Here is a 57,671-nt window from a genome sequence, read left to right as displayed (position 1 = left end):
AATTATAGCAGATATACTTTTTACAAATGGTTTATGCTATCTGCTTCTGGTTATGATGCCAGGCTGGCGCTATCGCATCAAAAGATCATATTTTACGTTTATAATAACGAGGATATAAGGGATATCCCGTTCTTTATAGTAGATGACAGACAATACGTATGCTTAAACTACCATGATTATGCTAAGGCGGACCTGAATGAAGACCCGCCTATACCTGTCAATATAAATGTACCCGCCGCCAAACAGGCGTTTTCCTATAAAGTTACGCTGATCCCTGATTTTAAACCCGAGCACGATATAGAGAAACAGATGTCGTTTGTATACGGGCACAAAACATATCATTTTAGCATAAAACTAAACTCCGACCTGGAAAAGGCATTCAATAACTATCCCGGGGTTAGTTTCGAAACCTATTTCAATATCCCCTTAAGTAAACAAACTTATGGATCGCTTATACCTATGCTCAGAAAAAACTTAAAGGGGATGGATGAAAAGAAAGGCGTTGACTACCTGATGCGCTTTACCCGCTATGCTTTTTTGTATGAGAATGACGATGAAAATTTTGGAAAAGAAAAACGCTTATCGCCACAACAAACCCTTTATGCCAGCTATAGCGATTGTGATGATCGCGCGGCTTTATTCTTTTATCTGGTAAAAGAAATATATAACCTGCCTATGATAGCCCTGCTATACCCAACCCACATAACCATGGCTGTTGAATTTAGCAAACCCATAGGCGACCCTATAATTTATAACGGAAAAACTTATTCAGTATGCGAACCTACACCGCAATTAGAGGATATGCCAATAGGCCAAATATCGGCTAAACTTAAAAACACACCCTACCAAATTGTATATGCCTACCAGCCCGGTGTAAAATAAATTCAGGTAACTTTTATAATACCTTTATAGTAACGTGAAATTATATTTAATTTGAGTCAGTTTATCATTATTAGCTAAATTGTACCATTAGTGCCGCGTTTTATAGTAAAATCTTTATTTTTATTCTCCCTGTTTCTTTTCCATAATTTGGGTTTAATTGCCCAGGTACAAAATAACTTGTGGTATTTTGGTTCTACTGCGGCTGTCAGCTTTGATAGTGGGTCGCCCGTTGCGCTGGGTGATAGTAAAATGACTACTCAAGAAGGTTGTGCCAGTATTGCCAATTCAAGTGGCGGCCTTTTATTTTATACCAATGGTATTACCATCTGGAATAAAAATCACGACATAATGAAAAATGGCGACGGGTTATTTGGCGACTTGTCATCCACACAAAGCGCCATTATAGTTCCCTGCCCTGATAATGATAAGCTGTACTATGTTTTTACCGTTAGCGCATATGGTGGTGGCAATGGTTTAAATTATTCTGTAGTAAACATTACCGGTGATGGTGGCCTGGGCGATGTAACAACAAAAAACACCTTGCTGATGCCAGCAACTACCGAAAAACTTACTGCGGTATTAAACTCAAATGGCAAAGATGTTTGGGTAATAGGCCATAAAGCCGAGTCAAATGTATTTTGTGCCTGGCTGCTAACTGTGAATGGCATCAGCACAACACCGGTTTTATCAACTACAGGCACACCTAATGCGGGCGGGGTACTTAGCAATATAGGAACGCTAAAAGCTTCTCCTAATGGTTCAAAATTAGCTTTAGGGGCAAACGATGAAACTGTGCCGTTTGTTGAACTATTTGATTTCGACATTAGTAATGGCACAATATCCAACCCGCAAAAACTAACCGGTTTTACCAGCGATATACCTTATGGCATAGAATTTTCGCCAAACGGAAAACTGCTTTATATCAGTGAATATAACAGCGAAGCCGATGCTAATATCTACCAGGTTAAACTGCCTGTTACCCCTGGCTTAGTGACTGATAATGGTATTATATTAAGTAAAATTATTGCCGCGGGGTCGCTACAGTTAGGACCTGATGGTAAGATATATTTAAGCCAATATAATGCAGCATTTTTACACGTTATCAACTCACCCAATACCGAAGGCTTAAATTGCAACTTTAAATTAAAGGTGGTTAACTTAAATGCAGGTGCGATTACCGGTGCGACTGCAAGATTAGGTTTGCCACAGCCCAATATTATATCTTTTGATGCACAGCCATTTTCATCAACCGGCCTTTGTGCTTCATCTCCTACAGTTTTTCAATTATTGTCGTCAACTGAATATGAAAGTATTGTTTGGGATTTTGGTGATCCGGCATCGGGTAACAACAATATTACTACGGATAGAAACCCAACGCATCAGTTTGCACAGGGCGGAGATTTTAAAATAAAAATTACACTTACCCTATATGGAATCACAACAAGTTATACCAAAACTGTAAATATATCTCCTAAAATTGTTAATAAGCCGATTATAAACCCTGCAAATCCTGTTTTGTGTGCACCCGGCTCTGTAAACTTGACGGCTACAGGAGCTACCGGCAACGAAAAATATAACTGGTATGATGCCAATAAAAATCTGATAGAACAAAATACCGGCAGTTACCTAACAAAAGAGATAGGCGTTAAAACTTCGTATTACGTTACAATAACCAACGGCGTTTGCGAGGGTGAAATGCAAAAATTAGACGTTGTGATAAATAAGCCATTAGCAACGATCGCTGCCACCAATACTATTATTAACATAGGCGAAACTGTTACACTTACCGCAAATGATGGGGCAGCTTACAACTGGTCGCCTGCTACTTACTTAAGTAATAGGGATGGTAAAGTTACCACCAGTACTCCATTGGAAAACATCACCTATAAACTTATCGTGACCAATGAAAGCGGTTGTACAGCAGAATCCGAGGTGAATATTATTGTAAAATCTACCATCAGCATACCCAATACATTTACCCCTAACGACGATGGTATTAACGACCGCTGGGTGATTAAAAACATTAACTACACACCAAATGTGGTACAAGTGTATAATAGGCTGGGGGCGTTGGTTTATTCTGCCAGAAATTATGATAATAGCTGGGCGGGTACCTATACCGGTAAAAAACTACCGGCCGGGGTATACTATTACCGCATTACTTTAGATAGTAAAGAGGTAAAAAGCGGTTATGTAACTATTATAAGATAATGGTAGTTAATTAAAAAATTGTTTGAGGAGGTTTAACTTGAGAAGCGTAGCCAAACAGTGAGCGTTCTTTGATTATATTAGCTACTTCGGGTGGTACATATTCTTCCCAACCATCGGTGCCTTGTTTTATTAGCTGTAGTACCCTGTCTGTTTCTACCTGCAGGTTCTTTTTATTATAATGCTCAATGTCCTCTATCTTATTGTTGGCCAAAAGGTATTGATACAGATCTATCAAATGGGGCGGGAGCGAGAATTTTGCTGAGTTCCAAATTTCGCCGCCGCGAAGGGTAGGGTATATAAATAATTTTACCTTACGGCTAAACAGCGTAGCAAACGACTCCAGGATACCGCCCGGAAGATCCTGGTAGTGCTCTTCGGTAAAAATGTATTCCAGGTTGGGATAACCCAAAACAACGCCCATTTTTAGCTTGGTTATTTTGGAGAGATATGATACCAATTTATAATACTCGTGAAAATTGGATATTAGCACGGTTTGCCCTAATGAGCATAAAATATCAACACGGTCTAAAAAATCCTTCTCATCTATTTCGGCGGTAAGGTCGGCATCTCTTTCTTTTAACGATTGCAGGGTAAGCTCGGTTATAACAACCACATTGTTTTTATCTACATCGGGTTCGTCCATAAATTGCTCAACACCGGTGTTCAGCATATCTAAATGCACATTTATCAGCGGCCTAAACCGCCCTCTTATTACCACAATATGTTTTTTATACAATACTTCGGATGGTTGCAGGTTTTTACCGTCGGGGCCAAAAACGGCTGCATCGCTAAAGCCATACTTTACCAGGTGCAAACTCATTAAGCGGTTGTCTACAGCACTAAAACCCGGGCCTTCAAACCGTATCATATCTATTTGTATACGGTCCTTAGTGAGGTTATCCATCAACGACAGCAAAAACACTTTGGATGTTTCGTGGTAATAAAAACACGCGTAAATTAGGTTGACGCCTAATATACCTACCGCTTGCTGCTGCAAAACGTTATCGTTATCCAATAATTTAACATGCAATATAACATCGTGCGCTACACCATTGGGCTCCAATTGAAAACGTACACCCATCCAGCCATGGCCTTCGTTGGTTTTATGGTAGTTTAGGGCCGAGAATGTGCCCGAAAAAGCAAAAAATGTAGTATTACCGCCGCGCTGCTCTGCAAGGCGTTCCAATAGCAGGCCGTATTCGTGGTTAAGCATAGATACAAGGCGTTGCTCACTTACATATCTGCGCACTTGTTGAACGCCGTAAATAGCATCAGAAAAGGTCATGTCATAAGCCGACATGGTTTTGGCAATGGTACCTGCCGCAGCGCCTGCCTTAAAAAAGTTGGCGGCTACATCCTGGCCTGCACCAATTTCGGCAAACGAACCGTAGATCTCGGGGTCGAGATTTATGGCGAGTGCCTTTTGCTTGGTAGCAATATCTTTATTATGAACGGTATTCATGCAACTAAAATTACGCTTTTTATTTACCTAACGAAGTACTTTACACAAAAAGTGCTTATATTTTACATAAACAGTAATATTATTGGCTGTTATCAAAAATATTTTCAATATTAAGTTTGCAAAGCTACCTTGCATTAATTAATTCCATCAAACAAATGCAACATCAAGCCATATCATTAAGGCCGTTTATCGGTGCTAAAGATTTTAACCTGTCGCGCAGTTTTTACCGCGACCTAGGTTTTGAAGAAGTAGTGATCAGTCACAATATGTCTGTTTTTAAAACAGGGGCAATGGCATTTTATTTACAAAATGCATATGTAAAAGATTGGATTGATAACACCATGCTGTTTTTAGAAGTTGATGACGTAAACCGGTATTATACCGAACTACTGGCGCTAAACCTGCCGGCTAAATATCCGGGAGCTAAACTTACCCCAATCCGGCAAGAGGAATGGGGACGCGAGTGTTTCCTGCACGACCCATCGGGTATACTTTGGCATTTTGGAGAATTCAATAAATAGTAAAACAGGCACTTAGCATAACAAGCCAATTCTCATATACGCTATTTTTCATTAGCTTTAAACAGTAGTTATTGTGTTTAAAACTTAAGCCATGAAAATTAGATACGTTTGCTGCTTTTTGGTAGCAACATTCGCCAACGCTATTGCCTTTGCGCAGGAAACAAGCATTCCAACAAACATAGATCAGCATTCCTTTGACCCTTCGGCAATGATATGGTTGGGTACCCCGGCTACAAAATGGAACGACGCTATACCGGTCGGCAATGGCCGATTAGGCGGCATGATATTCGGCGGCGTTACACAAGAGCACATACAACTAAACGAAGATACTTATTGGACAGGCGGGCCATACTCCTCTGTTGTAAAGGGTGGCTTTAAATATCTGCCCGAGGTACAAGACCTTGTATTTAAGGGCAAAATGCAGGAAGCGCAAGCCCTGTTTGGCCGCAAATTAATGGGTTACCCTGTCGAGCAGCAAAAATACCAGTCGCTTGCTGATTTGATGTTGTTTTTTAAGCCGATGGACAACGTAAGCGGCTATAAACGCTGGCTGGACCTTGAGGCCGGCGTTGCAGGTGTACAATTTACAAGTAATGGTGTTACTTATAAAAGAGAAATATTTTCGTCGGTACCTAACCAGGTTATCGCCTTAAGGCTAACCGCCAGCAAACCGGGTAGTATAACGTTCAAAGCAAGTTTAAGAGGGGTACGCAACCAGCAACATTCTGATTATGCTACCGATTATTTCCGGATGGATGGCATTGATGATAACGGCCTAATATTAACAGGTAAATCTGCTGATTATTTGGGCGTAGAGGGCAAGCTAAGATACGAGGCCCAATTAAAAGCGATACCCGAAGGCGGCACCATGAAAAGGAACAATGCGGAGTTGGTTATAGATAATGCCGATGCGGTTACCTTGTATTTTACCGCTGCCACCAATTTTGTAAATTACAAGGATGTAAGCGCAGATCAGCATCAGCGGGTAGAAAGTTATTTAAACGGTATAAATGGCAAAACCTATCAAACCATAAAAAGTGATGCCGTAGCAGATTACCAGAAGCTATACAAGCGGGTTAGCCTGCATTTGCCTGCTACCGCAAACGCCTGGCTGCCTACGGATAAACGCCTGGCAAATGCACTTACCGTACCCGACCCGCAATTGGCCGCATTGGCTTACCAGTTTGGCCGCTATGTATTAATTTCTTCCTCGCGGCCGGGCACGCAGCCTGCCAATTTACAGGGGATATGGAACAATGATATGAACCCATGGTGGGACTCGAAATATACCACCAATATTAATACACAAATGAACTACTGGCCGGTAGAATCGGCAAATCTATCCGAGTGTGCGGAGCCACTAATACAATTAATAAGGGATGTAACTGACCAGGGCACGCAGTTAGCTAAAGAAAACTATAATAGCCGCGGCTGGGTTTTACACCAAAATACCGACCTGTGGCGGGTGGCGGCACCGATGGATGGGCCAACCTGGGGCACCTTTACCACGGGCGGCGCATGGCTTTGCGACGAGCTTTGGGAACACTATTTATACACCGGTGATAAACAATACCTAAAAGATATATATCCGGTTATAAAAGGTTCAGTAGATTTTTTTATGGACTTTTTGGTAATGGACCCCAAGGGCAAATGGTTGGTGACCAATCCATCCATGTCGCCGGAGAATTTTACAGGTAACCCCGGCAATGGGCCTTACTTTGACGAAACAACCGGAAGCATGATTCCGGGTACCACTATTTGCGCGGGTTCGTCTATAGATATGCAGATCATCACTAACCTGTTCACCAATTATTTGAATGCAGCAAAGGTTTTAAATAAGGATGCCGATTATGCAAAAAAAGTTTCAGCAGCAAAAAGCAAGTTAAGGCCGCAACTGATTGGGGCAAACGGCGAACTGCAGGAGTGGACGGAAGACTGGCCACAGCTTGAAAAACAACACAGGCATGTTTCGCCACTTTATGGCTTATACCCGGGTAATGTATTTTCTGTTAAAAACACCCCCCAATTTATAGAACCTATAAAGGCGGTTTTAAACCAGCGGGGAGATAACTCTGCCAAAGGGTGGACCAGGGCATGGAAAATAGCGCTATGGGCAAGGTTACGCGATGGCGACAGGGCAAATGCAATATTGAAAGGTTATTTTACAGAGGCATGGCCGCAGCTGTTTACCGGCGGGGGCGGCACTGTAATGCAGGTTGATGGCACACTTGGCGTTACTGCCGCTATAAACGAATTGCTGGTACAATCAAACAACGGCGTTATAGACTTACTGCCGGCTTTGCCGGGTGAATGGACCGAAGGTGAATTTAACGGCGTTTGCACAGCCGGAGCCTTTGAGCTGGATATAAAATGGCAGCAAAGTAAAATTACTGCGGTTAAGGTATTATCAAAGCAAGGGCAGCTATGCCATATCAATACAGGCGGCAAGCCTGTAATAACCTACAACGGTAAAAAAATAAAATACAGTACACAGCAAGACGGAAGCCTGCAATTTGAAACACAAAAGGGAGGCGTTTATGTGCTTACTATGTAAACGATAAAATAATTAGTCTTCAATAGCTTCTATTCCAAGTGCTTTAATGCGTGCAACATTATCTTTCATTTCCTTTAGCTGTTCAGGTGAATGCCCCTGCCAATGGGTAATTTCGCCGATGATCAAAAGAGGATCGCGGGTGCGATAGGATTTGGTTGGGTTGCCCGGGAACTTTTTATCTGTTAAGTTTGGGTCATCCTCGATGGGGCCTGTGGGCTGCACTATATAAATTCTTTCCGGCCCGTCACCTAAAGCAAGTTCAGCTCCCCAAATGGCAGCATCCATTGTTGCGGTCAGGTATACAAACAAGGCCTTTTTCTGCTTCCCGTAGTTAGAAGTAAAGCCCGGCGAAAGTAAGTCGCCGGGCTTTAGCCGGGCCTTTGTACCGTGAAAGAATTGCTGTGTATTTACTTCTTTTTCTGTTTCTATTGGTCTACTCATAGCTGTTTTTCTATTGGTATACCATCAAAAATAGATGATGTAAAACACTTAAAACGTGTTTATTAACTATATTTTTTAAAACGCAATAAGAGATTTGGATCAGCGTTATGTTTACAACGAACCGGGAATTTACTATCAAGAACTATCCTTAGATGCACTGAAATGTTTAGCCACTCTATTTGACGATTGAGGCCGATTTGAATTATCTAACCCGTTTTTGATTGAACTATCAATACATTATCATAAATCTCAAAATGAAAAATTGCGTTACCTATCGAATACAAAATTTTGTTGTATCCAATTCTACGCTTCTTGAAAAGTAATGGGATTTTATGACCAATTTAAGTTATGAATTGAGTTACCAAGTAATGTTTCCTGCATCATCAATCGCTCCAACTTTAGTACATACCCCGTTAATTTGGTTATTGTAAAATTTTGTAATTGACCATTCCTCGACAGTTACGCACTTTATAATGGATGGATTTTTTAGCGCGATATTATAGCCAGCAAACCCACTTGAAATAGCCCCATAGCCTATGCCATCTACATCCAGTAAGGAAAAACAAAAGGCTGCTATTACATTAGTAACGTTATAAAAGCCAGGCTTCTTTGGCATTTTAAATCTTGAATTAAAGAAATCCAATAAATGTGTTGCTGATTCACGAGGAATCGCATCCCAACTCTGTAAGTATTCTTTTGGGCGACTATGTACAAAAGATATATCTTTAAAATCAGGATCAGTGCCGTCTACGAAATTAACTAATCGTAATTCTGATTGGCATTCCCAACAACCAATTGTAATTTGATAGTAACCAGGTCCATAATCTTGAAGTACCTCAAAAGCCGCTGTTTTTTTACTATTTGATCCGTAAAATATAGGGATGCTTAACGGATTTGCTCTGCCTTGTGTAATTTCCGTCAATTTTACTCCAATTAATCTCACGTTATCAGCCTGATTAAATTTATTATCATGTAAGCGTGCGCGGCATGTTGGCCCAGCAAGATGCACCGCTGTAATTGGTAAACCATCACCGCTTTTTATACGAAGAGCATCCTCAAATAAAGTATAAAGTTCTAAAAATGGCAATTCACTGCTTTTTTTCTCAAGCAAGTCTAAGGCAATCAGTATTTGAGCAGGATTTTGTAAATAATCAGGGATTATAATTTCTTCCATATTTAAATATATCAAATACTGATAGCATGAAAAAAATAAATAACAAATAGTGTATGTAAAACTGTATGTATATAAATAAAAAAGGCCGTAAGTACTTGACTTACAGCCTTTACACATTTTCATGTGTACCCAGCGCCGGAGTCGAACCGGCACGGTTTCCCACAGGTGTTTGAGACCAGCGCGTCTACCAATTCCGCCAGCTGGGCATGCTAAGCAAATAGTTTGCTTATAAGCGGGCTGCAAATGTATTTAAACTCTCTTTAATCCGCAACAGATATTTTTGCCTGAAGTAAATATTTGCAATATCATTTAAGCGGCTTTCCTTTGCGGTATCGTCTAATTGCTCATAATCCTGCGTTAATGCGGCCAGTTCTTCGTCTATATCGCTCTCAATGGCAAGCACTTCCGCCGTAATATCGGCCAGTTGCTGGGCGCTTTCAATTTCCATCAGGCGCTCATTAATATCCATCATTTCCATTAAAAAATCTGCCGGTAATTGTGGTTTTGCACCATCATTTAGCAAATTATGGCTTTGTAATATATAGGCCAGGCGCTTATTTGGCTCGCTTAGGGTTTGATAAGCCTTATTATTCAGGGTAGATAGTTCTAATATCTCCTGCTGTTTTTCATCATCCTCGTTGGCAAAAAAATCGGGGTGGTACTGCTTGCTTAAAACATAAAACTGCTTTTTAAGCGCCGCCACATCCGGGTTAAACGTTTCGGGAATGCCGTAAAATTCAAAATAATTCATCAGTGCAAAAATACTAAAATTTGATGGCTGCCTGTTTATAGGCCATACTTAATTAACTTTGTTATGACAGGTTACAGGCCTGCTGCTATTATGCCACAATTTTACGATCAGTTAAACCGGGTGGTGAATATACCGCATCAACCCAAACGGATTATATCAATAGTACCGTCGCAAACCGAGCTATTGTTTTACCTGGAGTTGGATGAGCAAGTGACGGGTGTTACTAATTTTTGCATACACCCGACAACAGGTGTGGCTAATAAAGCCAAAATAGGGGGTACCAAGCAATTAAATATGAATGCTATACATCAACTGAACCCCGACCTGATAATTGCTAATAAAGAAGAAAACGAGCAAAGGCAGGTGGAAGAACTTATGCAGCATTACCCCGTTTGGATAAGTGATATAAACGACCTGCCCACGGCGCTGGATATGATAACTAAAGTAGGGGATATCACCAGTACAAAAGAAAAGGCTGATAAACTTGTTACCCAAATATCCGCGGAGTTTGAGTTATTAAAACCAGCAGAACCAAAATTAAACGTAGCTTACCTTATTTGGCGCAAACCTTATATGGCTGCAGGCAGCGATACTTTTATTAATAGCATGCTGCAATTATGCGGGCTTAAAAACGCTGTTACTGCAAACCGCTACCCGCAGGTTACCTTACAGCAGCTTGCTGATGCCCATTTAGATGTGTTGCTGCTATCGTCAGAACCATATCCATTTGCCCAAAAGCATGTAGATGAATTGCAAAGCCTATTGCCACAAACTAAAATTATATTGGTTGATGGCGAGCTGTTTTCGTGGTATGGGAGCCGGTTATTGCAAGCTCCGGCTTATTTTAATGCCCTAATAAGTAAATTAAAAGCAATGTAATGAGGCAGATAAGTAAAAAGTAAAAATTGAGTTTTAAAGTTTGGCATTTTAAGCTATCTTTGCCAACTCTAAAAAACCAAAACGCGGAAGTGGCGTAATTGGTAGCCGCACCAGACTTAGGATCTGGCGCCGCGAGGCGTGGGGGTTCGAGTCCCTTCTTCCGCACATTAGTTTAAAGCCGTTAACTGCATAAGTTAGCGGCTTTTTTTGTTAACCTAAATAAAGCATTTACCTAACACTGACTTAACAATTAATTCTTTTTAGTAACATTGATTTTTTTATGTGCTAAGGCATTTAAACTAAATTGATGGACACCAAATTCAGACTAAACGAGTATAAAGTACTTTTGTACAGGTTGCTGCTGGCTTACCTGTTTTATTTTATCAGTCGTGTTTTATTTTTTGCCTTTAACACCCATCTTTTAGCCGTAGACGGCATTTGGGCGCTTTTAGAACTTTGCTACTACGGGTTGGCGTTTGATACCACAGCATTGCTGTACATAAATAGCCTGTTTATATTATTAAGCATACTGCCCTTTACCATTAACACCCGGCGCGGTTATCAAAAAGGCATAACCATTTTATACTTTGTTACCAATCTGTTAGCCTACTTTACCAACTTTATAGATATTATTTACTACCGTTTTACGCAGGTACGCACCACCAAAGCCGCTTTAGACCTGCTGGATAACGAGAATAACAAAAAAGTACTTTTTATACACTTTGCGGCCACGTATTGGTATGTGCTGGTCATTTTTATCATCTGTTGTGCCGCCTGGGTATGGCTGTATTTAAAGGTGAAGGTTAAACCCATACCTGCAAAACCAACCGTAGCCTATTTTTCATTTTCGCTGGTAGCATTGTTGGTAACGGTAACTTTGATGATAGGCGGTATACGTGGTGATTTCAGGCACAGCACCCGCCCTATAAACATGGTTGATGCCTATAAACATGTAACTATACCCAACCAGGGCGATATTGTGCTAAACACGCCGTTTGCCATATTCCGCACCCTTAAGGCTAATAACTTTAAGCTGGAAACATTTACCAACGATGCCTATATTAATGCCAACATAAAGCCCGTAAAGCAATACAAAAGCAGCCCCGCCGCTAAACCCAATGTGGTTATTATTATACTGGAGAGCATGGCCCGCGAGTATTGGGGCAGCATGAACCGCGGCGTTAACATACCCGGTTTTAAATCGTACACGCCGTTTTTAGATTCGCTGTCTGATAGCAGCCTTATTTTTACCAATGCTTATGCCAACGGCAGGCAATCCATTCATGCCATGTCGTCGGTTTTGGCGGGTATACCATCGTTTCAAACGGCTTTTACATCATCCCCCTATGCTAAACAGAGGATACAGTCCATCGTTTCGGTATGCGATAGCATGGGTTACCAAACATCCTTTTTCCACGGTGCCGAAAATGGCTCGATGGGTTTTGAAGGGTTTGCCAATGTATTAGGCTTTAAAAACTACTACGGTAAAAACGAATATAATAACGATAAGGATTTTGACGGCGTTTGGGGTATTTGGGACGAGCCATTCTTCCAATTTATGGGTAAAACCCTTGGCAAGCAAAAGCAACCCTTTATGGCTACTTTGTTCAGCCTGTCCTCTCACGATCCTTTTCAGATACCTGCTAAATATGCATCGCGGTTTAAGGGCGGGCCGCTGCCTATTAATAAATGCGTGCAATACTCAGATAATGCCTTGCGGCAGTTTTTTAACTATGCTAAAACACAACCATGGTATAACAACACCATTTTTGTGATAACTGCCGACCATACCAGCCAAACCTATTACCCCGAATACAGCAAACCCATTAACCGCTTTGCGGTACCCATATTGTTTTACAGCGCCAATAAGGCTTATGCACTGAAGGGTGTGCGTACCGATCTGGCATCGCAAATGGATATATACCCTTCGGTAGTTAGCTTAATAGGTTATAACAAACCCATCAGATCGTGGGGGCGAAGCCTGGTAAGTAACTTACCTACCGAAACCCCAAGGGTTATCAATTCACCCGGTACTACTTATCAGTTTATGCAGGGCAACTATATTTATGTATTTGATGGTAAAGACATAAACGGCATTTATATGGCCGATGATAAGGGTTTGCAAAAAAACCTGATAAGCGGCAAACACAACCCAGAAATGCAAAAAGGTATGATGGATTGCAAGGCGTTTATACAAGATTATAACGACAGGATAGTGAACAAAAAGTTAAACCTTTAAATAAACCTTAAAGGTAGTCCCCTGGCCTGATTGGCTTTCTACTTCAATTTTTCCGCCAAATGCTTCTACCTGGTTTTTGGTTATAAACAGGCCCATTCCTTTAGCATCGGGATTGCCATTAAAGGTTTTATACATGCCAAACAGGTCTTCACCGTTCTTTTTCAAATCTATGCCTATACCATTATCTGTTACGGCAAAGCCAAACCTGCCGCCCGGCTCGTTAAAGTATTTTACAATGATTGTTGGCACACTACCCGGCGAACGGTATTTAATAGCATTAGTTAATAAATTCAGTACGATGCTCTCTAAATAAGCGGGATTATAAGTCAACACCACATCAGGAGGAATAAGGATGTCAATTTTAACTTTATACGCTTTTATATCCTTATCTAATAATTCAATTCCCTTTTTAAAATAGGTGTACAGATTAATTTGGGAAGTTTGAATATCCATATTGTTTTGAATAGATACTACTTCATTTAAATTAGCGATAGTATCATTCAACTGCTCCGATACCTTATATAGATGGGCCGACAGCTCATCCTTTTCCTGCTGATTGGTAAGCGGGTCGTTTATTACGTCCATTATCATTTTAAAATTACTGGCATGGGTACGCAGGTTGTGCGATACGATGTACGCAAAGTTAAGCAGGCGGTTATTTTGCCCGCTTACCATGTCCAGCGTTTCTTTTAGTTGCTCTTCTTTCAGCTTTTGATCGGTAATATCGGTATGCGTGCCAATGATACGCGCAGGCTTGTTATCATCATCATACTCCATTACCTTGCCCCGGTCCAATATCCACTTATAGGTATTATCTTTACATAACACCCGGTGCTGGTTACTGTATATATCCGTTTCGCCCCGTATTAGAGCATTTACATCGTCAATATATTTTTGCTTGTCGGCAGGGTGTACACGGCTTGTCCAGTCGCCCATTACACTGCCAAAGTTCTCGTTCTCCATACCGATCATTCGCAAACATTGCTTCGAATGAAATATAGTGCGGTTTTTCAGGTCGAGGTCCCACAAACCGCCGCCGGTACCTTCTGATGCAAAACTCCACCTGCGCTCACTTTCAATAAGTGCTCTTACGGCAGATTTCTGTTCGGTAATATCTTTTATCTGCGATACAAAGTATAAAGGCTTACCCTGGCCATCAAGCACCAGCGATACATTCAATACAATCCAGATGATCTTTCCATCTTTTTTGTAGTACCGCTTTTCCATTTGGTAGGTACTTATTTCGCCCGTTAGTGTTTTATGCAACAGGGTAAGGTCAGCTTCAAGGTCATCAGGGTGGGTTAACTCCTGGAACGATGTGCTCAAAAGGTCTTCCTGTGTATACCCCAGCATTTCGCAAATACTTTTGTTAACCTTTAAAAACCTGCCGGTAGTTGATACCAGCACTATGCCAATAGGCGAATACTCAAACGCGTATCTAAATGTTTCTTCGCTTATTTGCAGACTTTGTTCTATACTCTTTTTATCGGTAACATCAATATGGCAACCAACCATACGGCTTGGCTTATCATTAACCCACTCAATTATTTTTCCCTTAGCATTTATCCATATTATGGTACCATCTTTATGCTTACACCTTATATCAATGTTAAATAACCCACTTGTAGGCTGGCTCAAATACGTTTTTATATACGCATCAATACGCTCCTTGTCTTCCGGCACAATAAGTTTGGTCCAGGTATCGGTGGCGTTTGGTAGCTCGGAGTCGCTGTAGCCAAACAAGGCTTTAATTTTTAGACTTAAAAAAATCCTGTCTTCTTGTATATGCCAATCCCAATAACCGGCAAGTGTTTCTTCAAGAATAACCCTGTAAACGTTCTCCATCAATGAGTAGTAGTTGTAATAATAAGATTACGTAAATTACAACAAATAGTTAAGCCATAAAAGCAAACAATAATTTGGATTAGATATATTTACCCTTACTTAAACTAACCGAATGAAAAAAGCTTTACTATTCATTGCTATATTTTTTCCCGCTATAACTTTCGCTCAAAATGCCGACTCCACCTGGTTTGTAAATAACTACGTTAAAAAGGAAGTAAGCATACCCATGCGCGATGGTGCAAAGCTGTTTACATCCATTTACATGCCTAAAGATAGGTCGGAGAAGCACCCGATACTGATTACGCGCACACCATATTCCTGCGCCCCATATGGCGAAAAATACCGTGCTTACTGGCGCAGCTTTATGTTTGCCTACTTAAAAGAAGGCTATATATTGGTTACACAAGATATACGTGGCCGATGGATGAGCGAAGGCCTGTTTGAAGTAGTGCATCCGTTTAACCCCAACAAAAAAACCAAAAAAGATGTAGACGAGGCCAGCGACACATACGATAGTATTGATTGGATGGTAAAAAACCTGGATAACAATAATGGCAAGGTAGGGGTAACGGGCATTTCTTTCCCGGGTTTTTATGCTACGGAAGCTGCCCTAAGCGGCCATCCGGCATTAAAGGCGGTTAGTCCGCAAGCACCGGTAACCGATAGGTTTATGGGCGATGACGACCACCACAACGGTGTATTGTTCCTGATGGATGCCTTTGATTTTCATGTGGGCTATGGCTTTAGTCAGCCGCGGCCTGCGCCAACCATGCAGCCTGCCAAAACTTATGAAATGCAAGGGCCCGATAACTACGCGGCCTATTTAAAAATGGGCGCTTTGCCAAACTTTACCAAAGTAAGCGGCGACAGCCTTAAGTTTTGGAGCGATATGATGAACCACCCCAACCTGGATGCCTGGTGGAAAGCCCGCGATGCACGCAGCGGTATTAAAAATGTAAAACCTGCCATGCTGATTGTTGGCGGCTTGTTTGATGCCGAAGACGGTTACGGTGCATGGAATACTTACCAGGCATTGGTTAAACAAAGCCCTGCAACTAAAAGCACTTTTGTAATGGGGCCCTGGTACCATGGGCAATGGGCCAGTAAAGACGGCACGCATTTAGGCAATATCAATTTTGGCAGTAACACCGCCAATTGGTATACCGAAAATATCGAGATACCATTTTTCAATTATTATTTAAAAGGTAAAGGCAACATCGACTCGATAAGCAAAGCAACGATGTTTTTTTCGGGCGAGAACCTGTGGCGCGAGTTTAAGCAATGGCCGCCTGCTGATGTTACTGAAACGCCTGTTTATATACAAGATGGTAATAAACTATCATTCAATCAGATACAGAATATAAGAGCGAGTTTTGATACCTACATAAGCGACCCGGCCAAGCCGGTGCCTTATGCCGAAAATGTACACTTTAACCGTACGCGCGAATATATGACCGACGACCAGCGCTTTGCTGCCCGCAGGCCCGATGTTTTAGTTTACGAAACCGACACGCTTGCCAACGACCTCACTTTGGCAGGCCCGGTAGTTGCCGACCTGCTGGTGAGCATATCAAACACAGATGCCGATTTTGTGGTGAAGCTGATAGATGTATTGCCCGATACTTTGGGCCGCAACCCCGTTACCAAATACCCAATGGGTGGTTACCAAATGCTGGTACGCGGCGATATTATGCGCGGCAGGTACCGCAACAGTTTTGAAAAACCAGAGGCATTTGTACCCAACCAAACCGCGCAGGTAAAATTTACCATGCCCGATGTGGCGCACACCTTTAAAAAAGGCCACCGCTTGATGGTACAGATACAAAGCAGCTGGTTCCCCCTGGCCGACCGTAACCCGCAGCAGTTTATTGATATTTACCACGCTAAAGACAGCGACTTTGTAAAAGAAACTATCAACATTTATCACAATCAATCCAAAATAATACTGCCTGTATTGAAGTAGAGAAGGGCGTTGTTTCCCTCAGGGTCCCTTTCAGGAGACCCTGAGGGAACAGATAAATTGCTTCTTCAGTAACATCGTCATCCTGAACTTGTTTCAGGATCTCACAGGACGGTAATTAGCATGCTTTAGACCGTTCTGATGGTGAACTTTGCATATGGGATGCCGATCCGCCAGCCGGCGAACGGCAAGACTGTTTTTTTAGATCCGTGGTCTTTAGCAACAATATTAATAAATCGGGACGAGTGCCTTATTACACTATAGTTACGCAATCATCCGCAATCAAATCTTCACCGCGGTAGCGGCGTATGAGTTGGGCGGTAGCTATTACATCTTTTTGGCAATAGGTGCAAATACGTTCAAGGGCGTTTTCAACCCAGTATACATGGCCAACCTGGCTGCCGTCTATATCATCTTTTGATGTTGGTATATCAAATATGGCAGTAAGCAGGCTTAGCGAAGTGTAATTTTTAAAATCGCCAAATCGCCATAATTCCATAGTATCTAAATGGGGTATTTCCCAGGGTTTTTTACCGGTTATTTGTAAATGCGGCGGAAACTGCACCCGATTGATGAGCATACGTCGGCATATATACGGCAGATCAAATTCCTTACCATTATGGGCGCACAGTATCATGCTTAAAGGCTGGCCGCTCAGCATCCGTGCAAAATCTTCCAGCAGTTGCTTTTCATCATGCCCAGCAAACGATTTTACCCTTAAGCCAGGGCGCTTGCCGTTAGTAAATATACCTACCGATATACATACTATCTTACCAAACTCGGCCCAAATGCCCGCGCGTTCGTAAAACTCTTCGGGTGTTTCGTCTTTGCGCTGGTATTGCGTTTTTTGAGCCCAAAGTTGTTGCAGGTGTTCGGGTACCTGGTCGTGGCTGCTGTATTGCGGCACAGTTTCAATATCTAAAACCATCAGGTTGCTTAGGTCGTATTGTTCAAGCATAGCACTAAGTTAAAAAGGAATTTAGGATAAATTTCATTTTTTGTATATATCTATTCTTAGTAAATTTAAAGCTGATGAATTAATGCAATAAATTACAAAATAATGGAAAGTACGTTTAAACTAACTATCCATATGGTGTCGAGCCTCGATGGAATTATTGCTAAAGAAGATAATAGCGTTTCATGGTTCAATACTCGTGACGAGTATGAGAAAGGCGTTACGCTAACCAATGAAGAGATAGCTGTTTTCCTGAAAACTATTGATTGTTACATCATGGGGTCGCGCACATATGAACATGCGCTTGAACTTTCAAAATCGTATGGCTGGGCTTATGGAGACATCCCTACCATTGTTTTAACGAATAGGGAATTACCGGTTGAAAGAGAAAATATTACGTTTTACTCGGGCGACTTAAATAGTCTGGTGAATGAGCGGTTAAAGCCTGTCTATAAAAATGTTTGGATGGTAGGCGGCCCAATGTTGGCTAATGAACTGGTCAGCTTAAAACTCGCAGACGAAATAAGATTATCAGTAATGCCAATTATATTGGGTAGCGGCACCCTTTTTTTCGAAAAGACCGGAATTGAGCAACTGTTGCACTTAAAAGACGTTACAGCTTACAAAAATGGTGTGGTAGAATTGCACTATGAAATAAAAAAGTAATTCGTTCAACCCAAACTATTTATCCTTATCTAATACTTCAAAATTTATTTGCAGCGTGTTGCCCTGCCCGTCTACCAGGGTAAGTTGATGCATGCCCGGTACGGGATTCAATGCCATCTGATGAAAGGCATCGCTCTCGCCAATGTACTTATCATCAAGGTGCCAGAATATTTTGGCACCGGGCAACCGGTGTGCAGCATTACAAATAACACGCCCGCGTTTGCCGTCGGCTTCAAGCGGTACATATACCTTGGCACCATCTTTTGGGTAAATCAATTCCATAGGGTTAGCTTCGGCTTGGTCGCAACCGGGCGCAAAAGGCGGCAGGGTGTGGTATTGGTAATTTTTCGTTTTGTAATAATACTCTACCGATGGTTGTAGCACAAACCAATTTTTGTTCAGTATCTTATCGGGCGGTACACAATTACCCGTTACCTGGTATTTACCATCGGCCGATAGGTGTACCAGCTTGTGCCATGGGCAGGCGATAGCCTTTAGGCCCGTTTTAGGTACCCATTGCTCAACAATATTATCACAATACTGCCCGGCGCGGTAGCCGCTCTCTTTACATATATTTATCTTAACCATTTCGCCAGTAGGCATATCAAACCACTCGCGGGCCGCAGGCAATAGCCTGAATATCTCGAATAATACCGGCGCAGCGGTATTTATGCCGGTTAACCCCGGCCGGCCCTCGCCATCGGTATTACCCACCCAAACACCAACCACATATTTAGGCGTAATACCAATGGCCCATCCATCCCTAAAACCAAAGCTGGTGCCGGTTTTCCAGGCAATACGCTGGGTCGAGCTAAATTGCTGCCAAAGCATTTCCTCGCCAGGGCGCATTACCTCTTCCATGGCCTGCAACGTATAAAATATCGATCCGGCATCCAGCAGGCCATTTTTATCACTGGCTTTTTCCTTTGGCAGCGATAGCGTATAAACCGGCTGGTGGTAATCATTAGTACTATACTTAGTGGTTTTATTATAATGATTTAGCACCCTTGCCAAATCGGCATAAGCCCCTGTAAGTTCCCACAAGGTATTTTCGCCGCCACCCAATATCAGCGATAGGCCGTAATGGTCGGCAGGCTGTTTCAGGGTGGTAATGCCTATCTTTCTCAGCATATCGTAAAAGCGTTCGTATTTATATTGCTGCAGCATTTTAACCGCCGGTACATTTAACGATCGCGATAAGGCGTTTGATGCCGGTACAGCACCATCGTACCCCAAATCAAAGTTTTCGGGATGGTAGCCGGCTATTTGAGTAGGCACATCAGGTATAAGGCTGTTTGGTAATATTAAACCATCGTGCAGCATGCTGGCATATAGTAGCGGTTTAAGCGTGCTGCCGGGGCTGCGCGGCGCGTTCACCACATCTACATCACTTTCCATTTCGGGGTCTTCACGATGGGCTATATTGCCGCTATAGGCCAGCGTGGCGCCTGTTTCTACATCAAGCACTACGGCTGCAATGTTGTTAATATCGTTAGCCTTTAAAACCTGGTGGTGCTTTTCTATTATATCGGCCACCTGTTGCTGCAGGTTGCTTTTTATAGTGGTTCTTATGCGGGTGATGTCCTGTTTTTTGTTTTGATAATCAGCTTTAAAGCGTTGCAGGAGGTGAGGGGCCATTTGGGGCAAGGGCATGGGCTTTTCGGGCACAGGCTCAAATTCGGCCAGTTTTGCCGTGGTGCTATCTATAATTCCCTGTTTGTATAAACGCCTAAGCAGCAGGTTGCGTTTTTTTAACAGGATAAGCCTGTTTTTACCAGGGTGCACCAGCGATGGCGAATTAGGCAATACGGCCAGCGCGGCCATTTCGCCCCAGGATAGTTTATCGGGGCTGCGGCCAAAATATCGCCACGATGCGGCATCTAAGCCTATCACATTACTGCCAAAAGGGGCGTTGCTGGCATAAAGGGCCAATATTTCGGCCTTGCTGTAACCCAACTCTAAACGCATGGCCATAAATATTTCGCCGATTTTATTGCGGATAGTACGATTATGATGTGTAGCCAAACGTATTACCTGCATGGTGAGTGTACTACCGCCGCTGGTTACTTTTTTTGAGCGGATATTTTGCCTGATGGCCCTGCCAAACGCCAGCGGGTCGAAACCGGGGTGGTGCTCAAAGCGCTTATCTTCAAAGGCAATTATACATTGTTTAAACTTTTGGGGCACATTAGCATTATAAGGGAAGCGCCACTGCCCGTCGGTAGCGATGGATGCGCCTAACAATTGCCCGGCATCATCGTCGATAACAAAGGAAGTGGGGCTGCTAAACAGCGGTTTGGGCAGGCAAAGGGCAAACCATAGCACTAAGGCAAGTAAAATAGCCGTTATAATGATTACTTTTGGCCTTTTTAAGTGCTGTTTTATACCGAATTGCATTAATGGGCTGGCATTTTTAAATACATGATGAAAATAGGTAAATTATCAATAATTATCCCGGCTTATAACGAGGGCAGCACCATTCACCTGGTTTTGAACAAGATAAAAGCTGTTGAGCTGATACATGGCATTGTAAAAGAAATTATAATTGTTGATGATTGCTCGGCAGACGATACACAACAAAGCATTAGCCGCTACCGCGCCGCTAACCCCGATTTAGACATCAGGTACTTTAAACACGAGGTGAACAAAGGCAAAGGTGCCGCCCTGCATACCGGCATTGCACAAGCTACGGGCGAGTACCTCATTATTCAGGATGCTGACCTGGAGTACGACCCTGCCGAATATAACGACCTGCTAAAACCCGTTTGTATCGGCTTTGCCGATGTGGTATACGGATCGAGGTTTATGGGTAGTAACCCGCACCGCATATTGTTTTTTTGGCACACTATAGGCAACCGCTGGTTAACCTTTTTGTGCAACATGGTATCAAACTTAAACCTAACAGATATGGAAACCTGTTATAAGCTGTTTGATACCAAACTGATACAATCTGTAAAGCTTAAAGAACAGCGCTTTGGCTTTGAACCCGAAGTAACCATCAAAATAGCCCGGGTGCCCAAAATACGTATATACGAGGTAGGAATATCCTATTATGGCCGCACCTACGAGGACGGCAAAAAAATAGGGTGGAAGGATGGCGTTAGGGCTATTTACTGCATACTAAAATATGGTTTGTTCAATGGCCGGTAAAGCAGCAGGCATATTTAACTTTAAGCAATTCAGCGTTGACCAAAGCGGCTGCGCCATGAAGATAAATACCGATGGTGTGCTGCTTGGCGCACTAACCGATGCATACGAGCCCAAAACCATATTAGACATAGGCACCGGCACTGGCGTAATTGCCCTGATGCTGGCACAGCGTTTCCCCCATGCCAAAATTAATGCTGTAGAGATAGACGAAACCGCCGCCGCTACAGCCTGTCGGAATTTTGGCAGTTCGGCCTTTGCTGATAGAATGGAGGTTTACCCAATGGCGTTCGAAACCTTTTTTTACAAGTACCCCGATAAGCGGTATGACCTAATCGTATCAAACCCGCCCTTCTTTCTAAACTCGCTCGAATCGCCCGGTGCCGGCAAGAATTTGGCCCGCCACACCAATGATAGCTTTTTTGAAAGGTTGATAAAATATGTTGCCACTCACCTTACCGAAAATGGAAGCTGCGCCATGATATTGCCATTAGAAACTGCCGCCCTGGTAAAGCAATTTTTGCCCGCCAACCAATTGCATTTGCAGGGGGTAATTGAAATTAAATCTTATCAAAATGTTGTTTCTCACCGCGAAATTGTTATATTAGTGAGGCAGGGGGGAACAAAAAAATGGAAAAAGTTATTCGTGATCTACGAAAAAACTAAAATGTATTCAACGGAGTACCAAAAAGCTTTAAAGGATTTCTTTACCATATTCTAAAACATAAATGACCCGCATAGGACTGATATCAGACACCCATAGTTTTTTGGATGAGGCCGTTTTCAAACACTTCGACCAATGCGACGAGATATGGCATGCCGGCGATTTTGGCAACATAGAACTGGCCGATAAACTGGCCGCCTTTAAGCCTTTAAAGGGTGTTTACGGCAATATTGATGGCAAAGAGATAAGGCAGTTACACCCTGAAAATCTGCGTTTTAAGTGCGAAGAGGTAGATGTTTGGATGACCCACATTGGTGGCTACCCCGACAAGTACAGCCCCGCAGTAAAAGCCGAAATATACAGTAACCCGCCCCAACTGTTCATCAGCGGGCATTCGCACATCCTAAAGGTAATTTATGATAAAAAGATAAGCTGTTTACACCTAAACCCCGGTGCTGCCGGTAAGCAGGGCTGGCAAAAGGTACGCACCCTAATGCGCTTTACCATAACTGACGAAAAGATACACGATTTGGAGGTTATCGAGTTGGGCAGTAAGTAGTTATAATAAATTCACTTTGGCCGACTCTACTTCAAAAACAGTATCTATCAGAAGGTCTTTTTGCTTTCCAGCCGCCACGGCAAGCTCGTCGCAACGCTCGTTCTCAGGATGCCCGTTGTGCCCGCGTACCCATACAAATTTAATTTGATGTAACTTACTGATGGCTAAGTACCTAAGCCAAAGGTCTTTGTTCTTCTTATCCTTAAAACCTTTGGCAACCCAGCCATGCACCCATCTTTTTTCGATAGAATCTATCACGTATTTGGAGTCGGAATAGATAGTAACCTGCTGATTAGCAGATTTTATAGCCTCTAAACCTGTGATGACAGCCAGTAGCTCCATACGGTTGTTGGTGGTTTTACGGTACCCTGCAGACAGCTCCTTATAATGCTGCCCCGACCGTAATATAACCCCATAACCACCCGGCCCCGGATTGCCGCTTGATGCGCCGTCTGTGTAAATTTCTATCATTGTGCAAATATAACAAACACTATGGCCGCTAAAAGCAAGAGTTTAATATTGTGCTAAAGCCTTATAATACGCTTAACACCAACAGATTAGCTTACTTTCTTAACTTTAAGCCGCAACGAATTACCTATCACAATAACATCCGAAAAGGCCATTGCAAAAGCGCCTACCATAGGGTTTAAAAAGCCCAAAGCAGCCACAGGTATAGCAATAATATTATAGGCAAATGCCCAAAACAGGTTCTGTTTAATGGTAAGCAGGGTATGCCTGCTAATCTGCAAAAACTTCACAACAGACTGTAAATCAGTATTCAACAATATTACCTTAGCCGATTGCATAGCTATATGACTGGCATCGTTCATAGATACGCCAACATCAGCCTGGGTTAGGGCAGGGGCATCATTTATGCCATCGCCTATCATAATAGTTTTGCCTTTTTTGCGGTACATATCAACTACCGATAGCTTTTCTTCCGGCAGCATTTCGGCGTGCACCTCGGTAATTCCTATTATTTTGGCCACAGCAGCGCAGCGATTAGCCTTGTCACCGCTTAACAGCACGGGTACTATTCCGGCCTTTTTTAGGTCGGCTATAAGCGCTGCAGCATCTGGCTTTATGGTATCATCTATGGCTATTTGTGCTATTAAAGCTTGATTTTTATACAACGAGAGGTTAAAATTGGCATTGTCGTTTTTCTTTGCGGTGCCTAAAAAATAGGTGTTACCGTCTACATCTTCGGCACGCATGCCTAAACCCTTTTCTTCAACTGCGGTGCGTAGTATCAGCTTTTGTTGAGGTAGCTTTTGCAAGCCATTAACCAACGATTTAGCTATAGGATGATTAGACCGCTCCTCAATGGCCGTAATTACACCGCGTATGTATTCAACATCAAATCCAGTCTCGGCTTTTATCTCATTCACACTAAATTTGCCAGTAGTAAGGGTGCCGGTTTTATCAAATAATACATATTTAGTATTGGCAACTGCCTCAATGGTATCGCCCCCCTTTATTAAAACGCCGTTTTTGGCTGCCCTGCCAAGCCCTACCATTACGGCAGTAGGTGTAGCCAAGCCCATTGCACAAGGGCACGATATAACCAACACTGCAATAGCATGCATTAACGAGGCCTGTAACCCCGCATTTGTTGCAAAATAGGTGACCACGAACGTTAATAATGCGATTATGATAACCACAGGAACAAATATAGCAGCTACTTTATCGCCCAATTTTTGTACAGGCGGCTTGGCTGCTTGTGCCTTTTTCATCAGATCTATGATCTGCGAGAGTACACTATTGTTACCTACTTTGGTAGCCATTATTTTAATATTACCCTGCTGTACAATAGTACCACCTATTACAGTATCGTACTTTGTTTTTGATAGCGGCATGCTCTCGCCTGTAATAATAGCCTCATTTACCAGCGCGTCGCCTGATAAAATCTCGCCATCAACTGGTACCTGATCGCCCTCGTTAACTAATAAAACGTCGCCTGCAACCACGTCTTTAGCGCGTACTACTTCAATAGTATCTTTAACAAGCCTGTTTGCATTTACTTGCTGATACTTCATCAGATCTTTTACAGCCGATGTGGTTTGATTTACCGAACGTTTTTCAAACACATTACCCAGCAACACCAGAGTAATAATAGTGGCACAGGTTTCGTAAAACAAGTAATGCTCGCCTAAATTTTGGATAGTACCTATTAAACTATATATAAATGCTGATGACGACCCGACAAATATCAGCACATCCATATTAGGCATGCCATTTTTTATTGAACTATAGGCACTTTTACCAAAATGCAGGCAGCCTACAATAAACACAGGCAAACAAAGGGCAAGCTGCACAAACTGATTGTGCAAAAAATGCCAGTTAAACACCATATGTAGTAATAAAGGTGCTGTAAATGCCGCACAAAAAATGAATTTGTTCTCTACTTTTTCATAAAAAGGGGTGAATTGTGTACTTGCATCGTCTACAACTTTAAAGCCAAGGCTCTCTATATCTTTTATAATTTCGGGTACTACCGTTTCCTGGTCATCGGTACTAAATTTCACCTCTTCGGATGCGAAATTTACCAACACATTATGCAGGCCCTTCTTCTCCAATAACTTATGAATGCTCATTGCGCAATTATTGCAATGCATTCCGGTAACGTTTAACTCAACCAACTGCTCTGCCATAGATACAAATTTACAGGGTAAGCGGCCCAAACAGGTAAGCTTAGTGTAATATTAAAAAAACCTTTGCAAATAGGCCGGAGATTTCTATTTTTGCAATCCCAACACGGTAGATGTAGCTCAGTTGGTTAGAGCATCGGTTTGTGGTACCGAGGGTCGTGGGTTCGAGCCCCATCATTTACCCAATACTTAAAAGCAGTCAATATTGACTGCTTTTTTATTTAAGAGTGTCTCCTGGTATTATCGTAGCTGCAAGTTTGTTTTGTGGCTTTTCAAAGCAAATTCTTGTTAAAATACTTCAATAATCAATCTTTAGGTTTCCTTCAAAATGTTAGCTTTGTTATTTGTTAACTAATTTCTACCTGTCTATAATTTAATGAAGAGAGCTTTACTGTTCAGGTATTCCTTTATATTGATAGGGGTATACCTGTTGTCTTGTCATAATTTATATGCTATACAATCCATAAGGTATCTGGGTATAGAGCAGGGATTATCTAATAATGCCGTTACCAGTATTTATAAAGACAAGCATGGTTTTGTATGGATAGGTACCTACGACGGCTTAAACAAATATGATGGCAGTACGGTGAGGATATACCGGAATATTTGGGGCGATAACCGGTCGTTAAATGATAATCACATTAATAAAATAACAGGTTTTGGCAACGATATTTTTATAGGCACCCAAAAGGGCTTAGTTCAATATTGCTATAATCAATCAAAGTTCAGCCCTGTTTTTTACTACAGCAAAGCAAACAAAAAGCCTCAAAGACTTACGTATAATATTGATGCCCTACAGGCAGGTAAAAACGGCAACATATATATCGGCACCGATTATGAGGGGCTATTTATTTACTCGCAGGCAAATAAATTATGCAGGCGGGTTGCATTAAATGGAGCAAACACCAAATATACCGTACAATCCATAGCTATAGATACTGACGGTAAAATTTGGCTATTTATTCGTAACGTCGGCCTGTGCCTTCTAAATAAGCAGGAAAATACGATCAGGGTTATCAATTCTGAATTGAAGTATGCCAATTGTATATTATTTGATCCTCAAAAAAAGATATGGATAGGTACTGATAATGGGTTGTTTAATTACAACTTATCAACTAACACCCTTGCACGAATTGGCAATAGTACCGGCAAGCTAAACAGCGATAATATTATAGATGTTAAGCTATCAAGATCCGGCGAGATATGGATAGGTACAAATGGTGGTGGGGTAAATGTATTAGATAGCGTACACCATACTACCAAATACATTGTAAGTGGCAAAGAAAATGGCAACAGCCTCCGCAGCGATGCCATCAGTATGTTATATGAGGACGATGAGGCGCGAATTTGGATAGCTACCCTCAGAGGCGGTGTAAACTTTTTAGATAATAATCGTAACCAGTTTAAGTTGGTTACAAACAACCCGTTTAATAGCAACAGTATAGTTAACAACTTTATCTTATCCTTTTGCGAAGATGAAAAGCATAATATTTGGATAGGTACAGATGGTGGCGGACTAAGCTATTGGGACAGGAAAAATAACCAATACCATAGTTATATACATAGCAATGATAAGGCATCGTTGAGAAGTAACTTTGTGGTAAGTGTTATTAATGATCGTCAAAATCAGGTTTGGGTTGCGTTGTTTAACGGTGGTATAGACCGTTTTGACAAGCAGAGTCAAAAATTCATTCATTACGATTGCTTTAACACTTTTACAAAATCTGCAGACAAAAATCTATGGAAACTTTACCTGGATAGCCATAACAATTTATGGGCTGGTGCAACCCGCGGCGGCGCCTTGTATTTATACAATAGGGCAAAGGATAAATTTGAAGTATTTGACGATCAGTTAATAAATATACATGCACTATTTGAAGACCATAACGGCGTTTTGTGGGCGGGAGACTATTTAAGATTAATTAAAATAGACGTTGCCGGGAAAAAACATTTGTATTATAATGTTAAAAACGCGGTACGCTCAATTACAGAAGATACTCAACATAATTTATGGATAGGCACCGAAGGAGGGGGATTGCTCAAGTACGACCCATCGAGGAGGTTACTGCATCGCTATACACAGTTAAACGGTTTGCCAAGCAATTCGTTACTTAACGTACTGGTTGATAATAAAGACAATATATGGGCCAGTACCTATAACGGCCTGACTGAATTTAACAAGCAGACAAAAACTTTCAGCAATTTTTACGCATCAGATGGCCTTCAAAGCAATCAATTTAACTTTAATGCCGCTTTAAAACTACAGTCGGGCGAGCTTGCCTTTGGTGGAATTAACGGTTTCAATATATTCTACCCAGACAGCATTGCTTTACGCGTACATCAGCCTGAGTTGAAGTTTACAGGCTTACATGTTAATAACCGCTCGATAGAAGCAGACACAAGTTATACGGGTAACCAGGCTATTGTCGATTTAAAAAAGATAACGGTGCCGTATGACGAAGCAACGCTGGCTATTGATTACACAGCCCCCGAATACTCTTTCCCTGATAAGCTTAAATATGCATACTACCTTGATGGATGGGATCATGGCTGGAATGAGGTTGGCGCGCTAAAAACAGCTTACTACACCCGCTTAAATGAGGGTAGTTACACACTAAGAGTAAAAGCGACCAATACAGCAGGCAGTTGGGGCGAGCATCAGCTTGCACTACAAATTGTTGTATTACCACCATGGTACCGCACCTGGCTGGCTTACTTTGTTTATGCCTGTTTAATTGCGGCGATATTATATTGGGTTTGGCTATACCGCATTAGGCAAACCAAATTTAAATATGAGCTACAGATAGCTAACTTGCAGGTAGAACGCGAAAAGGAGGTGAATGAAAAGAAATTAGCATTTTTTACCAATGTATCGCATGAATTTCGCACACCGTTAACACTTATTATTAACCCCATAAAAGATTTAATAAGAGATAACAACACAAAAAACAAGGATGAATTAAATACAATATACCGTAATGCGCGCCGTTTATTGGGCCTTGTAGATCATTTGCTATTATTTAGAAAAGCCGAAAGCGAGAATGATTCGCTTAATTTAAGTAATGTCAATCTCTCTGTGCTATGTCACGATGTTTACCTGTGTTTTTTGCAGCAGGCAAAAAACCGCAATATAACCTACCGTTTTGAATCCAATAATCAACAGATCGTGATGTTGCTTGATAGGGAGAAGATGGAAATTGCTATTTTCAATCTTATTTCAAATGCCTTAAAATTCACCTCAGAGGGTGGAGAGATCAGTATTAATTTAAATGAAATAGGTGATCAGATATCATTAACGGTAGTTGATGATGGTTGCGGAATAGCTGCAGATACCGGTGATAAATTATTCGATAAATTTTACCAGATAAAAGATACTAAATCGTTAAAAACGGGCTTTGGTATTGGCTTATACCTGGTTAAAAACTTTATAGAAAGCCATGGTGGCATTGTAAATTATCGCAATAACGATGTAGCAGGTACAACATTTACAATATTGCTACCCTACAAAGTATCATTGGAAAGCTACTTTTCAGATCAGCCTGACAACCAGCACTTAATTAACGAATTAATTAACGAAGATCAAATTCAATCAGCCAGTATAGATGAGGATGCCGGTAACCTGGAATTGCTTATTTCTGAACGGCAATCCGTTTTAATAATTGATGATAACGCAGAAATAAGGACATACATTAAAAAGATTTTTAAGGACAATTATAAAATATATGAGGCCCAAACAGGCGAGAAAGGCCTTGAATTAATAAAAAGACACTTACCAGACGTAGTCATAAGTGATATTACGATGGAGGAAGTTTCCGGGATAGATCTTTGTAGGATGATAAAGCAGGACTCATCCTTAAGCCACATACCGGTAATATTATTAACCGGCGACCCTAACCCCGAAACCAAATTAAAAGGAATTGAAGTAGGCGCTGTTGATTTTGTTAGCAAGCCTTTTGAAAAAGACATGCTTATAGCAAGAGTACAAGGTATTTTACGCGATAGGCGCGAATTGCAAAACTACTTTTACAACGAGGTTACCTTAAAATCGAACACGCGGAATATTTCTGAACATCATAAAGAGTTTCTATACAAATGCATCGCGATTATTGAGAACTACATTATCGATCCAAATTTTGATGTAAAAACTATTGCCGATGACATGGGTATAAGCTACTCCAGTTTATTTAAAAAAATAAAGTCCATCAGTGGTCAATCCGTAAACAGTTTTGTTAGGTTTGTTCGTTTGCGAAAGGCAGCTGAGATGATGATAAATACCAATTGCAACGTTAACGAGGCCGCATTAAACGCCGGGTTTAACGATATAAAATATTTTAGAGAGCACTTTATAAAACTGTTTGGTATAAAACCCTCTGAGTTTATTAAGCAACACAGGTCGGCGTTTAATAAAACTTATTTGGTAGAGCAAGACTTTATTAAGTAGTGTAAAGACACACAAAAGATAGGCTTAGTTTAATTTAACCCCTTAAATTTACGATTTTACCCCGCTTGCATTTTTTAAAAATGCCCTTATTTCGCCTATAACTATTGAGGCGGATACGAGTTACTGCCTTTTTAATTAATAATGGCAAGTAGCATGTATCTTAAAAACACCCGTCTTTCAATTTCAATTATTGGTATCATTTTATTCTTTTGTGTAGGTAGCTATGCCCAAGATGCAGTTAAAGCCACAAAGTTTACACCTGGTAAGTTATGGCTCGACAATAATGGCGTACACATTAATGCCCATGGCGGGGGAATGCTTTTTTACAAGGGCATTTACTATTGGTTTGGCGAACATAAAATTGAGGGAGAGGCCGGTAATCGTGCAATGGTTGGTGTACATTGCTATTCGTCTAAAGATCTTTATAACTGGAAGGATGCCGGTATAGCCTTACCCGTATCAGCAGATAGTACCAGCGATATTGCTAAGGGTTGTATATTGGAACGCCCCAAGGTAGTGTATAATGCTAAAACTAAAAAGTTTGTAATGTGGTTCCATTTAGAACTGCGCGGGCAGGGTTATAACGCTGCTCGTACGGGTTTGGCTGTAAGCGATAAAGTGACAGGGCCATATATGTTTGTGAAGAGCTACAGGCCCAATAAGGGCTTTATGCCTTATTATCCGGCTGGTTCGGGCAAAGAGGATACCATAGATTGCGACAAACCCAAAAACAAAAGCGAAGGTTTCTTTTGTCGCGATTTACCCGGCGGGCAAATGGCCCGTGACATGAATGTATTTGTGGACGATGATGGCAAGGCTTACCATATATTTTCGGCCGAAGAGAATTATACATTAGATATAGCCGAACTTAATGAGGATTATACAGCGCATACAGGCAAGTTCACCCGCGTATATGCAGGTCATCAAACCGAGGCCCCTGCAATATTTAAGCGTAATGGTGTATATTACTTAATAGGTTCGGGTACTACAGGATGGGACCCCAACCCGGCGCGTTGGTTCTCTGCTAAGTCGATCTGGGGCCCGTGGACATATAATGGCAACCCATGTGTGGGCACAAATGCTGATATAACGTTTGGCGGGCAAAGCACATATGTACTACCGATTGCAGGTAAAAAGGATGCGTTTATTTTTATGGCCGATAAATGGTCACCAAAAAATGCTATCGATGGCCAGTATTTATGGTTACCTATCAACTTTAAAGGTAATGATATTGAAATTGGCTGGCAAACTAATTGGAGCTTAGATGTGTTTAATTGATATTTTTACTGACGATTAGTAAGCTTGGCTTAAAAAGCTATTCCCCATAATCTATATTCAATTACTACCTATGCACATTAAATATTTATTAGCGGCAGTTTTAATTTTAGAATTTATACAACCTGTTAAAGCACAAATAAACGATACTACAGGTAATTACAAATTGGTTTGGGCTGATGAATTTAACAGCGAAGGCCCGGTTAACCCAAAAGACTGGACCTTTGAACAAGGTTTTCAGCGAAACCACGAAATACAGTGGTACCAGCAACATAATGCACTTTGCCATAACGGTATACTGGTAATACAAGCCCAAAAAGTGCATTTGCCAAATCCAAATTATAAAGCAGGGAGCGAAGATTGGAAGAATAACCGGCAATTTATTGAATATACATCGTCCAGCTTAAATACCTCGGGCCTTCATAGCTGGCAATACGGCAGGTTTGTAATGCGCGCACGTATAGATACAGATGCCGGCTTATGGCCCGCTTTCTGGACACTTGGTGACAAGGGAGAATGGCCATCAAACGGCGAAATTGACATAATGGAATATTACCAGGGGAGACTTTTGGCAAACATAGCCTGCGGCACAAATACAGCGTTTAAAGCGCAGTGGTTTAGCACACGCAAACCCATTACAGAATTTAACGATGCAAACTGGAGCAAAAAGTTCCATACCTGGCGAATGGACTGGGATGAACAAAGTATCAGTTTGTATGTAGATGACCTGTTGCTAAACAAGGTAGCTTTAAATGACCTTTTTAATAAGGATGGGAGTAACATTAACCCATTTAAACAACCCCACTACATTTTGTTAGACCTTGCCTTAGGCGGCGACAATGGGGGAGACCCGGCAACTACAATATTCCCCAAAAAGTTTGAAATAGATTACGTTCGCGTTTATCAAAAATAAACACATTACCTCTTACGATTAGTTATCGTTTCACGAAAAATTTTACGGAACGCACATTCGACCATCTTTTTTAATAATAACCGTATGATTAACGGTTATTATTAACCCAAAAGCCTTTTTTAGCTATAAAATGCGGTTTTATCCCCTCAAAATTACTGTTTTGCCCCCCTTTTTTAATTAAAAATTACCTTTAATTCGTTTCTACCAATGGCAACTAATCGAAAAATTTTGTTGTCCAAGTTATAACCAAATAAGTAGTATATTTTTTTTAAGGGTGTTTAAGCCCTGTATTTGAATAGTTAGTACAGTAATCTGTTCTGTGTAATTACGCCTTTATTGTGCTTATTACAAGGGCAGTTTTAAAGTGTCTTTAAACCAATTATTATATAATTTTTACCTAACCCAAAAAAACTGAATGAAGAAAACAAAAGAAGAAAATGTAACACCAGGAGAAATCAAAAAGCTTGTATCAAGGAGCTGTAACATTAATTATTAACAAGATTCAATTATGCAATACATTTTACTTAAAAAATCATTCTTGCAGAAAAACTTTAAAGCAGCCCTCATGTTTATGGCGGTTATGTTTTTATTATCCAACATAACCTATGCTGGTAATAAAACGAATTTATTCTTGCTCGATGTAAATAAATCTAAAAAAGATTTAAAAAACACACCTCCAATTAACGTCAAAGGTAAGATCATCGATAAAGTAACCGGCGAAACAATTATTGGTGCTTCAGTTTTAATTAAGGGCACAAGCCAGGGTACAGTTACTGATGTAAACGGTGCTTTTACACTTTCGGTAGAAGAGAACGCGGTATTAGTAATTACTTATATTGGTTACGAAACCATTGAAGTGCCGGTAAATGGACAAAGCAATATTTTGGTAAGGCTGCAAACAAGTGGCAAAAACCTAAACGAGGTTATCGTAGTAGGTTATGGTACCCAAAAGAAAACCTCAACCACTGCCGCAGTATCAACTATTAAAACCAACGAAATTGCTAAAAAACCGGTTGTTAACTTAACCAACAGTTTGGTTGGCCGTGCATCGGGTTTAATAATTACACAAGCTAGCGGCGAGCCTGGTTATGATGGTTCTAACATCCAAATAAGGGGTATCGGTTCTACAGGTGGTAGTTCTCCGTTGCTTATTGTAGATGGTGTGCCACGCGACTTTAGCAGGCTTGACCCGAATACTGTAGAAAACATCTCGATACTAAAAGATGCAGCGGCTGTTGCACCATATGGTGTTGCCGGTGCAAACGGTGTTATTTTGGTTACCACAAAAAGAGGTAAAACCGGCAAACCGGTACTTACTTATAACGGTTATTTTGGTATACAAAACCCTACAAAAGTACCCACATTTATAGGGTCGTACGAATATGCTTTGCTGCGCAACGAAGCCAATGCAAACGACGGGCAGCCAGCTGCATACACTGCAGATGACATACAGAAATTTAAAGATCATTCCGATCCTGATGGCCATGCTGATGGGCATCCGTTGCAGGATATCATCATGAAAAACAGGCCTATAACCTACCATAACGTAACACTATCGGGCGGTACTGATGATATTAAATATTTTGCATCATTAGGATATACCCACCAGGATGGTATGTGGAGCACCACATTTTTAGATAAATATAACGGGTCGTTAAGCTTAACTGCTAAAGCAACAAAAACCACAACAGTGGCTTTGTCTGTTAACAGTTATGTAGAAGATCAGCACTTCCCGTCACAAAGTGCCGGAACAATTATTGGCCAGGCACAACGCCAGGCGCCAACAACACCTGTTTATTACAGCAATGGTCTATGGTCTGGCTACATTGGGCAGTCGTTAATAGGCGAAATATACCATAGCGGTTATCAATTAAACGAAAATACCGCTGTATTATCGCAGTTTTCTATCGACCAAAGATTGCCTATTCAAGGTTTAAGTTTAAAAGGTGTTATTAGTTATGATAACGGCCCAGATCCGTTATTTACAGGCAACATTACCTCTGTACAACGCACCTATACAACCCCTATACCTTTTTATAATGTTGATGTTACCACAAACCCATATACTTATAAAGCGGGCGTACAGGGTAACTCAAAGGCTACCTTTAGCCAAAGCTATAGCCAAAACCATTCATTAACATTGCAGGGTTTATTAACTTACCAACGCAGTTTTGGTAAAAGTGATATTAATGCACTGGCTGTAGTAGAAAGCCGCGATGTTAAATACCAAACGTTTGGGGCAACCAAGTTTAACTATAACTTAGATATTGATGAGTTAAACTATGGTGGCCCGGCAGCAGCTGATGCAACAAACTACGGCTATTCAAACGGCCAAAAGCAAATAGGCTATGTATACAGGGTAGGCTATGCTTACGATAATAAATATTTGCTTGAAGCTGCAGGTAGATATGACGGAAGCTATTTGTTTGCTCCTGGTCAAAGATTTGGTTTCTTCCCTGCATTTTCTGCCGGCTGGCGTTTATCAGAAGAGAAGTTTATCAAGGATAACCTTACCTGGATCGACAACTTAAAAATCAGAGCTTCATGGGGCCAATCAGGTGCTTATCCAAGGTCAGGTGGTTCAATCCTTACTTACCAATACTTAAGCCCATATAATCCTTATGCAAACTCAGCTGTATTAGGGGGTAGTGCAACACAAGGTATTAACGAAGCATTGCAAGGTAACCCTAATATTACCTGGGAAAGAGCCAATAAAACCGACGTAGGTTTTGAAGCTACCTTATGGAAAGGTGCTTTAAGCATTGAAGCCGATTATTTTTATGAAAAAAGGTCGAATATGTTGGTTGGCATTGGTAACACCCTGCCTGGCGAATACGGTATTGGTACCGGTTTGGTAAACGGTGGTATTATGAGTAACCATGGTATAGAGCTAACCCTGCAAAGCGGCCATAGCTTTAATAAAGACCTTAGGTTAGATGTAACAGGTACATTTACTTTTGCCCGTAACAAACTATTACAGGTTTACGAAACCAGTGCAACTGCAAACAACCCTAACAGGCGCCAAACCGGAAGGCCTATAAATACGCCATTTGGCTACCAGGCCCTGGGCTATTTTAAAGCTGCCGATTTTAACGCCGATGGTTCGCTTAAAGCGGGTATACCAGTTCCTTCATTTGGTCCGGTATCGGCAGGTGATATACAATATGCCGACTTAAGCGGCCCTGATGGTAAACCTGATGGTAAAATAGATGCTAATGACCAAACCGTTATCGGGCACCCTAACACGCCTGAAATAATTTACGGTTTAGAGCCACGCCTATCTTACAAAAACTTCGACCTGGACATTTTGATACAAGGGTCGGGTAATAGCAGTATAGGTATCAATAACTATTTTGCATTCCCTTTTAATGCATCAGGTTCGGTATCGCAACTAGTATATGATGATCACTGGACACCTGCAACACCAAATGCTTTATACCCAAGGGTAACAGGTACGCCAACTTCAAATAACACACAGTTTTCTTCGTGGTTTATGCGAAATGATGCCTATATCCGCCTAAAAAGCTTTGAATTAGGGTATACTTTCTCAAACAAGGTTTTACATAATAAAATACAATCAGTTAGGCTATATGTTGCCGGGCAAAACGTAATAAACCTTTTGCCTAATGTGAGAGAAATAATTGATCCTGAAAACAGTGGCAGTAATACTAACTATTACCAGCAGCGTGTATTTTCAGTGGGTCTTAATGCTACATTTTAATGATAATAGATATGAAAGCAATGAAACATATATATAATAAGTACAGATCGTTCTTTTTGCTGGCTTTACTTGTGGCAGGTATAAGTTCATGTAAAAAAGATTCGGCGTTGGATGTACCACCTAAGGGTTTTTTAACTAACGAAAGTACATTCAGTTCGCAAAGTAACGCCGACCTTTTTGTAAATGATATTTACAATCAGTTACCGGATGTTAATAACGACTATCAGCTAACCGAACAGTATGCCGATAACAGCTTTTGCGGTGCCGCCTGGGAAAATGGGCAAGCCACAGTAAGGGCTGGTTCAATAGGGCCAAGCAATGTACCTACCGGCCCTGGTGGCATGTGGGATTGGGAAGGTAACTTTGGGAAAATAAGAAAGTGTAACCTTTTCCTTAAAGAAGCCGCTGCAAACAAAGCTAATTTTACCGACGATTGGTATAAGCAGCGTGTAGCCGAGGTTACATTCATGCGCGCTTATTTCTATTCGTTATTATTTACCGCTTATGGTGGTGTACCTATCATCAAGGAACCATTAGACAACGCATCGGGTGCCGATATTTTTGTTGCCCGCGCTACAATTGATGAAACTGTTGCATTTATTGAGGCTGATTGTGACGCTGCAGCTGCGGTATTACCGGCAAAAGCAACAGAAAGTGGCCGTGCTTCAAAAGGATCTGCTTTGGCGCTAAAAGGCTGGGTTGAGCTGTTTGCTGCAAGTCCGCTGGTTAATACCGGCGGCGATGCATCAAAATGGTCTAAAGCTGCTGCTACCAACAAACAGGTAATGGACCTGGGCACTTACAGCCTTTTCAATGCGTCACCTACTGCTTATGCCGATCAGTTTTTAAGTGCCAACAACTGGAATGTTGAAACCATATTTGCCCGCGGTTATGCTACAGGCCCTGCAAAGGGTAGTCACCGCGAGGGATATTTAGGCCCGGTATATGTAAATGGTGTTCAGCAATCATGGGGTAACTTATCACCTACACAAGGCTTGGTTGATGATTACTCGATGGATAACGGTTTACCTATTACTGACCCTGCATCAGGCTATAATCCTCAAAAGCCATATGAAAAACGCGAGCAACGCTTTTATCAGTCTATCTTATATGATGGTGCATCATGGCAAGGTGATATCTTTAAATCGAGAATTGGTGGAAGCAACCAGATCGATTTAGGTTCATCAAGCGATATTAGTAATACTGGTTACAACGCCCGTAAAACACTGGATGAGTCGATAACAGGGCAAACCAGTATAAACCTTGCGCCAAGCTTTGCAAACTATATCATATTCCGTTATGCCGAGATACTGTTAAGTTATGCAGAAGCGCAGAATGAAGCTGTAGGGCCGGATAATACAGTATATGATGCTGTAAATAAAGTACGTGCCCGTTCATCGTTACCGGCAGTTAAACCGGGACTATCAAAAGACCAAATGCGCGATTACATACACCGCGAACGCCGTATTGAACTGGCATTTGAAGATAAGCGATGGTTTGATATCCGACGCTGGAAAATAACAACCGGAGCAAACGGCGTGTTAACGTCACCGGAATATGGTATGAAGATAGAAGCCGGAGCCGGTGGGGCATTAACCTACACGCCTGTTAAGATATTTACAAATACCTTTTTTGAGCGACAGAACTGGATGCCTATACCACAAGGTGAGATTGATAAAAATCCAAAGTTGAAACAAAACCCGGGTTATTAACCCATTTATTTGATTTAGTAAATTCACACTCCGGGATTAGGCCCGGGTGTGAATTTTTTTATTTTGCTGCAGCCTGAAAGCCGATACTTTTTATGGAAGTTAAATTATATTTTTACTAACTACCTATCAATTTTAAATGAGCATCTTTTATACTTCCCGTTATTGTAGTTGGAGCAAGTTTGCTATAGCCGGTGTGTTAATTGCACAGCTATTTGCGTGTACTAATAAAAAGCCATCAACCGAGGCTGAGCCTGCAAATACATTATTTAAGCTTTTACCCGCAGAACAAACCCATGTAGATTTTGCAAACACTTTAACCGAAGGTTTAAATACCAATGTGTTGATGTACGAATACTTTTACAACGGGGGCGGTGTAGCCATTGGCGATGTAAACGGCGATGGCAAGCAGGACATGTATTTTACCGGGAATATGACCGACAACAAATTGTATGTAAACAAAGGCAACATGCAATTTGAAGACATAACCAATGTTGCAGGGGTAGCCGGCCGGCCGGGTCCCTGGAAAACAGGAGTGACCATGGCCGATGTAAACGGCGATGGCAAGGTTGATATTTATGTTTGCTACTCGGGCAAAATTGGCCCTGATAAACGCAAGAACCAATTATTTATCAACCAGGGTAACGATACCAATGGCGTGCCGGTTTTTAAGGACGAAGCAGCAGACTTTGGCTTAGATTTTCCATCGTTTACCACACAGGCTTACTTTTTTGATTACGACCGCGACGGCGATTTAGATATGCTGATGGTGAACCATAATCCGCAACGCATAAGTAGTTTGGATGATATATCTGTAAGTGCCCTGATGAAACACACCGATCAGGAAGCCGGGATACGCATATTACGAAACGACAATAACCATTTCTCAGATGTTACAGCAGCATCAGGCTTAATAAATACATCACTATCTTACGGTTTAGGTGCCGGTATTGCTGATGTGAATAGCGACGGCTGGCCGGATATTTACATATCTAATGATTACAATGTGCCCGACAGGCTATACATTAATAAAGGCAACGGCAAATTTGTTGATGAGCTGCAAAGCAGTATCGGGCATACTTCATTCTACTCTATGGGAAATGATGTTGCAGATATTAATAACGACCTGAAGCCGGATATCTACACCCTCGATATGTTGCCAGAAGACAACCGCCGGCAAAAATTGCTTTTTGGGGCCGACAATTATGAATCGTTTAACTTAAACCTTAGGGTTGGGTTTTATTATCAATACATGCGCAATATGCTCCATATAAATAATGGGGATGGTACATTTAGCGAGATTGGGCAACTATCGGGCATATCAAATACCGATTGGAGCTGGGCCCCTTTATTTGCCGACTACGATAACGACGGCTGGAAAGACCTGTTTGTAAGTAACGGCTACACCCGCGATTATACTAACATGGATTTTTTAAAATACATGGGCGACAACCTGCGGGATAGAAGGGTGATGCGACAAGACCTGTTAAACATAGTAAACCAAATGCCATCATCTGATGTGCAGAGCTACTTTTTTCACAACAACGGCGACCTCACATTTACCAACACCAGTGCCTTATGGGGTATTAATCAGCCATCAAACAGCAATGGCGCGGCATATGCCGATCTGGATAACGACGGCGATGTTGACCTGGTGGTGAACAACATTAATAAACCGGCTTTTATTTATGAAAACGAGTCAAATAAACAAAGCAAAAATCACTATTTACAGGTAGATCTAAAGGGCAATAAAGGCAATACACAAGGTGTAGGCGCAAAGGTAATTTTATATGCCGGCGATAAAAAACAATATTTAGAGCAGATGCCAACAAGGGGATTTCAATCGAATGTATCGCCGGTTTTGCATTTTGGTTTAGGCGATAAAAAAACGGTTGATTCTTTATTAATAATATGGCAAAGCGGCAAAACAGAAATACGTAAAAATTTACCTGCCGATAAAACCATAGCCATTAACGAGAATGAAGCAAAAGAGAAAGCCATAATAGCTGCTCGCCCTAAGCCACTGTTCACAGAAGTAAAATCACCAATTAATTTTAGAGAGAAGAACAATACCATTAACGATTTTAAACGCCAGCCTCTGCTAACTAACCCGCTATCATTCTCGGGCCCATGTATGGCTAAGGCAGATGTAAACGGCGATGGATTGGAAGATATTTATATTGGTGGCGCAAGTGGGCAGGAGGGAGCACTTTATCTGCAACAAACGAATGGCACTTTTACAGTAAAAATAACACCTGCATTTATAGTAGATAAAGGGTATAACAATGCCGGTGCCGCTTTTTTTGATGCCAATGGCGATAATAAACCTGATCTGTATGTTTGCTCGGGCGGATACGGAAATATCAACCCTGACGACCCAATGCTGCAAGACCGGCTTTATTTAAACGACGGTAAGGGTAACTTTACCAAAGCTATTAACGCATTGCCAAAAATGCTAAGCAGCAAAAGCTGTGTTAAAGCGGCCGATATTAATGGCGATGGCCATCAGGACCTGTTTGTTGGTGGTAGGGTAATACCCGGCCGGTACCCCGAAACACCCGATAGTTACATATTAATAAATGATGGAAAAGGCCATTTTGCCGACGAAACCGCAAAATACAATGCCGCAATAAAAAACATAGGGATGGTTACCGATGCTGCTTGGGCAGATATGAATAACGATAACAAACCCGACCTGATAGTTGCAGGCGAATGGATGCCAATAACCGTTTTTATTAATACTAACGGAAAGCTTATTGATAAAACGGCTGACTATTTTGATAAAAAGTATTCGGGTTGGTGGAATACACTAAAGGTAGCGGACGTAAATAAAGACGGCCATCCGGATATTATTGCCGGTAATTTGGGGCTAAATACACAATGCAGAGTGTCTGATACCGAACCGGCTGAAATGTATTATAAAGACTTTGATGATAATGGCTCGGTCGACCCCATTTTATGCTTTTATATTCAGCATAAAAGTTACCCGTACATTACCAGGGACGAGCTGCTGGACCAAATGAGTATAATGCGTGGCCGTTTCCCTGATTATAAGAGTTATGCCGATATTACCATAGATAAGCTGTTTACAACCGAAGAAATGAAGGGCGCTAAACTGTTAACCGCTAATTATTTATCAACAGCGTGTTTTATAAGTAACGCTAAAGGGAAGCTAAGCCCAACCAATTTACCGTTACAAGCGCAATATACACCTGTGTTTAACATCACCACCTTAGATTATGACCACGATGGGCACGAAGACCTATTGTTATGCGGTAACATTACCCACGAGCGATTGAAATTTGGAAAGTATGATGCCAGCTACGGAGTATTATTAAAAGGCGACGGTAAGGGCCATTATACTTACATCCCCCAATTACAATCGGGCTTTAAAATTACGGGCGATGTACGCAGCGTTGTGCAGGTTAATGATGTTTTGCTATTTGGTATAAACCAAAGCATGGTAAAGGCTTATAAATTAAATTACAAATGATGAAGAAGCTTTTAGTATGCATATTTTTTAGTGTTGCAGTTATTAATGGCTGTAAAACAACACAATCACCTAAGTTAACAAGTAGCGATATCAGCAAGGTTATTGGCCAGATGACAGATGTAATGATACACGATGTTACTAACCCGCCGTTGGCAGCACGTTTTTTTGCTTACAGCTGTTTAGCCGGGTACGAAGTTGTATCGCAAAATGATAAAGCTGTATCTACCATGCATGGTAAGTTAAACGGTTACCCGCCTATGGTTAAACCAAAAACAGTAGCCGGTTACGATTACCGCCTGAGTGCTATTTTAGCCGTATTAAAAACTGCCGAAAAGTTACAGCCATCAGGCAGTACTTTGCTGGCTAAGTACGAAACCAGCTTATTAGATTCGTGCAGAAAGATTGGGTTTGAGCAAAGCGTTATAGATAGCTCGCTAAGTTATGCACAGCAAGTAAGTAAAAAGGTATTGGCCTATGCCAAGGCCGATAAATACAATCGCATAGGCAATTATACACGTTACCAGGAGTCGGCAGGCAACGGCGATTGGAAAGCTACACCGCCAGCATATATGAGCCCTGTAGAGCCTTATTTTAATACCATAAGGCCTATGACGCTTGACTCGGCCTCGCAGTTTTTACCTGCGCCACCAATTCCTTTTTCTACCAGCAAAAATTCAGCGTTTTATAAATTTCTGCAATTAAGTTATACCAAAAGTGGCAACGGCTTAACCAGCCAGGAACGTGACATTGCCAACTTTTGGGACTGTAACCCATTTGCCGTGCAAAACGATGGCCACATGCTCATCGGTTTAAAAAAGATATCGCCGGGTGCGCATTGGATGGGTATTACCGGTTTAGCTTGCGATAAGCAAAAGACAGATTTTTCAAAGGCAATGGAGATACACACTGTTGTTGCTATTGGCTTAATGGATAGTTTTATATGTTGCTGGGATGATAAATATCGCACTAACCGTATACGACCTGAAACTGCGATTCGTAAGTATATAGATCCTACATGGAAACCCTTATTACAAACACCGCCTTTCCCCGAATATATTAGCGGCCACTCGGTAATATCCAAATCATCAGCGGTGATTTTAACGCATTATTTTGGCGATAATTTCCATTACGTAGATGATATCGAGACAAAATACGGAGTGCCAAAAAGGAGTTTTACTTCTTTCAATAACGCCGCGCAGGAAGCAGCCATCTCCAGGTTTTGGGGAGGTATACACTTTATGGATGCAATAGATAATGGTGTTAGCCAGGGCGATAAGGTGGGCCATTGGGTGCTTAATAAAATATATAATAAACCAATGTAGTTAAAGGGCTTATTAGGCAATAATGAATAAAAGCAAACCAGCTGTAGCCAGCCAAAAAAAGCCGTTACCTTATAAAAAGCTAATTATTATAATTGCTGTTTTGATAATTGGTGCGATTGCTGCCTATTTGTTTTTTGATACAAGCAATGCCATTGATAACCGTACTGAGACAGATGCCTACCTGTTACCGGCCTCGCAGAGCGATATCGAAGATGGCGCTGTGTTGTCGCAAAAATATTGTCGGTCCTGCCATTTATTACCCAACCCTCAGCTGTTAAACAAAAACAAGTGGAAAAGCATTTTGCCGCAAATGGGGATACGCCTTGGCATAAAAGCATATTATGGCGAATCGTATACAGAATCAATAAAAAGCAGCGAATTAATTGTTCCGGATAAACCATTACTTACCGATGAACAATGGCAACATATTATTAGCTATTATATGGCTAAAGCGCCAATGTTTTTACCGGCTCAAAAGCGTACAATTCCTATAACCCGCACAATGCCTTTTTTCAATTTAGAGGCGGCTGCTAAATCTTTGTCAGGCGGGCAAGTTTTAGCTACCTACATAAAAATTGATACCAGTGTAAAGCCCACAAGAGTATTTGTTGCCAACGGGCAATCGCACAAGCTATACTTACTAAATAGTAAATTAAAAGTAGTTGATTCAGTAAAAACTACGGGCCCGGTTGTAGATATGTGCTTTACCGCCAACCAAATACTGGTGTGTATGATAGGGAAGGAGTTGGGTGCCAATGATGATAAAGCCGGAAGTGTGGCAAAGCTTAAAATAAGTACTGCTGGTAAAATGAGCATTGATACCACGCCGCTGTTTAAAGACCTGGTTAGGCCTGTTGAAATTATACCTGCAGATATAAACGGCGACCATCAAACAGATTATTTAATATGCGAATTTGGCAATTTGATAGGCGCACTTACATGGATGGAGAATAAGGGCGATGGTACGTTTATAAAACATATTATCAGCAACCTGCCCGGTGCAGTTAAAGCTTACATAGATTATGATAACAATAGTAAGCTGCCTAATATTTGGGTGTTATTTACACAAGGGCAGGAGCGCATATCACATTTATTAAATAATGGCAACGGCACTTTTAAAGAGATACCTATTATGCGGTTCCCGGCTATTTATGGTTCGTCGTTTTTTGAAAGGGTGGATGTGAACCACGATGGTTTAAAAGACATTGTATATACCTGCGGCGACAATGGAAACGCCACATTAGTTTTAAAGCCCTATCATGGTGTATACATATATATCAACAAAGGGAACGACAAGTACGAGCAGCAATTTTTTTATCCGATAAACGGCTGTTATAAAGCAATAGCGCGCGATTTTGATGGCGATGGTAATATTGATATTGCAACGGTAAGTTTATATACAGATGCGCGGCAAACGGAGGAAGGGTTTGTTTACTTTAAAAATAAAGGTGCGCTTAACTTTGAACCACATGCATTACCACTTAACACCCGTTTTGAACGCGCCGTTACCCTTGCCGACGGAGACTTAAACGGCGACGGGAAAAGCGATTTGATAATAGGTAATGCTTATTTTGACTTTGGCCCGTTTGGGTATAATATAAGCGAGCCATTGTTTTACTACTTAAAAAACAAAGCGGGTACTAAATAAATGATCAAATAGGCATCACTGCAATTTTGCCCCCTAAAAAATAATGGTTTGTCCCCCATATTATATTGCCCATAGTTGCAAATTTGGCCGATACACCTATTACATAAACCGGTTTCCATCTATATAAATGTTACTGTTAATTAATCCTATTAATTATATATTGCCACTATTATCTTAATACAATAAGCGTTATGTTAAAATTTTCCTTTACCCTATTTTTTGTTATTTGCCTTTTGGGCCTTGTAAAATACAACACGCATCAAAACCAATATAACGATCAATTAAATACCGATTCTTCACTTGCACATACGCGTAAATTACCATTAGCACCCAGGGGTAACTGGCCCGATGGTTTAACAGTGAGCACATTTTCGGGGCCTGATCTTACGCCCAGCCCTGCCTGCCTTGCTGTTGCTGCCACCGGCGAAGTTTATGTTGGGGTAGATATGATGGGATCGTTGGGTAAAGAGCCCGGAAAAGGCATGATACTTAAGTTGATTGATAAAGATAATGATGGCAAAATGGATAGCCATACCGAATTTGCCCGTGTAGATAACCCACGGGGGATTATAGTAAAAGGCGATCAGGTATTTGTATTGCATACTATCTTTTCGCCCGATACTAAAAAAGCGACTGGCATGAATTTGGTTGTTTTTGAAGATAAAAACCACGATGGCGTAGCCGACGGCCCCGAGAAACCACTGATAGAACATATAAGCAACCCCAATATGCTGGCCGAACGCGGTACCGACCATGCTACAAACGGTATACGAATGGGTATAGATGGCTGGATATATATTGCCGTTGGCGATTTTGGCTTTCATGATGCCATTGACCGCGGCGGTAAAAAGTTAACCATGCTGGGCGGCGGTATTGTAAGGGTAAGGCCCGATGGTACCGAAATGGAAATATTTTCGCACGGTACACGTAATATATATGATGTAGCCATTGACCCATACATGAACATTTTTACCCGCGATAACACAAACGATGGCGGCGGCTGGAACATTCGTTTCTCGCATCACCTGCAATCGGGCGAATATGGTTACCCCTTATTATTCCAGAATTTCACCGACGAGATATTACCTGCGCTGGTAGATGTAGGAGGAGGGTCGGGTACCGGTGCTTTGTTTATGGACGAACCAACCTGGCCCGAAAAATATAACCATGTGCCCATGATGGCTGATTGGGGCCGAAGCGAGTTATACATTCATCGCGTTACACCTGATGGGGCCAGCTTTACCCAAAAACAAGAAGACTTTATTGAATTGCCGCAAATAACCGATCTGGACGTAGATGGTTCAGGCAGATTATATCTTTCGGCATGGGATGGTGCCGGTTATGAAGGGAGCCCGTCTAAGGGATATGTAATACGCGCTGTGCCAACCAACTGGACCTATACAGCCTTCCCTAACGTACAAGCGGCATCTGTAAAAGATCTGGCGGGTATGTTAACATCGGCCAGCGCCGTGGCGCGTTTAAGTGCATCGCAGGAATTGCTTAACCGCCCGGCAGATGAAGCCTCAAAAGCTGCCTGGGCTATTGTAACAGATGCTAAACAACCATTGTATGCACGTGTGGCAGGTTTGTTTACTTATACCCAGATAGCCGGAGAAGGCGGCACAGCCGCATTGGTGCCGTTAACACAAGATAAAGACTTACAGGAATTTGCATTAAAAGCTTTAACCGATAGAAAGGGCCGCTTACAATCGGTACCGACAGAGCCATTTTTAACTGCGTTGAGCAGTCCATCTGCTCGTGTACAAGCAGCCGCCATTATTGGCTTAGGCAGGTTGGGCCGTATAGAGACCGCTAAAGCATTATTACAAACAAAGGTGCCTGCATCATTTGCTGCACCCGCTAAAGGCACCGAGGGGCCGCACGCCACGCCGAATTCGGCTATTATACCTGCTCATTTAGCGGTAAGGGCATTGGTTAGCCTAAATGCGGTTAATGCCTGTGTAAGTGCCATCGGTACCGAAAATTCTACCCTGGCGCTTTGGGCCTTACGCTACATGCACGATACCCGGGCAGTTGACGGCTTAATAGCGGCTTACCCTAAAGCAAAAAGCCCAAAAACAAAAACCCAGATACTAACTACCCTTGCAAGGCTTTATAAAGAGGAAGCACCGTACGACGGATCGTGGTGGTGGAGCACAAGGCCCGACTCGCATGGCCCGTATTACAAAGCCATCACTTGGGAAGCATCACCAAAAATTAAGGCATTTTTAACCGCGCAAAGGGCAAAAGCCACACCAGCCGGCAAGCAGTTTTATGCCGACCTTAATGCCCGCAACCGCATGGAGATAACCGCATTTGGCGCCGAAGAAAAAGTTGCCGCTGTTAAGGAAGCAAAAATAGATCTGGAGAAGATCCGCAGCAAAAAAGGTCAGATAGGCAAATCATCTATCGAGGATATTATGCTAGCCCTTGCCAAAATTAAAGGCGACCCAACAAAAGGTCGCGGCTTGTTTACTCAGCAAGGCTGCGTAGCCTGCCATAGTATTAAACGCGGCGAAAAGCTGAAAGGGCCGTTTATGGGGCAGATAGGATCTATCATGACACGCCAGCAAATTGCCGAATCGATATTAAAGCCAAGTGCATCTATATCGCAGGGATTTGCGACAGTAACAATAACGGCCAAAGGGGGCAAAAGCTATACCGGCTTTGTGGCAGAGGAATCGGCACAAAAAATAGTAATGCGTAATATAGTTGGCGATGTGTTTACCATCAAGGCATCAGATATCGTATCACGTAAAGAATTAAAAACATCAATGATGCCTACCGGCCTGGCCAACGCCTTGTCGTACGATGAGTTTGCATCGCTGGTTACTTTCTTGTCGCAGCAAAAAAATTAAAGATCAATATTAGCAAAAGGCCTTTCAGATAACTGAAAGGCCTTTTTTTGTGGCTTTTTTTTCGCCGTAGTTTCAAGCAGAAAGATTATTATAAATATTTAGGAAAAAGTTGTTTAACTTGTTAATAATCAATTATCCCACCTAAATTACTATTAATGAAAAAAGGCGTTATACTGGCTATCGCTATATTAATTGGAGGCATAACGATAGCAAAGGGGCAAACTCATAAACCTTTGACTATAAAAGAGCAAGCTGCCAAACTAAATACCTTTTTTAAACAACATCCTACAGAAAAAGCTTATTTGCATTTAGACAAGCCCTATTATGCCGCGGGTGATACCATATACTTTAAAGCCTATATTACCAACGGTGAAGAAAATATCCTGTCGCCCTTAAGTGGGGTGTTATATGCCGATATTGTAAACCCGCAAAATAAAATAAGTCAATCTATTAAACTCCAAATTAACAATGGGCTTGCATGGGGAGATTTTGCTTTACCGGATTCGCTTGCGAGTGGCAATTATAGGTTAAGGGCATATACCAAAATAATGCAGGGTTATGGCAACGATCAATTTTTTGATCGTGTTGTACCAATTATGGCCATTATTAAAACCATAAAAAAGCCTATTTCACCAACTAATCATACAACGGAAATGCCCGATCTTCAATTTTTTCCTGAAGGGGGAGATCTGGTAGCAGGGGTACAATCAAATGTAGCTTTTAAGGCTATCGCCTCTAATGGCAAAGGAATAGATGTAAGCGGAATTATTTTAAATGCAAAGGATAGCACTATTACAAAATTTTCCTCTACCCACATGGGTATGGGTAGCGTAAATATTACCCCTGCAAAAGGTGAGCATTATCATGCCAACATAGTATATGCTAACGGTGTAAAGGCAAATGTTAATTTGCCAACTGCAAAAAGTGTTGGAATTGTTGTCTCGGTGGTCAATCAGCCCAATATGCTATCTATAAAATTAACAGCCAATGGTGAATTTTATCAGCAAAATAAACAACGTTTGTTCAACTTGCTTTTTTATTCGGGCGGGAAGCTAACAACTTATATCGATAGTCTAACAAACAGCGAATTAAGATACGATATACGAAAGGATAAATTAGGGGATGGTATAGCACAAATTACACTTACATCTGCAGATGGTGAGCCTTTATGTGAACGTTTGGTTTTTATAAATAACAATAACAGATTAACCATTGATGCGTTAACAGAAAAAGGTGTTTATAATACCCGCGAGAAAATAACAGTTAAGCTGCATGTGCAAGATAAAAACTGGGAACCCGTTTCCGGGAATTTTTCGGTATCAGTGATAGATAAAAGCAAGGTGCTTATTGATGATAACAAACAGGAAACTATCTTAAGCTATCTTTTGCTTACATCGTGCCTGAAAGGGTATATCGAAGACCCCGGATATTATTTTTACAATGACGATGAGAAGAGAAAAAACGATATTGATTTAGTGATGCTTACTCATGGATACCGCCGCTTTAAATGGAAAAACATAATAGATGATGATATACCATTAAATGTAACGGAGCCGGAGAAGGGTTTAAGTATAAGCGGTATTGCAAAATCGTTTTTGGGTAAGGCTATAAATAATGGCACGGTAACCCTGATTCCGATAAACGGAGGTTCGATGATTACCGCTAAAACAGATAAGGGTGGTATTTTTAAATTTGACAACCTGGCATTTTATGATACTACACGGTTTGTGTTAAATGCAATAAACAATAAAGGCAACAACAACACCCAATTAACCTACCAATCTATACCACCTGCACCGGTAACGGACGTTTTACACGATGATAATGGATTGGCCGATACTGCCATTTTACAGGATTATTTGCAAAACAGTAAAAGCAGGCACGAGGATTTTTTAAGATATTACGGCAAGGGGATACAGCTAAAGGAAGTGAAAATTCAAGGGGTTAAAAAACGAGAGTACCGTACTCAAAGTTTAGCGGGGGCCGGGAATGCTGATGATGTAATTGAAATGAAAGACATACGTACCACAGGATCAATGTCTGACGTGCTTACCGGTCGTGTTGGAGGCTTAACTTTTGTAAAGCATCTTGGTTCAGCTATTCCTTATTTAACTATGAATAAAATGCTCGATAGACCAATGTTAGTAGTTATAGATGGCATGGCGCGAAGTAACCGGTCTGACATAGATAACATTAATCCGATTGATGTAGAACGCGTTGAGGTTTTAAAATATGCCAGTACCGCCATTTATGGAGTAGAAGGAGCAGGCGGCGTGTTAATAATAACAACAAAGCAGGGAGTGGGTTTAGACCCTGCCAACGTAATATCGCGCGGCGTGCTGCCACTTAAGATCGTAGGCTTTTATAAAGCGCGCCAATTTTACGCCCCCCGATACGATCAGGAAAACAACAGTTACAAGCATGCCGACCTCCGCAGTACTATTTTTTGGTTACCCCAAATAGCCACTGATGTTAATGGAGATGCATCATTTGATTACTTTAATGCTGATAATAAAGGAACATATCAAATAATAATAGAAGGTATTACAAACGAAGGCATGGCTGGAGCCGCTAAATTTACGTATGAAGTAAAATAAAAATTGTTATCGTTTGCTTATGTAGACATTATTCTTCCTATTCACATCGGGGTATATATGGACCGGGTCGATTGTCACTTTTGCGATATCCGAATTTTTATCAGCTGTAAAAGTGTATTGGGTTTGATACTGCCATATCTCTACCGGAAAAGTATGCTGCTCTTTTGATCCGTCAGTATAAACAATTTCAACATCAAGCGGCATAGCGGCACGCTCCAAATTTGCGATAGTAATTATAGCGTTTCCTTTAGCTGGCTGTTCAACCTTTTCAACCTTTTGATCGACCCTGTAGTTCTCTAAGAACATCGATTTCCAGAACCAACTTAAATCTTCGCCGGATGAGTTATCCATACTTCTGAAAAAGTCCCAGGGAGTGGGGTGCTTGTACGCCCAATCGTTAATGTACTTTTTGAATGCTGCATCAAACCGTTCTGTGTCTAAAATATGATTACGCAGCAAGGCTAATAGATAAGCCGTTTTTTGATATTGAATAGGGTACACCTGGTTACCGGGTATTGCGTCCGGCCGGCTAACAATAGGTAGTAACCTTTCAGAAAACAGCGATATTAAAGGGCTGTCTATCTCGGCATAGCCAATAAACTCTCCTTTGTTAAACTCCTTGGTCATTATATTATCTACAAACAAGTTAAAGCCCTCGTCCATCCAGGCGTATTTGCGCTCGTTGCTGCCAACAACCATCGGGAAAATGGTATGCCCCAGTTCGTGGTTCACCACCGCCCAATACATGTTTCCAGTATCTTTTGCAGCACAAAAAACCATCCCGGGGTACTCCATACCATCAAGGTTTGATGCCACGTTAACAACTTTGTTATAAGGGTATTCGTACCAGTGATCAGAAAAATTTTGCAACGTAAATTTGATGTATTCGGACGAGCTTTTCCAGCTACGGGCTTTGTCAGACTCAATAGGGTATAACGAACTGCCAATTACACTTTTACCTGTATTTAACTTAAAACTCAGCGCTTCCCATATAAAGGATTTTGAGGCGGTCCACGCAAAGTCCCTGGTATTATCCATTTTATATTTCCAGGTGCAGGTAGGGGTAGATGGCCGGGAAGAAAGCTCAGTAACTTCCTTTGCGGTGCGTATAAACACAGGCGTGGTGCTTTCCTTGGCTGTTTCCCATCGTTTTAATTGTATAGGAGTTAAAACCTCGTCGGCATTGATAAGGTCGCCTGAGCCTTCTACAATATAGGAAGATGGAACTGTTATATTAACCCTGTAATCACCGTAATCAAGGTAAAATTCGCCATTGCCTAAATAGGGTAGTGTGTTCCACCCTTCAACATCATCCAATACAGCCATTCGGGGATACCATTGGGCTACAGCGTATATATTGCCATTTTTAGTAGCCAACATATCCGTACGGTTCACTAAAAAATCAGCATTCTTATAATTATTCGGGAACTTATAACTGTATCTAATGCTGAAACTGATCTTGCTACCGCTTTTTAAAGGTTGAGCCAATAGCAATTGCATACGTGTATCATATATATGATAATTTATATCGGCTTTGTTATCTGTTTGTTTAATGTGCTCAATTTGATACCCGCCGTCGGTAGTTTGTTCTGAGCTATTTTTATAAAGAAAAAGACCCGATTGTATACCCTTTGAATCTTTCTTAAACACATTTTGCTCTAACTGAAGCCATAAAACAGGCAATGCTTTAGGGCTATTATTAGTATATGTAATTGTAACTGTGCCATTGATGACATCCCGTTTGTCATCGAGCGCTACATCTATTAGGTAGTCTGCTTGGTTTTGCCAATACGATGGCCCGGGCTCTCCGGTGGCTGTCCGATACTCATTACCCGGAGGTAGTACAGGCAAGGCGCCAAATAAGTCAGCCGGTTTGTATTTCGATTGGCTGTATGAAGAATAAACCGTAAAAACTAATGCAGTGAGCAAAGCAAGTTTGGTTAGTTTTTTAAATGGTAAAAGGATGTACATATATAGTGGCTTAAGTATCCTAAAGATAGATTAAACACATCATTTTAAAGCACAACACACGTGTTATATACAATTAATTAAAAAACAGAGTACTTATACGATGTTTACCACTACAAAGGGTAGGTAGGCAGAGCAGCATTTTGGACCCCGACTTTAGTTTGAAAGTAAAATAGGCAAAACTATATTTTACATTAAACTACCTTATAATTAAAAGTATATTCGCACGTTTAAACTTTTCACATAAAACAAAACTGTTAAAAAATGTGAAATAGCTTTTTTTAACGATAAAACATATTAGTTTCGGCCCAAATTATAATTATAATGAACAAAAAATTACTATTTATCCTTGTTATACCTGCTGTATTTTTATTATCAAATTGCAAAAAAGATAAAGCTACTACTACCGATACCACCACTTATATACTACAAGCATACATAGGCGGTAATTTATGGGCACCCGATACTTTATCTGCATCAATAAATTATACTGCTGCTTCAAATAAAAGAGTGTTTTCTTTTTCGGGCCAAAAAACTCAAAAGAAAATAACCGCATCGGTAACTGATCCTACGCCTTCAAACAGCGACGATTTTACTTTAGGTACCTATAAAGTTGATAGTGCGGCTACCGTTGCTATAAAATATTATGTGCAAACCAAAGATGGCTCTGGTAATTATGTTTTTACCCAATATGGTGCTGTAGAGCCCGGTTCTGGTACAGTTACAATAACAGCTGTTGACACAGATAAAAAGACCATTACAGGTACTTACAGCTTTACATCTCGTAAAATTAATTATGATGGCAGTGGCAATATCATTTCGATTGACGTTGCCAATGTTGCCTCGGGTGCATTTAACGCATTGCCGTATACATTTGCCGCTAAATAATTATCGTTACATTATCGGCTGAATGCCTTTCAATATAAACGCCCGCGCATAATGCCGGGCGTTTTTTGTTTGTAGTATTAGCTTATTTCATAATATTTTTTAGGTTTGAAATATCATGTCAGCTAATCATCTTGTGTTCGTATTTGTATTGATCGTTATCATGTTTGCAAGCTATAAAGCCGGCAAGCTAACTCTTGCGGGTACATTAACCGGTGGCGTGGTAGCTTTGTTTATATTTTTAGGGGCAGGATTTACCGGAATAAGTATGTTAGGTGTTTTTTTTGTACTTAGCACACTTGCCACAAGCTGGAAGAAAAACAGAAAGCAAGCAACAAGCGATAGTGAAAAACGTAATACCGGCCAGGTATTAGCTAATGGTGCAATAGCTGCGTTATTTGGCTTGTTGATGAAACTTGTACCTGATGTTGCACCTTTGTTCGGCCTGCTAATGGCGGCGGCTTTTGCATCGGCAATAGCTGACACACTATCGTCTGAATTGGGTATGGTTTATGGCCGGAGGTTTTATAACATCATCAGTCTTAGACCAGATAAGAAGGGCTATAACGGGGTTATAAGCATAGAAGGTACTTTGATTGGCGTTGTTGGCTCTGCCATAATCGCTATTATTTATGGGCTTGGCTTTGGCTTTGACATAGGTTGCTGGTATATCGTTATAGCAGGCACCATAGGTAATCTAACAGATTCAGCTTTGGGTGCTACATTAGAACGAAAAGATCATTTAAACAATGATGCCGTAAACTTTGCAAATACAGGGGCCGCCGCTTTAAGCTGCTGGTTATTAACCTTATTATAATAAAGTATGGTAATTATTTAATTACTATCTGCGCGGTATTCCGGTTGGTTTGTTTCATCAATACGGTTTTGCCGATGGTTAATTCATCAATAGCTGCATTGGTATAATGCCTTAACGTGATAAGTGTGAGGCCATCATTATATTTTACCTTAAAATCACTTTTTAAAGCTGTCAGTAACTTTCCAAATCGTTCAGCGTTAAAATCTATACAGGTAGTAAAACTTAAGGCTGATGTTTGCATTACATTTACCTTTACGTGGTTTTTTGCAAATTGCTTGAATATTTCGCTTAAATGAATTTCGGAGATAAACGAGTAATCGTTAGCCGATATAGATAACAGCACCTGATTATGTTTAATAATGATCACCGGCTTTTTAAACTCATTTAAAGCACCTTCTTTAATAACAGTCCCCGGCGCACCCGGATCGGTAAAAGGTTTTACCAACAGCGGTATATTTGCGTTTTGAAGCGGCTTTATAGTTTTTGGATGAATTACACTGGCACCATAATAGGTCATTTCTATTGCTTCCTGGTAAGTTAGTTCATCAAATTTAACAGTATCGTTAAATAGTTTAGGGTCTGCGTTAAGTATACCGGGCACATCTTTCCATGTGGTAACAGATTCAGCAGCTAAACAAGCCGCCAATATTGATGCTGTATAATCTGATCCTTCGCGACCTAAGGTAGTGGTAAAATTCTCTGATGTACCACCTAAAAACCCTTGTGTAACTACAATCCCTTTTGTTAACAATGCCGGAATATCTTTTTGAATACTGCTGCGCGTTTTATCCCAGTCTACAGCTCCCTCACGATAGGTATTATCAGTATGTATATATCCACGCACATCTAACCATTTACTGGTGATACCTTCATGATTGAACCATGCATTTACGATACGGGTGGATACTAATTCGCCAACTGATACAATCTGGTCATAAATAAAATCGTAATCATCGTGAGGCTCATCCTCTATCATCCAGTCAATCTCTACAAAAGTATTGGCAACTTCATCAAATACCGTGTGGTTGTCACCAAAAAGCTGGTGTAATATATCGTAGTGATATTGTTTTAGCTCTTCAAATATAGGATGAAGGTCATCTGTACCATTTACATAAGCATCGGCCAGTTTTTCAAGTGCATTTGTGGTTTTGCCCATTGCCGATACTACAACCAGTATTTGATTCTCAGCATACTGTTTAACAACATTACCCAGATTTATAACACCATCCGCATCTTTAATGGATGCGCCTCCGAATTTAAATACCAGCATCTCTTTTTATGTATTGTGCCGCAACCGATCCCGGAAGCATCAGGCTTTTTATTTGTTGATAGGGGATAAATAACTTTGTTTGCCCTGCCGCGTAAGGTTTAATTTCGTACTGATTGTACATAAAAGTAATACCCAGCGGGGTAATTGAATAATTATCATTCAATGTAAATTTGTTATCCTTAAAAAAGTAATCGCGTGCAAGGGATGAGGTATCCTTCAATTTTTCATCTTTTCTGAATATCCGTTCGGCAGTTTTAACAAACTCGTTATAAGTTCCGGGTTTTAAAATATCATCAAGCACAACATTCTTTTTACTGTTTACTCCCCAGTTAATATAACCTGTAAAACTTGCACCGTGTGCGCCTCCCTGAAAAGTATATCCCCCATACTCTACAGCAACCAAGCCAGAATCTTGCTCAATTACTTTAGCGTAGCTATCTAAGGTATAATACATTACCGATTCGGGGTTTTGCTTTTTAAAATCGATATAGGATTTTAAAAAGTGTTTTGCCATGGAATTATATCCCGTATCGGGTTTATTATCAACCGTAAATAAGTTCAGTAACCTGTTTTTTATAGTATCATTTAAAGCCCGTTCGGTTTTAAAAAGAGGGTACTTGATTTTAACAATGCTACAAGTACTATCTGGTTTGTTACCACAATCAGTTGCACGTTCATGTACTACCTGGTAAGTATAAACCAGCGTATCGGTAAATATATCATGCGGGGCCTTTTTAGTAGGGGAGCCCCATTCGCATGCACTTAAGCCGGTTAGCAGCACTGCCAAAAACAACAATCTTATTTTCATACTAATAATTTAATATCTGCTCTTTAGATAAAGATGCGTTTAACCATCCCGCTTCTATTGCAGCATTATATTTTCGGTAAAAGTTAATAGCCGGTTCGTTCCAATCCAGTACTTGCCAAACCATGCCGCTAAAGCCCAATTCGGCGGTTTCCTGTATCAGGCGATCAAATAAAAGTTTGCCAACTCGTTTGCCGCGCCATTCTTCAGTCACAATTAAATCTTCAAGGTATAACCTGCAACCTTTCCATGTTGAATAGCGGATGTAATACAAAGCAAAACCAATTATAACCCCATCATTTTCTGCTACAAATGCTTTCCAAACTGGCTTATTGCCAAAGCCCGCATCTTCAAACTCAGCTATTGTTACGGTTACTTCCTCCGGAGCTTTCTCGTATACAGCAAGTTCGTTTACCAGTTCCAGTAACCGCGTACAGTCTTCCTTTACCGCTATCCTTAAGTTTATATTGTTCATTAGTTATTTTTATAATGCTTGGTTATCCTGGTGCCAAATATATTACTACCCAACCTTACCATATTACTGCCTTGCTCTATCGCTATCTTATAATCAGACGACATACCCATAGATATAGTATCAAATGAGTCTTCTTTTCTGAAAAAGCTTGTTTTAATGCCATCAAAAAAAGTTTTTAGTTCGTAGTACTCGGCTTTTATCTGCCTTTCGGTCGAAGTATTGGTAGCTATACCCATTAGCCCGCGTATGCGCACATTTTTTAGCCCGGCAAACTCGTCGCTTCTTAATAGTTCAATAGCTTCGTCAAAGCCCAAGCCATATTTGGTTTCTTCGTCTGCTATATATATCTGCAAAAGGCAATCGATCACCCTGTTGCTTTTTGCTGCATGTTTGTTTATTTCCTGCAGTAATTTAAGGCTATCTACAGATTGTATCATGCTTACAAATGGCGCGATATACTTTACCTTGTTGGTTTGTAAATGGCCAATTTGGTGCCATTCAATATCTTTTGGCAACTGTTCGTATTTTTCAACCATTTCTTGTACATGGTTTTCGCCAAATAATCGCTGCCCCGCATCGTAAGCCTGCATAATATCTTCTGCCGGTTTAGTTTTAGAAACTGCCAGTAGAGTGACGTTTATTTCACTTGTTTCCTTTTTTAAATTATTGATATTATCTGCAATGCTCATTTATCCGTAAATTTGCTTTTAAAACCGCTAAATTACAGAATGCATAAATATATAATCTTGTTTTTTTCAGTATTGCTTGTTTTAATAGCATGCGATACAGATAAAACCCCTGCTGGAATAATAGCCAAGCCCCAAATGATACGCCTGTTAACTGATATCCATATAGTTGACGGCGAACTTTCTAATATACCGCAAGATAAGGATAGCCTGTACAAATACGGAGCATCTAAATACGGCGTTGTATTCAAAAAATACCATACTAACAGTAGTTTATTTAAAAAAAGCTTTCAATATTACACTACCCAGCCCGAAGTAATAGAGGATATCTACAACCAGGTATCAGACAATATTAAATCTAAAACCGATTCGCTAAATAAGATCGGCACTAAAAAAAGCCCAAAAAATGCTATACCCTAATAACAGTGCAGATAAACTGGGTTTTATCGAGATAAAGGAATTAATTAAGGCGCACTGCCTGAGTGTTATGGGCCAGCAAATGGTTGATAAGATACAGGTAATGGCCAACTATGATCAGATTGCTAAATTTTTGAACCAGGCAAACGAGTTTAAAAACATACTGCAAAATGATGATGCCTTGCCAATTAACCATTTTTATGATATCAAATCCTTAGCTAATAAGGCCCGTATAGAAGGCGCATTTTTATCAGAAGAAGATTTTTTTCAGGTACAGGCATCGTTAACCACCGTATTTGCTGTAATAGCTTATTTTAACGACCGTACGGGAATATATCCGAATTTGGAGGCGCTTTTTGAGCACTTGCCCATAGAAAAAGCCATTTTAAAAAAGATAGATCAGGTTATTGATACAAAAGGTAAAATCAGGCAAAACGCTACCCGTCAATTATCAGATATTACATCGGGAATTGCTAAAGCCGAACAAGAAGCCAGGAAAAAGATAGACCAGATATTCAAAGCTGCATCTGCAAATAACTGGACGGCCGATGGATCATTGACCATACGCGATGGCCGCTTATGTATACCCTTACTTGCTGAAAACAAACGTAAAGTTAAGGGCTTTATTCACGATGAATCAGCATCCGGCCAAACCGTTTATTTAGAACCGGAGGAAGTTTTTTCGCTTAACAACCATATCCGCGATTTGGAGTTTGAACGCCGGCGCGAGATCATCAAAATACTAACGCTTTTAACAGACGATTTGAGGCCTTATGTGCCATTATTATTATCGTACCACAGCTTGCTCACCAA

Annotated in this window: 39 protein-coding genes and 3 tRNA genes (2 of these 42 running past the window's edge); 27 read left to right on the top strand and 15 right to left on the bottom strand. The window is 41.0% G+C overall.

Annotated elements, in window-relative coordinates:
• Together FFF34_004860 and FFF34_004855 are read left to right on the top strand one after the other, a co-directional pair.
• Positions 1–882: the 3' portion of a hypothetical protein gene (locus tag FFF34_004860; GenBank protein ID TSD67961.1), read on the top strand. It extends 273 nt beyond the left edge of the window; the window shows 882 of its 1,155 coding nt (coding positions 274–1,155); the start codon falls outside the window, past its left edge; the stop codon is at positions 880–882.
• Positions 883–1,131: 249 nt separating this feature from the next.
• Positions 1,132–3,093: a T9SS type B sorting domain-containing protein gene (locus tag FFF34_004855; protein ID TSD66736.1), complete on the top strand. Its 1,962-nt coding sequence runs from the start codon at positions 1,132–1,134 to the stop codon at positions 3,091–3,093.
• Positions 3,094–3,103: 10 nt separating this feature from the next.
• On the opposite strand, the gene FFF34_004850 is transcribed toward FFF34_004855, so the two are convergent.
• Positions 3,104–4,555, bottom strand: a complete 1,452-nt coding sequence (locus FFF34_004850; GenBank protein ID TSD66735.1) for a TonB-dependent receptor — start codon at positions 4,553–4,555, stop codon at positions 3,104–3,106.
• A gap of 155 nt (positions 4,556–4,710) precedes the next feature.
• On the opposite strand from FFF34_004850, the gene FFF34_004845 reads away from it, so the two are divergent.
• Both FFF34_004845 and FFF34_004840 read left to right on the top strand, forming a co-directional pair.
• Entirely contained in the window at positions 4,711–5,076 is a 366-nt protein-coding gene (locus tag FFF34_004845; GenBank protein TSD66734.1) for a glyoxalase, read from the top strand.
• 91 nt (positions 5,077–5,167) lie between these two features.
• Complete coding sequence (locus FFF34_004840; protein TSD66733.1) at positions 5,168–7,630, top strand: glycoside hydrolase family 95 protein; 2,463 nt, start codon at positions 5,168–5,170, stop codon at positions 7,628–7,630.
• Positions 7,631–7,642: 12 nt separating this feature from the next.
• Here FFF34_004840 and arr read toward each other — a convergent pair whose 3' ends face one another.
• From arr to hscB, 4 genes are all read right to left on the bottom strand, one after another.
• Positions 7,643–8,071: an NAD(+)--rifampin ADP-ribosyltransferase gene (arr, locus tag FFF34_004835; GenBank protein TSD66732.1), complete on the bottom strand. Its 429-nt coding sequence runs from the start codon at positions 8,069–8,071 to the stop codon at positions 7,643–7,645.
• Between the two features lie 358 nt (positions 8,072–8,429).
• The gene (locus tag FFF34_004830; GenBank protein TSD66731.1) at positions 8,430–9,368 is read right to left on the bottom strand and encodes a hypothetical protein; all 939 of its coding nucleotides are present in this window, start codon (positions 9,366–9,368) and stop codon (positions 8,430–8,432) included.
• Between the two features lie 3 nt (positions 9,369–9,371).
• A tRNA-Leu gene (locus FFF34_004825) sits at positions 9,372–9,451 on the bottom strand.
• A 20-nt stretch (positions 9,452–9,471) separates the two neighbouring features.
• Positions 9,472–9,996: a Fe-S protein assembly co-chaperone HscB gene (gene hscB / locus FFF34_004820; protein ID TSD66730.1), complete on the bottom strand. Its 525-nt coding sequence runs from the start codon at positions 9,994–9,996 to the stop codon at positions 9,472–9,474.
• Positions 9,997–10,086: 90 nt separating this feature from the next.
• On the opposite strand from hscB, the gene FFF34_004815 reads away from it, so the two are divergent.
• The 3 genes from FFF34_004815 to FFF34_004805 all read left to right on the top strand — a co-directional run bounded on the left by FFF34_004815 (position 10,087) and on the right by FFF34_004805 (position 13,114).
• Positions 10,087–10,875, top strand: a complete 789-nt coding sequence (locus tag FFF34_004815) for an ABC transporter substrate-binding protein (GenBank protein TSD67960.1) — start codon at positions 10,087–10,089, stop codon at positions 10,873–10,875.
• 83 nt (positions 10,876–10,958) lie between these two features.
• A tRNA-Leu gene (locus FFF34_004810) sits at positions 10,959–11,040 on the top strand.
• A gap of 142 nt (positions 11,041–11,182) precedes the next feature.
• Entirely contained in the window at positions 11,183–13,114 is a 1,932-nt protein-coding gene (locus FFF34_004805) for a sulfatase-like hydrolase/transferase (protein ID TSD66729.1), read from the top strand.
• Here the strand turns inward: FFF34_004805 and FFF34_004800 are convergent.
• Positions 13,103–14,959 carry a PAS domain S-box protein gene (locus FFF34_004800; GenBank protein TSD66728.1) on the bottom strand — a complete coding sequence of 619 codons (1,857 nt, stop codon included), beginning with the start codon at positions 14,957–14,959 and terminating at the stop codon, positions 13,103–13,105. The genes FFF34_004805 and FFF34_004800 overlap by 12 nt on opposite strands.
• Positions 14,960–15,071: 112 nt before the next feature.
• Here FFF34_004800 and FFF34_004795 point away from each other — a divergent pair, with 112 nt between their 5' ends.
• Complete coding sequence (locus FFF34_004795) at positions 15,072–16,922, top strand: CocE/NonD family hydrolase (GenBank protein TSD66727.1); 1,851 nt, start codon at positions 15,072–15,074, stop codon at positions 16,920–16,922.
• Positions 16,923–17,172: 250 nt separating this feature from the next.
• On the opposite strand, the gene FFF34_004790 is transcribed toward FFF34_004795, so the two are convergent.
• Positions 17,173–17,877 carry a 3'-5' exonuclease gene (locus FFF34_004790; protein TSD66726.1) on the bottom strand — a complete coding sequence of 235 codons (705 nt, stop codon included), beginning with the start codon at positions 17,875–17,877 and terminating at the stop codon, positions 17,173–17,175.
• Between the two features lie 132 nt (positions 17,878–18,009).
• Between FFF34_004790 and FFF34_004785 the strand changes: the two genes are divergently transcribed.
• Positions 18,010–18,540: a dihydrofolate reductase gene (locus FFF34_004785; GenBank protein ID TSD66725.1), complete on the top strand. Its 531-nt coding sequence runs from the start codon at positions 18,010–18,012 to the stop codon at positions 18,538–18,540.
• A 15-nt stretch (positions 18,541–18,555) separates the two neighbouring features.
• Here FFF34_004785 and pbpC read toward each other — a convergent pair whose 3' ends face one another.
• Positions 18,556–20,937, bottom strand: coding sequence for a penicillin-binding protein 1C (pbpC, locus tag FFF34_004780; protein ID TSD66724.1), 2,382 nt, complete (start codon positions 20,935–20,937; stop codon positions 18,556–18,558).
• A 27-nt stretch (positions 20,938–20,964) separates the two neighbouring features.
• Between pbpC and FFF34_004775 the strand changes: the two genes are divergently transcribed.
• From FFF34_004775 to FFF34_004765, 3 genes are read left to right on the top strand one after another with little or no spacing between them, the layout of a single operon-like run.
• On the top strand, positions 20,965–21,690 hold the full coding sequence (locus FFF34_004775) for a glycosyltransferase family 2 protein (protein TSD67959.1): 726 nt from the start codon (positions 20,965–20,967) through the stop codon (positions 21,688–21,690).
• Complete coding sequence (locus FFF34_004770; protein ID TSD66723.1) at positions 21,668–22,408, top strand: methyltransferase; 741 nt, start codon at positions 21,668–21,670, stop codon at positions 22,406–22,408. Before FFF34_004775 ends, FFF34_004770 begins: the two co-directional genes overlap by 23 nt.
• 7 nt (positions 22,409–22,415) lie before the next feature.
• Positions 22,416–22,910: a metallophosphoesterase family protein gene (locus tag FFF34_004765; GenBank protein ID TSD66722.1), complete on the top strand. Its 495-nt coding sequence runs from the start codon at positions 22,416–22,418 to the stop codon at positions 22,908–22,910.
• Here FFF34_004765 and rnhA read toward each other — a convergent pair whose 3' ends face one another.
• Positions 22,911–23,381, bottom strand: a complete 471-nt coding sequence (gene rnhA, locus FFF34_004760) for a ribonuclease HI (protein ID TSD66721.1) — start codon at positions 23,379–23,381, stop codon at positions 22,911–22,913. It lies immediately after the preceding gene.
• Positions 23,382–23,467: 86 nt separating this feature from the next.
• Entirely contained in the window at positions 23,468–25,561 is a 2,094-nt protein-coding gene (gene cadA / locus FFF34_004755) for a cadmium-translocating P-type ATPase (protein TSD66720.1), read from the bottom strand.
• A gap of 106 nt (positions 25,562–25,667) precedes the next feature.
• Here cadA and FFF34_004750 point away from each other — a divergent pair.
• The 11 genes from FFF34_004750 (at position 25,668) to FFF34_004700 (ending at position 49,535) form a co-directional block, all read left to right on the top strand.
• Positions 25,668–25,743 (top strand) — tRNA-His (locus tag FFF34_004750).
• Between the two features lie 191 nt (positions 25,744–25,934).
• Positions 25,935–29,999, top strand: coding sequence for a response regulator (locus FFF34_004745; GenBank protein TSD66719.1), 4,065 nt, complete (start codon positions 25,935–25,937; stop codon positions 29,997–29,999).
• Between the two features lie 153 nt (positions 30,000–30,152).
• On the top strand, positions 30,153–31,277 hold the full coding sequence (locus FFF34_004740; protein ID TSD66718.1) for a family 43 glycosylhydrolase: 1,125 nt from the start codon (positions 30,153–30,155) through the stop codon (positions 31,275–31,277).
• A 70-nt stretch (positions 31,278–31,347) separates the two neighbouring features.
• Entirely contained in the window at positions 31,348–32,187 is an 840-nt protein-coding gene (locus FFF34_004735) for a glycoside hydrolase family 16 protein (protein ID TSD66717.1), read from the top strand.
• 580 nt (positions 32,188–32,767) lie between these two features.
• The gene (locus FFF34_004730; protein ID TSD67958.1) at positions 32,768–35,908 is read left to right on the top strand and encodes a TonB-dependent receptor; all 3,141 of its coding nucleotides are present in this window, start codon (positions 32,768–32,770) and stop codon (positions 35,906–35,908) included.
• 20 nt (positions 35,909–35,928) lie between these two features.
• Complete coding sequence (locus tag FFF34_004725; protein ID TSD66716.1) at positions 35,929–37,620, top strand: RagB/SusD family nutrient uptake outer membrane protein; 1,692 nt, start codon at positions 35,929–35,931, stop codon at positions 37,618–37,620.
• A 136-nt stretch (positions 37,621–37,756) separates the two neighbouring features.
• A complete protein-coding gene (locus tag FFF34_004720; GenBank protein ID TSD66715.1) occupies positions 37,757–41,110 on the top strand; it encodes an RNA-binding protein in 3,354 nt (1,117 codons plus the stop codon).
• Positions 41,110–42,432, top strand: a complete 1,323-nt coding sequence (locus FFF34_004715) for a vanadium-dependent haloperoxidase (GenBank protein TSD67957.1) — start codon at positions 41,110–41,112, stop codon at positions 42,430–42,432. Before FFF34_004720 ends, FFF34_004715 begins: the two co-directional genes overlap by 1 nt.
• Positions 42,433–42,454: 22 nt before the next feature.
• Entirely contained in the window at positions 42,455–44,080 is a 1,626-nt protein-coding gene (locus FFF34_004710) for a VCBS repeat-containing protein (GenBank protein TSD66714.1), read from the top strand.
• A 191-nt stretch (positions 44,081–44,271) separates the two neighbouring features.
• Complete coding sequence (locus FFF34_004705; protein ID TSD66713.1) at positions 44,272–46,938, top strand: c-type cytochrome; 2,667 nt, start codon at positions 44,272–44,274, stop codon at positions 46,936–46,938.
• A 155-nt stretch (positions 46,939–47,093) separates the two neighbouring features.
• A complete protein-coding gene (locus FFF34_004700) occupies positions 47,094–49,535 on the top strand; it encodes a hypothetical protein (protein TSD66712.1) in 2,442 nt (813 codons plus the stop codon).
• Positions 49,536–49,541: 6 nt separating this feature from the next.
• Here FFF34_004700 and FFF34_004695 read toward each other — a convergent pair whose 3' ends face one another.
• Positions 49,542–51,506: a M1 family metallopeptidase gene (locus tag FFF34_004695; protein ID TSD66711.1), complete on the bottom strand. Its 1,965-nt coding sequence runs from the start codon at positions 51,504–51,506 to the stop codon at positions 49,542–49,544.
• Positions 51,507–51,827: 321 nt separating this feature from the next.
• On the opposite strand from FFF34_004695, the gene FFF34_004690 reads away from it, so the two are divergent.
• Positions 51,828–52,391, top strand: coding sequence for a hypothetical protein (locus FFF34_004690; GenBank protein TSD66710.1), 564 nt, complete (start codon positions 51,828–51,830; stop codon positions 52,389–52,391).
• Between the two features lie 115 nt (positions 52,392–52,506).
• On the top strand, positions 52,507–53,205 hold the full coding sequence (locus FFF34_004685; GenBank protein TSD66709.1) for a DUF92 domain-containing protein: 699 nt from the start codon (positions 52,507–52,509) through the stop codon (positions 53,203–53,205).
• 13 nt (positions 53,206–53,218) lie between these two features.
• Here the strand turns inward: FFF34_004685 and FFF34_004680 are convergent, their stop codons facing one another.
• From FFF34_004680 to FFF34_004665, 4 genes are read right to left on the bottom strand one after another with little or no spacing between them, the layout of a single operon-like run.
• Positions 53,219–54,475, bottom strand: a complete 1,257-nt coding sequence (locus tag FFF34_004680; GenBank protein ID TSD66708.1) for an aspartate kinase — start codon at positions 54,473–54,475, stop codon at positions 53,219–53,221.
• Entirely contained in the window at positions 54,462–55,283 is an 822-nt protein-coding gene (locus FFF34_004675; GenBank protein ID TSD66707.1) for a DUF3298 and DUF4163 domain-containing protein, read from the bottom strand. The genes FFF34_004680 and FFF34_004675 overlap by 14 nt, the downstream gene beginning before the upstream one ends.
• A 1-nt stretch (position 55,284) precedes the next feature.
• Positions 55,285–55,755 (bottom strand): GNAT family N-acetyltransferase, encoded by a 471-nt coding sequence (locus tag FFF34_004670; protein TSD66706.1) that lies wholly within the window; start codon positions 55,753–55,755, stop codon positions 55,285–55,287.
• On the bottom strand, positions 55,755–56,444 hold the full coding sequence (locus FFF34_004665; GenBank protein TSD66705.1) for a YggS family pyridoxal phosphate-dependent enzyme: 690 nt from the start codon (positions 56,442–56,444) through the stop codon (positions 55,755–55,757). The genes FFF34_004670 and FFF34_004665 overlap by 1 nt, the downstream gene beginning before the upstream one ends.
• A 39-nt stretch (positions 56,445–56,483) precedes the next feature.
• On the opposite strand from FFF34_004665, the gene FFF34_004660 reads away from it, so the two are divergent.
• Together FFF34_004660 and FFF34_004655 are read left to right on the top strand one after the other, a co-directional pair.
• A complete protein-coding gene (locus FFF34_004660) occupies positions 56,484–56,861 on the top strand; it encodes a DUF4296 domain-containing protein (GenBank protein TSD66704.1) in 378 nt (125 codons plus the stop codon).
• On the top strand, positions 56,848–57,671 hold the start of the coding sequence (locus FFF34_004655; protein TSD66703.1) for an endonuclease MutS2. 1,540 nt of this gene lie beyond the right edge of the window; only the first 824 of its 2,364 coding nucleotides appear in the window; it begins with the start codon at positions 56,848–56,850; its stop codon lies off the right edge, out of view. The genes FFF34_004660 and FFF34_004655 overlap by 14 nt, the downstream gene beginning before the upstream one ends.

The organism is Inquilinus sp. KBS0705 (genome assembly GCA_005938025.2).
Classification (GTDB): Bacteria; Bacteroidota; Bacteroidia; order Sphingobacteriales; family Sphingobacteriaceae; genus Mucilaginibacter.
Note: the sequence above shows the minus strand (reverse complement) of the source record. Positions and strands in the feature narration are given on the sequence as shown.

Coding starts and splice junctions, on each gene's coding strand:
- FFF34_004670 (TSD66706.1), bottom strand. CDS start 55,755: ATGAACAATATAAACTTAAGGATAGCGGTAAAGGAAGACTGTACGCGG.
- FFF34_004735 (TSD66717.1), top strand. CDS start 31,348: ATGCACATTAAATATTTATTAGCGGCAGTTTTAATTTTAGAATTTATA.
- FFF34_004815 (TSD67960.1), top strand. CDS start 10,087: ATGCCACAATTTTACGATCAGTTAAACCGGGTGGTGAATATACCGCAT.
- FFF34_004795 (TSD66727.1), top strand. CDS start 15,072: ATGAAAAAAGCTTTACTATTCATTGCTATATTTTTTCCCGCTATAACT.
- FFF34_004785 (TSD66725.1), top strand. CDS start 18,010: ATGGTGTCGAGCCTCGATGGAATTATTGCTAAAGAAGATAATAGCGTT.
- FFF34_004850 (TSD66735.1), bottom strand. CDS start 4,555: ATGAATACCGTTCATAATAAAGATATTGCTACCAAGCAAAAGGCACTC.
- hscB (TSD66730.1), bottom strand. CDS start 9,996: ATGAATTATTTTGAATTTTACGGCATTCCCGAAACGTTTAACCCGGAT.
- pbpC (TSD66724.1), bottom strand. CDS start 20,937: ATGCAATTCGGTATAAAACAGCACTTAAAAAGGCCAAAAGTAATCATT.
- FFF34_004745 (TSD66719.1), top strand. CDS start 25,935: ATGAAGAGAGCTTTACTGTTCAGGTATTCCTTTATATTGATAGGGGTA.
- FFF34_004720 (TSD66715.1), top strand. CDS start 37,757: ATGAGCATCTTTTATACTTCCCGTTATTGTAGTTGGAGCAAGTTTGCT.
- FFF34_004695 (TSD66711.1), bottom strand. CDS start 51,506: ATGTACATCCTTTTACCATTTAAAAAACTAACCAAACTTGCTTTGCTC.
- FFF34_004790 (TSD66726.1), bottom strand. CDS start 17,877: ATGCTTGAACAATACGACCTAAGCAACCTGATGGTTTTAGATATTGAA.
- FFF34_004675 (TSD66707.1), bottom strand. CDS start 55,283: ATGAAAATAAGATTGTTGTTTTTGGCAGTGCTGCTAACCGGCTTAAGT.
- FFF34_004840 (TSD66733.1), top strand. CDS start 5,168: ATGAAAATTAGATACGTTTGCTGCTTTTTGGTAGCAACATTCGCCAAC.
- FFF34_004740 (TSD66718.1), top strand. CDS start 30,153: ATGTATCTTAAAAACACCCGTCTTTCAATTTCAATTATTGGTATCATT.
- FFF34_004685 (TSD66709.1), top strand. CDS start 52,507: ATGTCAGCTAATCATCTTGTGTTCGTATTTGTATTGATCGTTATCATG.
- FFF34_004770 (TSD66723.1), top strand. CDS start 21,668: ATGGTTTGTTCAATGGCCGGTAAAGCAGCAGGCATATTTAACTTTAAG.
- FFF34_004690 (TSD66710.1), top strand. CDS start 51,828: ATGAACAAAAAATTACTATTTATCCTTGTTATACCTGCTGTATTTTTA.
- FFF34_004775 (TSD67959.1), top strand. CDS start 20,965: ATGAAAATAGGTAAATTATCAATAATTATCCCGGCTTATAACGAGGGC.
- FFF34_004680 (TSD66708.1), bottom strand. CDS start 54,475: ATGCTGGTATTTAAATTCGGAGGCGCATCCATTAAAGATGCGGATGGT.
- rnhA (TSD66721.1), bottom strand. CDS start 23,381: ATGATAGAAATTTACACAGACGGCGCATCAAGCGGCAATCCGGGGCCG.
- FFF34_004805 (TSD66729.1), top strand. CDS start 11,183: ATGGACACCAAATTCAGACTAAACGAGTATAAAGTACTTTTGTACAGG.
- FFF34_004845 (TSD66734.1), top strand. CDS start 4,711: ATGCAACATCAAGCCATATCATTAAGGCCGTTTATCGGTGCTAAAGAT.
- arr (TSD66732.1), bottom strand. CDS start 8,071: ATGAGTAGACCAATAGAAACAGAAAAAGAAGTAAATACACAGCAATTC.
- FFF34_004765 (TSD66722.1), top strand. CDS start 22,416: ATGACCCGCATAGGACTGATATCAGACACCCATAGTTTTTTGGATGAG.
- FFF34_004715 (TSD67957.1), top strand. CDS start 41,110: ATGAAGAAGCTTTTAGTATGCATATTTTTTAGTGTTGCAGTTATTAAT.
- FFF34_004710 (TSD66714.1), top strand. CDS start 42,455: ATGAATAAAAGCAAACCAGCTGTAGCCAGCCAAAAAAAGCCGTTACCT.
- FFF34_004855 (TSD66736.1), top strand. CDS start 1,132: ATGACTACTCAAGAAGGTTGTGCCAGTATTGCCAATTCAAGTGGCGGC.
- FFF34_004830 (TSD66731.1), bottom strand. CDS start 9,368: ATGAAAATGTGTAAAGGCTGTAAGTCAAGTACTTACGGCCTTTTTTAT.
- FFF34_004700 (TSD66712.1), top strand. CDS start 47,094: ATGAAAAAAGGCGTTATACTGGCTATCGCTATATTAATTGGAGGCATA.
- FFF34_004660 (TSD66704.1), top strand. CDS start 56,484: ATGCATAAATATATAATCTTGTTTTTTTCAGTATTGCTTGTTTTAATA.
- FFF34_004665 (TSD66705.1), bottom strand. CDS start 56,444: ATGAGCATTGCAGATAATATCAATAATTTAAAAAAGGAAACAAGTGAA.
- cadA (TSD66720.1), bottom strand. CDS start 25,561: ATGGCAGAGCAGTTGGTTGAGTTAAACGTTACCGGAATGCATTGCAAT.
- FFF34_004705 (TSD66713.1), top strand. CDS start 44,272: ATGTTAAAATTTTCCTTTACCCTATTTTTTGTTATTTGCCTTTTGGGC.
- FFF34_004730 (TSD67958.1), top strand. CDS start 32,768: ATGTTTTTATTATCCAACATAACCTATGCTGGTAATAAAACGAATTTA.
- FFF34_004725 (TSD66716.1), top strand. CDS start 35,929: ATGAAACATATATATAATAAGTACAGATCGTTCTTTTTGCTGGCTTTA.
- FFF34_004800 (TSD66728.1), bottom strand. CDS start 14,959: ATGGAGAACGTTTACAGGGTTATTCTTGAAGAAACACTTGCCGGTTAT.